Origin of the sequence: Maribellus maritimus (assembly GCF_022267315.1) — a bacterium.
In the GTDB taxonomy this organism is placed as follows: Bacteria; Bacteroidota; Bacteroidia; order Bacteroidales; family Prolixibacteraceae; genus Draconibacterium; species Draconibacterium maritimum.
This window is the reverse complement of the sequence record NZ_JAIKLE010000021.1, coordinates 57,672-115,342: the sequence shown is the minus strand read 5'-3', so window position 1 is coordinate 115,342 and position 57,671 is coordinate 57,672. Positions and strand designations below refer to the sequence as shown.

The 57,671-nt window shown below is 36.3% G+C and carries 42 protein-coding genes (1 of these 42 only partly in view); 34 read left to right on the top strand and 8 right to left on the bottom strand.

Annotated features, from left to right (window positions below; all coding sequences use genetic code 11):
* Nucleotides 1–725: 725 nt before the first annotated feature.
* From K5G00_RS18250 to K5G00_RS18115, 28 genes are all read left to right on the top strand, one after another.
* Nucleotides 726–1,283 carry an RNA polymerase sigma factor gene (locus K5G00_RS18250; protein ID WP_238767626.1) on the top strand — a complete coding sequence of 186 codons (558 nt, stop codon included), beginning with the start codon at nucleotides 726–728 and terminating at the stop codon, nucleotides 1,281–1,283.
* Between the two features lie 265 nt (nucleotides 1,284–1,548).
* On the top strand, nucleotides 1,549–2,760 hold the full coding sequence (locus K5G00_RS18245; RefSeq protein WP_238767625.1) for a FecR family protein: 1,212 nt from the start codon (nucleotides 1,549–1,551) through the stop codon (nucleotides 2,758–2,760).
* Between the two features lie 76 nt (nucleotides 2,761–2,836).
* Complete coding sequence (locus K5G00_RS18240; RefSeq protein WP_238767624.1) at nucleotides 2,837–6,271, top strand: TonB-dependent receptor; 3,435 nt, start codon at nucleotides 2,837–2,839, stop codon at nucleotides 6,269–6,271.
* Nucleotides 6,272–6,298: 27 nt separating this feature from the next.
* Nucleotides 6,299–7,762: a RagB/SusD family nutrient uptake outer membrane protein gene (locus tag K5G00_RS18235; protein ID WP_238767623.1), complete on the top strand. Its 1,464-nt coding sequence runs from the start codon at nucleotides 6,299–6,301 to the stop codon at nucleotides 7,760–7,762.
* 156 nt (nucleotides 7,763–7,918) lie between these two features.
* A complete protein-coding gene (locus K5G00_RS18230; protein ID WP_238767622.1) occupies nucleotides 7,919–11,218 on the top strand; it encodes a GEVED domain-containing protein in 3,300 nt (1,099 codons plus the stop codon).
* A 139-nt stretch (nucleotides 11,219–11,357) separates the two neighbouring features.
* Nucleotides 11,358–12,263 (top strand): helix-turn-helix domain-containing protein, encoded by a 906-nt coding sequence (locus tag K5G00_RS18225; protein ID WP_238767621.1) that lies wholly within the window; start codon nucleotides 11,358–11,360, stop codon nucleotides 12,261–12,263.
* A 44-nt stretch (nucleotides 12,264–12,307) separates the two neighbouring features.
* Nucleotides 12,308–13,102 (top strand): MBL fold metallo-hydrolase, encoded by a 795-nt coding sequence (locus tag K5G00_RS18220; RefSeq protein WP_238767620.1) that lies wholly within the window; start codon nucleotides 12,308–12,310, stop codon nucleotides 13,100–13,102.
* A gap of 407 nt (nucleotides 13,103–13,509) precedes the next feature.
* Nucleotides 13,510–14,595, top strand: a complete 1,086-nt coding sequence (locus K5G00_RS18215) for an efflux RND transporter periplasmic adaptor subunit (RefSeq protein WP_238767619.1) — start codon at nucleotides 13,510–13,512, stop codon at nucleotides 14,593–14,595.
* Between the two features lie 120 nt (nucleotides 14,596–14,715).
* Entirely contained in the window at nucleotides 14,716–15,813 is a 1,098-nt protein-coding gene (locus K5G00_RS18210) for a 6-bladed beta-propeller (protein ID WP_238767618.1), read from the top strand.
* Nucleotides 15,814–15,952: 139 nt separating this feature from the next.
* Nucleotides 15,953–18,991 (top strand): efflux RND transporter permease subunit, encoded by a 3,039-nt coding sequence (locus K5G00_RS18205; RefSeq protein WP_238767617.1) that lies wholly within the window; start codon nucleotides 15,953–15,955, stop codon nucleotides 18,989–18,991.
* Between the two features lie 129 nt (nucleotides 18,992–19,120).
* On the top strand, nucleotides 19,121–20,368 hold the full coding sequence (locus K5G00_RS18200; RefSeq protein ID WP_238767616.1) for a 6-bladed beta-propeller: 1,248 nt from the start codon (nucleotides 19,121–19,123) through the stop codon (nucleotides 20,366–20,368).
* A gap of 50 nt (nucleotides 20,369–20,418) precedes the next feature.
* Nucleotides 20,419–21,624, top strand: a complete 1,206-nt coding sequence (locus K5G00_RS18195; protein WP_238767615.1) for a 6-bladed beta-propeller — start codon at nucleotides 20,419–20,421, stop codon at nucleotides 21,622–21,624.
* A 9-nt stretch (nucleotides 21,625–21,633) separates the two neighbouring features.
* Nucleotides 21,634–22,812 carry a 6-bladed beta-propeller gene (locus K5G00_RS18190; RefSeq protein WP_238767614.1) on the top strand — a complete coding sequence of 393 codons (1,179 nt, stop codon included), beginning with the start codon at nucleotides 21,634–21,636 and terminating at the stop codon, nucleotides 22,810–22,812.
* A 126-nt stretch (nucleotides 22,813–22,938) separates the two neighbouring features.
* Nucleotides 22,939–24,114: a 6-bladed beta-propeller gene (locus K5G00_RS18185; RefSeq protein ID WP_238767613.1), complete on the top strand. Its 1,176-nt coding sequence runs from the start codon at nucleotides 22,939–22,941 to the stop codon at nucleotides 24,112–24,114.
* A 45-nt stretch (nucleotides 24,115–24,159) separates the two neighbouring features.
* Nucleotides 24,160–25,425, top strand: coding sequence for a 6-bladed beta-propeller (locus tag K5G00_RS18180; RefSeq protein WP_238767612.1), 1,266 nt, complete (start codon nucleotides 24,160–24,162; stop codon nucleotides 25,423–25,425).
* 99 nt (nucleotides 25,426–25,524) lie between these two features.
* On the top strand, nucleotides 25,525–26,580 hold the full coding sequence (locus K5G00_RS18175; protein WP_238767611.1) for a 6-bladed beta-propeller: 1,056 nt from the start codon (nucleotides 25,525–25,527) through the stop codon (nucleotides 26,578–26,580).
* A 2-nt stretch (nucleotides 26,581–26,582) separates the two neighbouring features.
* Entirely contained in the window at nucleotides 26,583–27,920 is a 1,338-nt protein-coding gene (locus tag K5G00_RS18170) for a 6-bladed beta-propeller (protein WP_238767610.1), read from the top strand.
* A 25-nt stretch (nucleotides 27,921–27,945) separates the two neighbouring features.
* A complete protein-coding gene (locus K5G00_RS18165; protein ID WP_238767609.1) occupies nucleotides 27,946–28,866 on the top strand; it encodes a 6-bladed beta-propeller in 921 nt (306 codons plus the stop codon).
* A gap of 54 nt (nucleotides 28,867–28,920) precedes the next feature.
* Nucleotides 28,921–29,145, top strand: coding sequence for a hypothetical protein (locus tag K5G00_RS18160; RefSeq protein ID WP_238767608.1), 225 nt, complete (start codon nucleotides 28,921–28,923; stop codon nucleotides 29,143–29,145).
* Nucleotides 29,146–29,278: 133 nt separating this feature from the next.
* Nucleotides 29,279–30,433 (top strand): 6-bladed beta-propeller, encoded by a 1,155-nt coding sequence (locus tag K5G00_RS18155; RefSeq protein ID WP_238767607.1) that lies wholly within the window; start codon nucleotides 29,279–29,281, stop codon nucleotides 30,431–30,433.
* 349 nt (nucleotides 30,434–30,782) lie between these two features.
* Nucleotides 30,783–31,907, top strand: coding sequence for a 6-bladed beta-propeller (locus tag K5G00_RS18150; protein ID WP_238767606.1), 1,125 nt, complete (start codon nucleotides 30,783–30,785; stop codon nucleotides 31,905–31,907).
* A gap of 367 nt (nucleotides 31,908–32,274) precedes the next feature.
* Entirely contained in the window at nucleotides 32,275–35,367 is a 3,093-nt protein-coding gene (locus K5G00_RS18145) for a hybrid sensor histidine kinase/response regulator (protein WP_238767605.1), read from the top strand.
* Between the two features lie 43 nt (nucleotides 35,368–35,410).
* The gene (locus K5G00_RS18140) at nucleotides 35,411–36,592 is read left to right on the top strand and encodes an ATP-binding response regulator (RefSeq protein WP_238767604.1); all 1,182 of its coding nucleotides are present in this window, start codon (nucleotides 35,411–35,413) and stop codon (nucleotides 36,590–36,592) included.
* 149 nt (nucleotides 36,593–36,741) lie between these two features.
* On the top strand, nucleotides 36,742–37,929 hold the full coding sequence (locus K5G00_RS18135) for a 6-bladed beta-propeller (protein ID WP_238767603.1): 1,188 nt from the start codon (nucleotides 36,742–36,744) through the stop codon (nucleotides 37,927–37,929).
* Nucleotides 37,930–37,933: 4 nt separating this feature from the next.
* The gene (locus K5G00_RS18130) at nucleotides 37,934–39,100 is read left to right on the top strand and encodes a 6-bladed beta-propeller (RefSeq protein WP_238767602.1); all 1,167 of its coding nucleotides are present in this window, start codon (nucleotides 37,934–37,936) and stop codon (nucleotides 39,098–39,100) included.
* Nucleotides 39,101–39,153: 53 nt separating this feature from the next.
* Nucleotides 39,154–40,326, top strand: coding sequence for a 6-bladed beta-propeller (locus K5G00_RS18125; protein WP_238767601.1), 1,173 nt, complete (start codon nucleotides 39,154–39,156; stop codon nucleotides 40,324–40,326).
* A gap of 130 nt (nucleotides 40,327–40,456) precedes the next feature.
* Complete coding sequence (locus K5G00_RS18120) at nucleotides 40,457–41,713, top strand: DUF4934 domain-containing protein (RefSeq protein ID WP_238767600.1); 1,257 nt, start codon at nucleotides 40,457–40,459, stop codon at nucleotides 41,711–41,713.
* A 31-nt stretch (nucleotides 41,714–41,744) separates the two neighbouring features.
* Complete coding sequence (locus tag K5G00_RS18115) at nucleotides 41,745–42,983, top strand: 6-bladed beta-propeller (protein ID WP_238767599.1); 1,239 nt, start codon at nucleotides 41,745–41,747, stop codon at nucleotides 42,981–42,983.
* 65 nt (nucleotides 42,984–43,048) lie between these two features.
* On the opposite strand, the gene K5G00_RS18110 is transcribed toward K5G00_RS18115, so the two are convergent.
* Genes K5G00_RS18110 through K5G00_RS18100 form a run of 3 tightly spaced genes read right to left on the bottom strand, consistent with a single transcriptional unit; the run spans nucleotide 43,049 to nucleotide 45,271 of the window.
* A complete protein-coding gene (locus K5G00_RS18110) occupies nucleotides 43,049–44,338 on the bottom strand; it encodes a hypothetical protein (RefSeq protein ID WP_238767598.1) in 1,290 nt (429 codons plus the stop codon).
* A gap of 11 nt (nucleotides 44,339–44,349) precedes the next feature.
* Nucleotides 44,350–44,799 carry an anti-sigma factor family protein gene (locus tag K5G00_RS18105; RefSeq protein WP_238767597.1) on the bottom strand — a complete coding sequence of 150 codons (450 nt, stop codon included), beginning with the start codon at nucleotides 44,797–44,799 and terminating at the stop codon, nucleotides 44,350–44,352.
* The gene (locus K5G00_RS18100) at nucleotides 44,786–45,271 is read right to left on the bottom strand and encodes an RNA polymerase sigma factor (protein ID WP_238767596.1); all 486 of its coding nucleotides are present in this window, start codon (nucleotides 45,269–45,271) and stop codon (nucleotides 44,786–44,788) included. Before K5G00_RS18100 ends, K5G00_RS18105 begins: the two co-directional genes overlap by 14 nt.
* 422 nt (nucleotides 45,272–45,693) lie before the next feature.
* Here K5G00_RS18100 and K5G00_RS18095 point away from each other — a divergent pair, with 422 nt between their 5' ends.
* The 3 genes from K5G00_RS18095 (at nucleotide 45,694) to K5G00_RS18085 (ending at nucleotide 48,953) form a co-directional block, all read left to right on the top strand.
* Complete coding sequence (locus tag K5G00_RS18095) at nucleotides 45,694–46,863, top strand: 6-bladed beta-propeller (RefSeq protein WP_238767595.1); 1,170 nt, start codon at nucleotides 45,694–45,696, stop codon at nucleotides 46,861–46,863.
* Nucleotides 46,864–46,920: 57 nt separating this feature from the next.
* Complete coding sequence (locus K5G00_RS18090) at nucleotides 46,921–48,180, top strand: 6-bladed beta-propeller (RefSeq protein ID WP_238767594.1); 1,260 nt, start codon at nucleotides 46,921–46,923, stop codon at nucleotides 48,178–48,180.
* Nucleotides 48,181–48,521: 341 nt separating this feature from the next.
* Entirely contained in the window at nucleotides 48,522–48,953 is a 432-nt protein-coding gene (locus tag K5G00_RS18085; RefSeq protein ID WP_238767593.1) for a hypothetical protein, read from the top strand.
* A 58-nt stretch (nucleotides 48,954–49,011) separates the two neighbouring features.
* On the opposite strand, the gene K5G00_RS18080 is transcribed toward K5G00_RS18085, so the two are convergent.
* The 5 genes from K5G00_RS18080 to K5G00_RS18060 all read right to left on the bottom strand — a co-directional run bounded on the left by K5G00_RS18080 (nucleotide 49,012) and on the right by K5G00_RS18060 (nucleotide 55,643).
* Nucleotides 49,012–50,013, bottom strand: a complete 1,002-nt coding sequence (locus K5G00_RS18080; protein WP_238767592.1) for a polysaccharide deacetylase family protein — start codon at nucleotides 50,011–50,013, stop codon at nucleotides 49,012–49,014.
* 21 nt (nucleotides 50,014–50,034) lie between these two features.
* Entirely contained in the window at nucleotides 50,035–51,978 is a 1,944-nt protein-coding gene (locus tag K5G00_RS18075) for an FG-GAP repeat domain-containing protein (RefSeq protein ID WP_238767591.1), read from the bottom strand.
* A 114-nt stretch (nucleotides 51,979–52,092) separates the two neighbouring features.
* Nucleotides 52,093–53,178 carry a sialidase family protein gene (locus K5G00_RS18070; RefSeq protein WP_238767590.1) on the bottom strand — a complete coding sequence of 362 codons (1,086 nt, stop codon included), beginning with the start codon at nucleotides 53,176–53,178 and terminating at the stop codon, nucleotides 52,093–52,095.
* Nucleotide 53,179: 1 nt separating this feature from the next.
* Nucleotides 53,180–54,694, bottom strand: a complete 1,515-nt coding sequence (locus K5G00_RS18065; RefSeq protein WP_238767589.1) for a sodium:solute symporter — start codon at nucleotides 54,692–54,694, stop codon at nucleotides 53,180–53,182.
* A 1-nt stretch (nucleotide 54,695) separates the two neighbouring features.
* Entirely contained in the window at nucleotides 54,696–55,643 is a 948-nt protein-coding gene (locus tag K5G00_RS18060; RefSeq protein WP_238767588.1) for a dihydrodipicolinate synthase family protein, read from the bottom strand.
* A gap of 179 nt (nucleotides 55,644–55,822) precedes the next feature.
* Here K5G00_RS18060 and K5G00_RS30075 point away from each other — a divergent pair, with 179 nt between their 5' ends.
* From K5G00_RS30075 to K5G00_RS18045, 3 genes are all read left to right on the top strand, one after another.
* Nucleotides 55,823–56,674: an AraC family transcriptional regulator gene (locus tag K5G00_RS30075; RefSeq protein WP_238767587.1), complete on the top strand. Its 852-nt coding sequence runs from the start codon at nucleotides 55,823–55,825 to the stop codon at nucleotides 56,672–56,674.
* Nucleotides 56,675–56,935: 261 nt separating this feature from the next.
* Entirely contained in the window at nucleotides 56,936–57,154 is a 219-nt protein-coding gene (locus K5G00_RS18050) for a hypothetical protein (protein ID WP_238767586.1), read from the top strand.
* 10 nt (nucleotides 57,155–57,164) lie between these two features.
* Nucleotides 57,165–57,671, top strand: the 5' portion of a protein-coding gene (locus K5G00_RS18045; protein ID WP_238767585.1) for an HpcH/HpaI aldolase family protein. It continues 303 nt past the right edge of the window; the window shows 507 of its 810 coding nt (coding positions 1–507); the start codon lies at nucleotides 57,165–57,167; its stop codon lies beyond the right edge, outside the window.

Sequence of the window (57,671 nt, the reverse complement as noted above, 5' to 3'; positions counted from 1 at the left end):
CCCGCTAAAGAAGGAAGTTTATGTCACTGGTGTGGTGGTTTTGAGAAGTGTTGCCTCGGATATCCTGACTCTGAAGCGAGCACTTCGATGAATTTTTGGGGACAACTAATACATAACTATTACCTTGTTATTTGTGGCACAACGAGGAAAAAGTGCTGTTTAATTGAAACACGGGCGGCAAATATGAAGAATATGTGGTTCATACCATACACCAGCGTGCGTTGGAGTTTATCGAGAAAAGCTAACTGTTCTCTTTTTTTTGCTATCGTCTACTATTCTTTTTGCTAAGTAGCCAACACTCCATTTGTAAACTTTTTAACGCTCTTGAGCTAAGGCTTCAGATTCAGCAAAACTTAAACAATGTTTGGTGTATTTTTTTCAAGCAGCAAGAAATGTTTTGAAATAGAATTATCCCGGTATTCTTTGCGTTGTGATAGTGTTTGGGCAAGAAAAAGGCATATTCTCCACAAAAAACAGATGCAACGTTAATGAAATTGAGTTATCTATGGTGGATGTAATATCCTGTGAATTGTTCAGTTTCCGTTAAATGAAAACAATCAACAATTGTTTAATGTTGGAACTTTGTTGTATAAATCACATGGATTTGTAGTTTTGTAGGTTTCTTTCAGGAATCGTTTCAACACTAATATTTTTGAATTAAAGCTGCTTTGTTGCCTCTCATTAAAATGTTTGGAGTAGTCATATCTGATTGTGAATAATTTTAAATGGACGATAAGCAAAATCAAAAAATATGGAATGATTTTAAGGCTGGGCATCATTCTGCTTTTACCTTAATTTATAATCAACATGTTGATTTACTGTATGCTTATGGAACTAAAATATGTAGCGATGATAATTTGGTAAAAGATTGTATTCAAGAAGTTTTTATTCGATTATTTGAAAGAAGAGATAAGATCCGAAATCTCGATTCAATTAAATTTTACCTGTTTAAATCGTTAAAAAACTCTCTTATCGACTCACTATCGTCACATAAAAAGATGAGGGCAGTTTCAGAGAATATTGAATTTGAAATTGAATATTCGGCAGAAAAATATTGGATCGACAATGAAGTTGGAAATTCTCAAAAAAAGAAAATTAAAAACGCTTTAAATCAACTTACCAGTAAGCAAAAAGAAATAATTAATCTAAGGTATAATCATGGCCTTAGTTTTGCTCAAATTGCCGAAATTGTAGGAGTAAATGCAGCGTCAGCAAAAAAACAAACCTACCGTACCTTGGGAAAATTAAGAGAACTTCTCGATTTGGACGGCACTTCTGAGTGAGAATCACACATCCACTTTTTCTTTATATTTTATTTGTTATTGATGGAGAGTCTAAGGACTAAACTTAATAATGACCAACATTTTTTTTAGAGTACTTCGAGTAGTAGTTGTTTTTTTATATTGATAGTGTTTTGGTTATTTATGCAGAATTATAGTGCTCTATATGCGTTATTGCTATCAATTTGTTAATAATTTATAAAAAATGTTGTGAATTTGTGTCCCCTTTTTGTGCGTTTTTAAGTCTTGTTTAAAACTCATAAAAAAAATGATTTTAGATAAGGAGTATTTAAAGTTTCTTGAAGATCCAAAATTTATAGAATGGATCTATTATCCAACATCTGAATTAGATGAATACTGGAAGAATTATCAGGAAACCAATTTTGAACAGACGCCTGTACTTCTCAAATCCGTGGAATTGTGCAAGACGCTTTGTTCAAATGACAAGAAGTTGTCATCTAAAGAAAAGCATGAAATATTATTAAATGCTTTGAATAAATACAACAGAAACAGCAAAAAAAGTAGTTCATTAATATCAATTTCCAGGATATCAATTCCAGGCATTGCTAAATACGCAGCCGTTGCCATGGTATTTTTTTCATTAGGTTACTTTGTTTTTTATAAAACCAATATCGTTCGGAATCAATTGCTGACGGAAAGTACATACGTGCCTGAAAATAGTTCTGATGCGCAACTCATATTATCTGATGGGAAAAATATTGCGATTGAAAGCAAAGAATCCGCAGTTAATTACAATGAGGATAGGGTAGTTATCGATAATGATACAATTCGGGCAGATAGAAATCTTAGTACAAATGATGTTGCTGCTTTTAACCAAATTATTATTCCTTATGGTAAAAGATCCTATCTGACCTTGGCCGATGGATCTGAAATATGGTTAAATTCAGGCAGTCGTCTGTTATTTCCAAATGTTTTTAATAACGAAAAAAGAGAAATTTTTCTGGAAGGAGAGGCCTATATAAAAGTTAAAGCAGATAAATCGAGGCCCTTTATTGTCAATACAAACGAATTGTCTGTGGAAGCTTTGGGAACAGAATTCAATGTGTCGTCGTACAGGCAAGATGACATTGTAAGAACAGTGCTTGCCGAAGGCCGTGTTCGCATACGAAAAGTAAATGATTTACCTTTTTCTAAATCAATTTATCTGGAGCCTAATCAGGCTGCCAGCTATAACAAAACTACACAGGAATCAACTGTAAAGGAAGTTGATATTAACTACCATACGAGTTGGAAAGATGGTTATTTCCTTTTTGATGGAGAAGAGCTGAATCGCATAACCAAAAAATTGGAGAGATTTTACGACATTAAAATAGCATATGAAAATTCGGTGAAAGGTTTTATTGAAATATCTGGTAAGCTTATATTAAGTGACGACTGTCAAACAGCGATTGACAATATAGCCTCAACAGCATCTGTCGAGATACAGAAAATCAACGAAAGTAAATATATAATTAAATAATAATCCGGTGTTGTTTAATAAAGATTATTGCACCTAATCAGCTTAACTTAAAAAACAGCACAAAAAAACAATTTCTATGAAATTAACACAAAAATCGTGGTTGTGGGATCACGACTGTTTAAGAAGTATTTTTCTTATTTCTCCGATGACAATTCTGATCCTACTTGCAAGTGGAATTCGCTTATGGGCGAATGATGTTGATTATCAGGGCTCAGCAAAGTTAAGTGTGAGCTATGAAAAAGCTACTGTGGGAGAAGTAATCAAACACATTGAGAAAATCAGTGAGTTCTATTTTTTGTACCGAAAAGAAATAGTAAACGAAGACCGAAAAGTCAGTTTTGATTTAAAAGACGCATCTATTGAAAAGATTCTTTTTGAATTATTCAAAGGCGAAAAGCTTGATTACGAGATAAGGGATAAACAAATTATTGTAACGCGAAAGAAAGATAGTAACCTTCCCACATCTATACAAGCCAAAGATCAGGAGCGTGAGATTTATGGTACTGTAACAAATCGTTTGGGCGAATTGATTCCGGGGGCCAGTGTTTCTATAAAAGGCACGCAACAGGGTACAGTAACCAGTACTGATGGTAAATTTGCTTTGAAGGTACCCGATGGCGCCGAATTTATTGTGGTGTCGTTTATTGGCTTACAAACGAAGGAGGTTGAAATTACCGGGCAACAGATTTACAGTATTGTTTTGGAAGATGAGATTATTGGAGTTGATGAAGTTGTTGTTGTTGCTTACGGTACATCAAAAAAATCATCGTTTGTAGGCTCTGCATCGTTGGTATCGGAAGAAAAAATGAAAAAAATAAAAACATCAAATCCGATACAGGCTTTACAGGGGATGAGTAGTGGTGTTCAGGTCATAAATAACAATGGGCAACCGGGCTCAAATCCAACGGTTGTCATTCGTGGTATTGGATCTATGAATGCATCCAACGCGCCACTTTATGTAGTCGATGGAGTTCCTTACGGAGGTTATATAAATGCCATTTCTCAGTCAGATATTGAATCGATTACAGTATTGAAAGATGCTTCCGCAAGTGCTCTTTACGGTTCCAGAGCTGCAAATGGTGTAATTATTATTACTACAAAAAAGGGAAAATCAGATGAAGGAAAAATTAATGTAAGTTCAACATTTAGTTTTTCGAAATTAGCAGTTGACCTGCCACGCAGATTATCTCCTCAGGAATTTGTTGAAACAACATGGGAAGCAATGTATTTTGGTGCATTAGATAATGGCTCAAGCGAAGCAGATGCAGCTCTTTATGCAACCGATAACCTGAGTAATGAAATTAAAATTAATCCATTTAGTATTAGTAAACCGGTTGGAACTGATGGAAAACTTGATCCAAATGCAAATCTTCTTTTCGAGGGAAATTGGAATGATGAGTTGCTAAAGTCAAGACCAAGTCAGGAATATACGATTGATTTTAGTGGAAAAACAAACAAAACAGCGTATTATTTTTCTGCTTCATACCTTGACGATAAAGGTATTTTTACAACACAAAAGTTTAACCGAATTTCCGCTCGTTCAAATGTAACTGCAAAAGTGAAAACATGGTTGGAAATGGGAACGAATACGTCCTTTTCACATAGCTTGTCGGATAGTCCGGCCGGTTCAAGTACTGTTTGGTTTTTACGCACTGTTCCTTCTATTTATCCGGTGTATGAATATGATTATGATGCAAATGCATATAAAACAGATGATAACGGGAAAAAAATATATGATTATGGGGATAACCGGCAAGGATGGATTGGTTGGAATCCGTTGGCAGACGCAGCCTATAACAAATACGAAACATTGGTGGATAATATCTCTACCAGAAACTATGCTGAAATTACCTTTACACCAGAATTAAAATTCAGATCAACATTTAGTCTGGATTATTACTTAACTTCTTATCATGGATATACTACTCCTGATTATGGTTTTATGATAGGCCGGGGAGAGGTTTCCAAATCAACCACAAGAGCAACCACTAGTACCATTACTAATTTGCTTACCTACGATAAAAAAATAAATGACCACACGTTTAGCATTTTATTAGGACAAGAGGCTTATAAGTTTAAACGTAATTATTTGTATGCAGCCAGAGAAGATTTACCTTTTGGCGGCCTATATGAACTGGCATCGGCAGCTACAATGACCGGATCTGATTCATACGAAGATAATTACCGTTTGTTGAGTTGGTTCTCACGAGCTGAATACGATTACAAAAACAAATATTATTTTTCAGGAAGTTTACGTCGCGACGGAACTTCACGATTTAGCGATGCATCACGGTTTGGCACTTTTTGGTCACTGGGAGCTTCCTGGAGAGCCTCAGAAGAAGATTTTTTTAAACAATACGACTGGTTAGATAATCTGAAGGTAAAAGCAAGTTATGGCGCTGTTGGTAACGACAATTTATCAACAATGTATGCTTATCAGGGATTATACGGAACCGGTTACAACGATTATGGTTTACCTGGTTTGATGATTTCCAGATTACCAAATGAAGGTTTGAAATGGGAAACCAACCTTCAATTTAACGTCGGGCTGGAATTTACTGTATTGAATCGTTTAACAGGGTCTCTGGAATACTTTAAACGTCAATCAAAAGATTTGCTTTTTACTGAACCCATGGCTCCGTCAACAGGATTTAGTGGAATTGATAAAAATATTGGCGATGTTGAGAACAAAGGTGTAGAATTTGATTTATCGTGGAGAATAATAGAACAAAACGATTTTTCATGGTCAATGGATATTAACGCCACTCATTACAAAAATGAAATTACGAAACTGCCCCAAGAGGAAATGAATTCGGGTGTTTTTAAATGGCGTGAAGGAGAATCACGTTATAATTTTTGGGGAGCAGAATATGCCGGTATTAATCCTGAAAATGGTAACGACCAATGGTGGATGAACATATACGAGACAGTGGGTGGTGAAGAAGTAATAGCAGACAGAGTACTAACAGAAAATCAGACAGATGTAAGTAGCGACAAGCAAAAGAAATATTTGGGTGACGCCTTACCCGATGTTTTTGGTGGTTACACGAATAACTTTAAATACAAAGGTCTTGATTTGTCTGTGATGTTTTACTATAGTCTAGGTGGCAAATTGTACGATTCAGATTATTCTCAAATGATGGGATACAGAACAGGCTTCTCATTTCACGAGGATGTTTTGGATGCATGGACTCCGGAAAACAATACCAGTTCAGTCACTCGTTTATCGCAAGCATTTTCAAATTCGTTGTCAAGCTATTCTTCAAAATATATTTACAATAATAGCTTTGTTCGTCTTAGAAACATAACATTGGGATATACATTACCTCAGAATATTTTGAGCAAAATTGATATTAGCTCATTGCGATTATTCGTAAAAGGAGACAATCTGGTAACCTGGGGGAAAGCAGCAAAACGGGGAACAGACCCGGAACAGAGTCTGAGTGGAACAACAGACAACAGATTTCCGACTGTAAAATCAGTTTCAGTTGGTTTACAATTAAGTTTATAGAATTAGAAATTTTAAAATGTTATGACGATGAAAAACTATATAAAAGCACTAACTATAGTGGCGTTAATAGTGTTGGGTACTACCTCGTGTGAAGACTATTTGGAAACGAATCCATCATCTTCTGTTTCTGATATATCGGTTTTTAATACTGTGCAAGGGGCGCAAGCTGCTTTAAACGGTTGCTACTATCAAATGGAATCAGGAAATGGAGGTGCTGAGAGATCAGATGATTGGGGCTATCCAAGCCATCAAATGTTTCAAACTGTTTGTGGCGAAGACATAATTGTATGGGGTGGTTGGTATTCATATGATTACTCCATGTGGGGACATACCCGTGGCGACATTTTTAAATCGAGTTCTCTTTGGAATTTTTACTACAGATTAATAAACAATACAAATAGTGTAATTGCTTATACGCCTGAAAGTTTAGGAGATGAAGCCGAAAAAAATCACGTAATGGGACAGGCATATGCGCTGCGTGGTTGGGCATACTTTCAGCTAATCAGATTGTTCCAGCACACCTATATTATCGCTCAGGATATGCCCGGAGTACCTCTGTATACAGAGCCAACTTCTGATAAAACGGAGGGAAAACCACGCGGAACTGTTGAGCAAACGTATCAACAAATTTTGGATGATTTAACCATGGCAGAGTCCTTGCTGGAAGGTTACGATCGTGGCAGCAGAAAAAACAGAATAAATGCCAATGTATGTCAGGGCTTTTTAGCTGAAGTATATTTAACAATGAACAACTGGGAAAAAGCAGCAGAATATGCAGGAAAAGCACGAGCCGGTTTTCCACTTACTTCAAACGACGATTATCTTGCTGGTTTTAATAATGTAAATACGGCTTCATGGATGTGGGGTGTTGCTCCAACCAAGGACCAAAATATGGGCGATTATTCTCCTTTTGCAATGTGGGCAAACTGGACACGGGATGGCTTTACGTTTCAGTGTTTTTTCCTTGCAACAGATTTTGTAAATATGTTCGATGCTGAAGATGTAAGGGCTTCGCAGTTTGATTATGTTTGGGATCAGATTTATACTTCTATGAAGTTTAGAGATACTGATGATTTATTGGGAAATATTGTATTTATGCGAGCAGAAGAAATGCTCTTTATTGAAGCAGAAGCACTAATGCATATGGATAGGGAAAATGAAGGTAAAGCTTTGTTATGGGAACTTCAGGAAATGCGTGGTGCAAATAAATCGGACGAAACAGGAAATGATCTGATTGAGGCACTTTTAGTAGAAAGAAGAAAAGAGCTTTATGGCGAAGGTTTTGATTGGTTTGAAATAATTCGGAACCAAAAACCTCTTTTACGCACCGGTAATCATATTAACTACGGTGGAAACATAACTTTCCCTGCCCGCTCATGGAGATTTGTTTATCAGGTACCGTTTAGCGAAATTATTAGTAACGATGCCATGGTTGATGACATATGGCCAGGTGGCGACCAAACACCATTTGACGGAGTATATATGCCGTAATAAAAATTTAAGAGTGAGGGCTGGAATGGCAGGAATTGATGAAAATAAGGTTTTATGCCGAAATCCTGCTTTTAACAGTATAAATCCTGAGTTTGATGAAATATTTGATTATACTCAAACTCAGGATTCTTTTATAATTGTCATTTAAGTAAAATAATGAAAATTCATTCAATCATATTCTCTATTTTTTGCGTTGTGTGTTTGTTTTCTCAGGTAAAAGGGCAGCAATACCTCAAGATGATAAATGATCAAAAGTCCAGTATTTTTGAGATTCAGAAGGCTGCAAATGAATACTTTTCGAAGGTTGGCACCGGAAAGGGTACTGGTTATAAACAATACAAAAGGTGGGAGCATGAAAATTGGAGCAAAGCTTATCCTCTCGGAAATATTAATTTCCAGGGTGTTGATATGTCAAAAAAAGAATTTGACCAATTTAAAAACAGAACATACACCAAAAGTGCTGATATAAATGTTTGGAAAAGCCTTGGTCCTGATAATATCAACACAAATAATGGTCACTATTCTCCCGGTCTGGGCAGAATCGACCGAATTGCTGTTGATCCGGAACATGAAAATATACTTTATATCGGTGGTCCAACAAACGGCGTGTGGAAGTCTGTGGATGGAGGACTAAACTGGGTATCAAAAACCGATACTATAGGAAGCAGAGGAGTTTGCGGTATTGTTATTGATCCGGTTAATACAGATAAAATCTACTGGGCAACCGGCGATGGCGACAATAACTCAACCAACTGCACAGGTATTTATATTTCAAATGACGGGGGAGAAAGCTGGAATATGTCCGGATTACGTTTTGCATACACCGAAGGTGTAAAAGGCCGTAAGCTGATCATGCACCCAACCGACAATAATACATTACTTTTTTCCTGCTCAAGAGGCATTTATAAATCTATTGACGGCGGAGCGAACTGGATTTTGAATCAAGCGGGTGATTTTGATGATATATTCTATAAAGCAGATGAATCACAGATTGTGTATGCCAGCCAGGTTGGCGGATTTTTTCGTTCCACAAACGGAGGAGACTCTTTTGTAAAGGTTAACGTTGATTTGGGAGGACGGGTTTTTATCGGTTTAACAGCAGCAGCTCCCAATGTGGTTTATCTGATGACTGGTAGAAAAGGTATTTATAAGTCGACAAATAAGGGACAAAGTTTTACCTATATCGGTGACCATAAATATACGAAAGGAGAAATGTGGCATCACGGAACTTTTATTATAAGTCCCGTTGATGAAAAACTGATTCATACCGGAGAATTCGAAACACACAAGTCATTGGATGGCGGCTATTCATGGGTGAAAACATCAGATTGGACCTATCCAAACAATCATTATATACATTGTGATATTCACGATTTTGTTTATGCCGGTAACAAGTTATATGTCTGCACTGATGGAGGAGTTTCATACAGTACTGACGAAGGTAATAGCTGGATAAATTTGTATAATACAATGGTAGCTCTCGAACCATACCGTTTAACAGTAAGTAAGACAAACTCAAATTTACATATGAATGGTTCACAGGATAATGGAATTTATCTATGGGATGGCCAACTTTGGGACGGTATTTACGGCGCCGACGGCATGGAGTGCCTTATCGACTGCGACAACCCTAACAATAAATATTTTGCCATACAGAATGGAGAATTACACTCTACCGGTCATTCTGTAACACAGCCCGGAGAAGGAGATTGGGTATCGCCGCTGGTTATGCATCCAACAAATCCTTCGGTGATGTATTTTGGCAATAACAAGGTGCACAAAACTACTGATGGCATGCAAAGCTGGACAGCAATTGGTGCTTTTGGTATAGGCAATGTTACTAATCTGGCACTCGGAGAATCTGATCCAAATTATATTTATGCTTCAAAAGGAGCAAGGTTATGGCGCACCTCTGATGATGGTGCAAATTGGACAGAAATAACAACAGGTTTGCCTAATCAATGGATTACCCGAATTGCAGTGCATCCGTCAGATCCGTTAAAAGTAGCAGTTTCGTTGGGAGCTTTTAATAACGGAGAGAAAGTCTATCTGTCAAAAAATGGCGGAGTAACATGGGAGAATTACTCAAAACAATTGCCCAATATTGAAGCGAGGTGTTTGGTATTTGATGACTCAGAAACAGATGCCCTGTACCTGGGAATGGATATTGGAATTTATTATATCGATAATACCATGGATAACTGGGAACTTTACTCTGAAGGTTTTCCAATGGTTGGAGTAAACGACTTAGAAATACATTATCCCTCTGATCAGATTTTTGCCGCTAGTTTAGGTCGGGGAATCTGGAAAAATTCTACAAAAAATGCCCCCACATATTGTACAGCAGCCGGTAGCAATCAAACACCCGGCAATTGGATCAAAAATGTTAAACTGGAAACAATTGACCAGAATTCAGATAAGGAGTCTTATTCAGACTTTACAAATGTTTATGCCAAACTTAGGATTGGTGAAGATTATACAATGCAGATTACTCTTAATCAACACAACTCAAATGATAAATGCTTTGCTTGGATTGATAGCAACAACAACAAGGAATTTGAATCCAGCGAATTGTTGACTTTTGGCAGTTTTAATGAAGAACACAGAACTTCTGCATCTTTTTTAATTCCTGAAGATGTAACTCCCGGATTTTACACCATGCGTTTGCGTTTACAAAATGAAAATGAAGAACCAACACCATGCGGTAATGATATTAAAGGAGAAGTAGAAGATTACTCCGTTTTAATTGAAAAAAATATACTTCAATATTGTAATGCAGTAGGTGCTGATGGAACAGGAGCGGATTGGATTAGTAATGTCAAACTAAATACAATAGATAATACTTCAGAACAAACCGGTTACTCCGACTTTACCAATCATTCAACAGATTTACGGGTAGGTGAGGAATATACAATAGCAGTAACATTGAATTATCATTTTGATTTAGACAAATGTGGTGCCTGGATAGATTATAACCAAAATGCCGTTTTTGAGGCCAATGAATTTATCGATCTTCCAGTTTTTAGTAGCGGAGAGCATCTTTATCAGGGAAATTTTACAGTACCTGAAAACTCCATGATGGGAAGTACAAGGATGCGGGTGCGAGCTGTTTATGATAACAGTGTAGTACCTTGTAATTCAATTTTTGGAGAGGTTGAAGATTACACAATTAATATAGAAAAGGTTACTTCAAGTAATGCTAAAACACTGGCTGCTCAAAAGCTTAAAGTTTATCCAAATCCTGCGAAATCTGTGCTTAATATTGAACTTTTAGAAATCGGAGAGAAAGATGTCATTCTTCAGATTTTTAATGTGGAAGGACAACTTATGTTTTCCGAAGAACTTGGTATACAGAGAAGAACAAAAATAGAAACGTCATCATTTAAGGCTGGATTATATTTCATTCGGGTTAACTATAGCGACAAGTCAGTTTATAGTAAGTTTGTGGTAAATTAGTTGAAATTATTATAAGGAAAGGGTGACAGAATAAAATGACTTGCCGTTTAGCGTATAATCTTACCCCAAATCAATTCTGTTAAACCAGCAATCGCATTCATTTGTTGAAAAGAAAAGACTTTAGATGTAAAGCAAAGACATGAATGTATTTCAGTTTCCAGAGCAAAAGTTGATTGAAAAATTTCGGAATGTTGTTTCGCATCAGTCGTGCGAAATTGAGTGGCCTAATGTTGTTGTAACTGCTTCAAAGAAAAAATATCAAAAATCTGTTTTTGAAAGTTCATTTACAATTTTTGCCAATACAAAAGGCACGGTAAATCTGCGAACAAATAAAAGAAACCTTAAAATTTGTGAACAAACTTTTTATCTGAGCAGTCCCTTCGAATCTTTTCATTATGAAATTGATTCAGAGGAAAAGACAGAAACTTTTAATATTCATTTGAGTTATAATTTCTACACAAAAGCAAAATATGCATTTTTAAGTTCAAATAAGGAGTTGTTGGACAATCCCTTCAAACAAGAAACAGGCTTTAGCTTTAACAATCAGCTGCATTACCGAAATTTTGATTTTAATCGTTTAATTCAGTCATACGAGGAAGAAGAGGAGGAAACATTTATGATTGAGTTATTCCAACATTGTCTGATTTTAGACGTCGGGGAAAAGGGGAGACGTTTAAATATTCCGGTTGCAAAAAAATCAACAAAGGAAGAGTTGGCCGGAAGAATGGCCGTTGCCAAAGATTATCTTTTTAGCAACTACAATGACGCTCAGCTTTCTGTTGCGTCTCTTTCAGCATTGGTTTCGATGTCTCATTTCCATTTTTTACGAATATTTAAAAATGTATATGGAGTATCTCCCTATCAATATTTAAAAGGAATAAGAATTGAGAAAGCAAAGTATCTCATTCAGAAAACCGACATGTCAATCGATGAGGTTGCTTATGCTGTTGGATTTCAGGAGCCCACAGCTTTGTATCCTGTTTTAAAAAAGGAATTGAAACAGACCCCCCGGGAATACAGAAAGGAAAATCGCAATTTTCAATAGTCCCGGAACCATTAACTGAACGTACATTCGTAAAAAATGTAATTATGAAAATTCAGTTAGTAAGAAATGCAACGGTAAAGATTTATTTCGGTGGGAAAGTGTGGTTGGTTGATCCTTTTTTTGCGAATGAGAGAAGTCTGCCCCCTTTTGCAGGCAAGGCGGAAAACCCAACTGTTCCGCTTCCCATTTCCATTCCTGAAATACTGGAAGATGTGGATTATGTGATGATTACACATTTACATCCGGATCATTTTGACGAGAAAGCACAGGAAGAGATACCAAAATCGGTGCCATTTGTTATTCAAAAAGCCGACTCTGAAAAAATTAAAACGTTTGGATTTGAAGCAATTGAAATTCAACACGAAAGAGTTTTGGATAATGTCAGGATCTCAAGAGTCGATGCACAGCATGGTGAAGGAGAGATACTAAAAGTAATGGGCGATGTTTCAGGATACGTTTTAGAAGATTCAAAAAACGAAGTTTTGTACATTACCGGAGATACAATTTGGTGCGATAAAGTAAAAAGAACAGTGGACAAGTTTTCTCCCAACGTCGTTATTTGTAATGCCGGAGGAAATGTTTTTTTGCCTGAAAACCATCCATTTAAAGAATATATTTCGCTGGATCATACTCATAAGGTTATTATGGATGAAAAACAGGTTCTGCAGTTGCTAAATCATAAAAAAGATACAACTGTTGTAACTGTTCACATCGGAGCGTTGGATCACGAAACGGTTTCTCGTAAAGAACTGAGGCAGTTTCTGAAGAATAACGATGTATGTGGCAATAGATATCATGTGCCCGAAGACGGAGAAATCATAAAATTTTGCTCGCATTAGTACCATTTCAGATGGTGACGATGTGTTAACTGAGTATCAAACTTTAATGACTAAAACAGCAAAAATAAAGCCTTGCGTGTTGAAATAACCTGAATCTGTTTTAAATTTTACGGATCGGCGCTACCCCGATATTCACAGCTAACTTCTGTCAACATAAGTTTTTTTTTTAAAATAAGAGGTAAGCAATGGATTATTATTCAGATAATTCCCAGTGGCTTATTATGGGGTTTTCGTATAGTCATCCTGTAATCCATAGGAGAAATCAAACCAATGTCAGGCAAAGCGTTAAAAAAAACATTTTACAATAATCAGATTAAACGCTAAAAAACTCAACAAATAACAAAAATTACAGGCATAATTTTTGTTATCTTTCGAACTAAAATATTAGTTCTCTATCCATGAAAAAAATGAAACCTGCTCTAACGCAAACTTTTACTCTAAGTATTTTTATTTCGATAGTTATAAGCACCTTTGTTTTTTCCTGTAAAAATAGCACACCGGATGAAACACAATCTGAACACGACGCACTTCCGGAGGAGAAGAACCTCGTGGAAACCACAGTTATTCAACGTGAAAATTTCACACGCGAAATTGTAAGCAACGGAAAGCTTGCCGCCATACAAAAAGCAGAATTGTATTTCGAGAATCAGGGGATCATTGAAACGATTCCTGTAAAAAACGGACAAACAATTCAGCGGGGAGCAACTCTGGCAACACTTCAAAACGATGATTATAGATTTTCATTTGAAAAGGCAAAAGTGGGCCTGGAAAGTGCGGAGATTGAAAAAATGGATGATTTGCTAAGTATGGGATATAAAGATATAGAGGAAAAAGATGTTCCGCAGGATCATTTGCGAATTGCCAATATCAGGTCGGGGTATAACCAGGCAGTATTGGATTTTGAAGAAGCTGAACGGGTGTTGAAAAATGCAACTCTAAAAGCTCCCTTTTCCGGGAAAGTAGAAGGGGTGAAACAAAAACCATATGAAAAAGTAAATCAGTCGGAGCCGTTTTGCACGTTAATTAGCGACAAACAATTTACTATCGAATTTCCGTTGCTTGAAACTGAATTTGGCGAAGTTCAGGTTGGCCAGCAGGTTACCGTAATTCCTGTTGCCGGAGCAAAATCAACAAAAGGAGAAATTACTGAAATCAATCCGCGTATTGATGACAACGGGCTGGTGTGGATAAAAGCAGAAGTAAATAACCCGGGAGGTTACCTTGAAGGAATGAATGTAAAAGTTAGCATTAAGAAAGCTATTCCAGATCAACTGGTAGTTCCAAAGCAGGCAGTAGTTTTGCGGCAGAACCGCGAAGTACTTTTCCGTTACACCGGCGGAATTGCTTACTGGACATATATAAATGTGCTCGACGAAAACGAAAGCCAATATTCCGTTGAAGCAGCTGAGGGAGCAACACTTGAACCAGGTGACACCGTGATTGTTTCAAATAACCTGAACCTGGCACACGAATCGGAAGTGGAAATGGAATGACTTTTATGATTGTTTTCAGGACATTGACGGGCAGACTCAAATAAATTTGGATTGAATATTGCAGTGAAAGATTTTGATGAAAGAAACAATCCGATTGTAATGTTTTGTAAAATTGATTAGATGAAAAATAAAGTAAAGATTTTAATAATACTATTTGTAATTCATATTTCGTGTTCAACCGGCGACCCAAATACCGGTGATATCAGGAAAATAGTTTTGAAGGAAACAAAAGACGTTCAGCCGGTTTCAAGTTTTGCGTCGGACATTGATTATATCGAATTAAAGTATCAGGGGGAGGTACAGCCCGGCCGGATTCAGAATGTTAAACTTCTGGATAACGAGATTATTGTAAAACAACGTTACGGAGGAGAAACAAGTCTGTTGAGGTTTTCCAAACGAGGTGAATTTTTGAATCAAATTGGAAAAAATAGAATTCAAAATCTACGTGACATTATAAGTTATAATAACGATTTCGCTGTTTGGGATGAAGTTGGTATTAAAGTCTTTTCAAAAAACGGAGAATTTCAGCGGAAGATTTTTAATGTAAATGAACCCGGTAGCCGCTTTTTTTATTCCAAAAGTAAATTTTATCTGTTTCATGAAACAAATGCCCCCGGCTATATAACCGAGTATAGCATGGAGGGCAAAAAGGAAAATGTTTTTCGTCCTTTGAAAGCAGAATTTGAAAATGAAGGGAATCCTTCGGTTACAGAACTGGGAAAAGACAATTTTCATTTGTTTTCGCCGATTAATGATACAATTTATGTTTTTTCAAACCAAAAACTTTTACCCCAATATGTTTTTGACGGGAAACCTTATCCAACGTATATCGAGATTTTAAAAAAGGCCGAGTCAATGTCGGAATATGAGAGGATAAAATATATCAGAAATAACCAGCACTGGAAGGTTAGAACTTATTTGGAAAACGACAATTTCATTTTTATAGATTACAGTTTAGGATCTTATCCGTCGAACATTATCATTCGAAAGTCGGATTGGCAAATTTCTTATGTGAAGGAATTTATAAACGATATTGATGGAGGAGTGTGGGATGATCCCTACTATCTTTCTGATAAAGATGAATTATATATTCCGCTTACATCGTACCAGATTTCCGGGCACACCATAAAAAACAAAAAACGACATGAATTTGATGAGCAGAAGGAAAAAGCCCTTCAAAGTGATAATCCGGTAATATTGGTTTGCAAGCTAAAATAAAAATAGTTGAATGTTGGTCAGGCATTTTAAAACCGACGTTGTCCTGAAATCATTTTGGTACTGCGAACATAAAAAGATATGATACAATACGGATATTCATAAACATATAAGCCAAAAAAACTAAATCAATACCAACAAAATGGTTAAATTTCTCATCCACCGACCTATTGCAGTTACCATGGCTTTCCTGGCATTGCTGTTAATTGGAATTGCAACAACTACAAGCCTTCCCGTTTCGCTTATGCCCGACATCGATATTCCCGTTGTTTCGATTCGTGTTTCCTCCTCGGAAATGCCGGCGCGGCAGTTGGAAAATACTGTGGTAAAAACATTAAGAAGCCTGTTAAAAGAGGTAAATCATGTGGAAGAAATGAGAAGTGAAACCCGTGATGGCGCTGCCTGGGTCGAACTTCGTTTTCGTCACGGAACTCCGATTGATTTGGCATCGGTTGAAGTAAATGAAAAGGTGGATAAAGCGATGAATTCCTTTCCCGACGACATCCGGCGACCTGAAGTTATTCGGGCCAGTGCTTCCGATATTCCTGTTTTCTACCTGATGGTAAATCGTAAAAAAGAGCTGGAGAGCGGCAATACAAAAGAATTTTTACAACTGAGTAATTTCGCCAGCCAGGTTATTCGGAAACGCCTGGAACAGTTGCCTGAAGTGGCCTTGGTTGATATGAGCGGGCTGCAATACCCTGAAATAAAAATCTTTCCCAACAACGCTTATTTGCAAAGTGGGGCTTTTTCGGTCGCTGCTCTTGAGCAAGCCTTACAGGAAAATAACATTGATTTGGGACGCTTGCTAATTCGTGACGGGCAATACCAGTATAATATACGTTTTAACACCCGGTTACGCGATGTTTCTGATATTTCCAAAGTTCCGGTCAACCTGAACGGAAAAGTTGTCCGGCTTGATGAAATTGCAGAAATAAATATGCAGCCGCAACGTTTACAGGGCGATATTAAGTTTAAAGCGCAAAATGCCGTAAGTATGGCGGTGATAAAACAATCGGACGCGAAAATGGCGGAGTTAAAAAAAGAACTCGAATTTTTAGTGGAACGTTTCCGTGAAGATTATCCCGACCTTGAGTTTTCTGTTACCCGCGACCAGTCAAAATTGTTGGAATATTCCATCAATAATTTAGGGCAAAGTTTACTGTTTGGCGGATTGCTGGCATTTTTGGCCATGTTCCTCTTTCTGCGCGAGAAACGTGCTCCCTGGCTGATTGGAGTGAGCATCCCGGTTTCACTGATTATTGCTTTGTTGTTTTTTTATTTGGCCGGACTTTCGATAAATATTATTTCGCTTTCCGGTTTGGTACTTGGCGTGGGGATGATGATTGATAATTCCATTATTGTAATTGATAACATTACCCAGCACCGGCAACGGCATTCGCTGCTCGACCGCGCCTGCAATGAAGGAACAAATGAAATAATCCGCCCGCTGATAAGTTCAGTATTGACTACCTGTGCCGTTTTTATCCCTTTAATTTTTATGAAAGGAATGTCTGGTGCATTATTTTTTGACCAGGCCATTGCAGTAACTATCGGACTTACAGTTTCGCTTGTTGTTTCAATAACTCTTTTACCTACTTTGTACCGTATTTTTTATAAAAAACATTCCGATGTGGATCCTAAAGCCACTTACCCGGTATATTATAGTTGGTATGAAAAAGGATTAAAGTTTGTGTTGCGGCACCAGCTTTTAACGCTTGTTTTGGTGATTGGAATGATAGGAACTGCTGTTGTTTTATACAAGGCGCTGACTGTTTCCCGTTTTCCCGATGTGAGTCAGGATGAAGCAGTTTTAAAAATCGATTGGAATGAGCCTGTTACCCTGGAAGAAAACAACCATCGTGTTACAAAACTGCTGGCTGTATTGTCCGAATCGCCTGAGTATGTTATTGAGGAGGCCGGAAAGCAACAGTATTTATTAAATACCGGTGAAGAAGCAGGTACTTCAGAAACCCGTTTATACATAAAAACAACTTCTCCTTCCAGGCTAAATCAGCTGAGTGAAAAGCTTAGCAACTATCTGGAAAATAACTACCCCGAAAGTGATTTTTCTTTTTCAGAAACCGATAACCTGTTTAACCTGGCATTTGGAAAAACGGAAGCACCTCTGATAGTTAAATTCGCTCATTTTAATCCCGGAGAAGAAGGGTATATTGACGGATTAGCTGAATTGCAGGAAAAAACTGAAACTGCTTTCCCGGGCAGAGTGCGGTCGAAGCTCATTACCAGAAATTTGATTTTACTGGAGACCGACCCCGAAAAGCTAATGTATTACCAGGTGGATAATGACGATTTGTACCGCGAAATAAAAAGTGCTTTTAATGTGAATACGGTCTTTACCATCAACGACAATAACATGTTCGTTCCCGTAAGTATCGGGAATAATTATGCCTCGGTATACGATATTATTCAGAACATTACCATTCAAAATGCAAACGACGAAAAAATACCTTTATCCGGGTTGGTGAAAGTAAGTTCAGGGGCAGGATTAAAAGCGATTGTGGCCGGAAAAGACGGAGAATATTTTCCGGTGCTGCTTAATATAAAAGACAAAGAGTTTAAAGAAGTCACAGCAACATTTAAAAACATGGTAAACAACGACGACCGTTTCAACGTGAGTTTTGGTGGCGAAATCATTGCCGATAAAGGAATGTTAAAAGAACTGCTTGTAATCATTGGCGTAAGTTTATTGTTGCTTTATTTTATTTTGGCTGCGCAGTTTGAGTCATTTGTTTTGCCTGTTATTGTTTTGCTTGAGGTTCCCATCGATTTGTTTGGCGCCTTTCTTTTTCTGATGGCTTTTGGCGCCGGAATCAACATCATGTCAGCCATCGGTATAATTGTGATGACCGGGATTATCATTAACGATTCCATTCTTAAAATTGATACCATAAACAAATTGATGGACAGTGGCTTTTCTTTGTTGCGTGCGGTTTTCGAAGCCGGTAAACGACGCCTGAAACCGATTATCATGACCAGTTTAACAACCATCCTGGCCATGTTGCCTTTCCTTTTTCAAAAAGGAATGGGAGCAGAGCTCCAAAAACCACTCGCACTGGCTATTATTGGCGGGATGACGATTGGGACATTGGTGAGTTTGTATTTTATCCCGCTCATGTACTATTTGTTGAAAAAGAAAAAAGAAGTCGTTCGCAGCTGACATTTCAACGGGTGACTTTTAGCTCACCTGCTGAACAAGAAACGATTTGGTGAAATATTGAGCTTTTGTGTTTTTATGGCAAAACATTAATTATTTCAGGAAACTATGCCAAACTTTAAATAATAAATAATGAAAAATCTAATCCCCTTTTTATCAATATTTATTTTATTGGGGTGTAATTCAAAGGTTAAAACACCACAGGAGAATCAGGAAAAAGCTTTTTCAGGAAAGGCTTCAGAAAAAAGAGAGGTTCTTCAAATTGATCCCCGTAAATTTGAAAACAAGGAATTAAGCTTAGCTGATTTTGCTGCCGATATAAAATATATACCGCTATCCAATAAATTGCAAATCGGGTCTGTTCAGGTTTTACGGCTTACTGCCAATGCTGTTTATATAATTTATAACAGTAGCGGTGGTGGCGAAGGCAACGGGCATCCTCAATTGTTCAGGTTCGATAAAAATGGCAAAAATCCGGTTGAGATTGGAAGCGTAGGAAGAGGTCCCCGGGAATATTTGTCCGGTAATTATTTTGCGGTTGACGAACCGGGTAACCGAATTTATATAAGTGGTAAAATAAATACAGTTCTTGTTTTCGATACATTGGGTAATTATGTTCGTCAATTCAAATTTCAGAATCCGGATCAAAGATTTGCCCAACTGGAATATTTGGATAAAAATAAATTATTTGTGCCTGCTCAAAAACGTGGCGCAGGTGGCCCGTATTTATGGTCGATTATCGATACTTTGGGGAATATCGTTTCGAGTAAAAACAATTCAACCCCTCCATTCGAAACACGCCTGGGGCCACGTTCAGGGACATTTATTTTTCAGGATAAAATTTCGTATTGGGTCGATTACAACGATACCATTTTCCAAATAGCACCCGATTTTAGTTATCGTGCTTCCTATATTATCACTCCGGGAGAACACAAGGTAACACATCAGGATTTGCCCTTTTCTCCCGATTTGCCCGAGAAACTTTTGGAGTTCTATTCTCCTCATGTTTTTTGGGAAACCAATAAATATTTAATAAGCCGCTACAACTTCAAAGGAAAATTTGCCTATGTTTTTATCGATAAAAACACACATAATACCTCTGTTAGCTCCTTCGAATGGGAAAGAAGAAAGAGAGGAGGAATCCCCAATAATTTTGACGGCGGAATGGATTTTAGTCCTGAAACCTGTTTTACTGATAACGGCAAAGAATACCTGGCAGGATATATTCAGCCTTACGAACTTAAAATTTATGTCGCTTCCGATGAATTTAAAATGACCACCCCAAAATTTCCAGATAAGAAAAAAGAACTGGAACAACTCGCCAACAGTTTGGATGAAAACGATAATCCGGTGTTGATGCTGGTGAAGCTGAAAGAATAAAAACAATTATTTAATACAATAAAAAGTTTAACAACCTAAAAACTGAAATTATGCATTTTACAACATTTTCCCTCCGGTTTTCCAAAACAAATATGGTTTTGGTCCTGTTTGTTTTTGTATTTTATTCATGTGCAACCCAAGCCAGCGATGGTATAAAAACGGTAAATATTTTTGAAGCGGAAGAGGGCGGACTCACTATTTCCGAAATAGCTGATGATATAACTTACATTCCTTTGGCAAGCGATTCTGTTTTGGCCTATATTATGAATGTGGTATATTTTGATGGCGAATACTTTGTGAAAGATAACAAATCAAAATTCCTTCGCTTTGACGGCCACGGGAATTTGTTGAATCAAATCGGAAGACGAGGTCAGGGACCCGGAGAATACATGTATACCAGTGATTTTGTAATACATCCTGCAACAAGTAATATTTATATTTCGGGCGGAAAACCTGAACAACTTATGGTATTTTCACGCAAAGGCAAATTTTTAAAAACAATTGATTTAACTAAGAAGTACACAAATTCAATTGGAATTAGTGGCGAAAACCTCTTTTTATTTTATCTCGATGGGGCAGAACATAATGAAGAAAATATGGATCTGCTCGATACAGACGGGAACAAAATTAAAAGTTACTCAAACAAATATAAATTTGAAAGAGGTAGGGCAATGATGTCGTTTTCAGGAGAATGTGCAACTTACTTGCTGGAGGACAAATTGCATTTTAAGGAAATTTTTTCTGATACTATATTTTCCATAGACGGGCAAAACATGGTACCTAAAATGATATTAAACTCTGAAGAAAAAAGATTTACACCTGAAACACGAAAGAAAGTCAGTGAGGAATTGGGTGCAGATCCACGTGAACCGGGCGCAAGTCTGACAAATAGTGTAACACAAAACAATCTTTTTGAAACCGGCAATTTTTTGTTTTACGAATATGGGTATAATAAAAAAGGCAGGATGTTGATTTACAATAAATCAACGGGAAAAGCGGTGGAAACGGATTCGCAGGAAGGTATTAAAAACGACTGGGACGGCGGGCCAAATATTCAATTAAAAATGGCCAAAGACGACAACACTGTTTTTGCATGGGTGAATGCTTTTGAACTAAAACAATATGTTGCTTCCGACGATTTTAAAAATTCTGTCCCAAAACACCCCGAAAAGAAAAAAGAACTGGAAGAACTTGCCAATAGTCTGGATGAAAATGATAACCCGTTGTTGATGCTTGTGAAATTAAAGCCACAGTAACTTATAAAAATGAAACAAATAATTTATTTGCTGTTTATCTTGTTATTCTTCTCCTGTAGTCCTTCAGAAGAATCAGAAAATAACGTAATTCATATCGATCCAACAACATTTTCTGAAGAAGAAATTTTGTTATCAGAGATTGCAGATGATATTGCGTATGTACCGCTGGCCAATGAATTCCCGATTGGTTTTGTCTATTCTTACAAAATAACCGATGATTTTATTTACGCCGCCATAAAGGATGTTGGTGTTATGCGGTTTTCAAAAGATGGAAAACTGAACAAAAGATATGGCAAAATTGGTAGAGGTCCGGGAGAATATGTGTACTGTTTGGATTTCGTTTTAAACCCGGATAACGGCATGGTTTACGTTATGGATCATAAAATGGATGACGTTGAAGTATATTCCAAAAGCGGAAAACATGTTCGGAATTTTAAATTACCCGGCGATGAAGATGGGTTTGGATTAAGTGAAATCGAACTTTTTAATTCATCATTGGTTTTTGCGCAATATTTGAACATGGGAAGGGGTGATAACGACTGGATTGTGTTGGATACACTCGGAAACAGAATTACAGAAAAGAAAAATCCTTATCCGGAGTTTAAAGGACGAATCGGCTCAATTGGCGGGCTTTCCAAATATGCTGAAAACTTATTGTACTGGGATAATTTTAAAGACACTGTATTTAGCATTTCCCTCGATTTTAAATCTAGAGCTGTATGTATTTTTGCGCCGGGTGAACATAGGTGGCCAATGACGACCGAAAAATACAATCCTGTTGACGTATTTCTTAATAATCAGAGTAAATATCTGATCTCGCACCTGTTTTTGGATGCAGGTCATTTTTATGTGTATGAATATTTTTACGACAAGAAATTAAGGTTGGCAATCATTGATAAAATTAAGGGTGAGGCGAAATCAATTGATTTAAAAAACCGCAAAGGAGGAATTACCAATAATATTGACAACGGACTTCCCTTCATTCCTGAGAATTATTTTGAATTTGGTGCAGAAAAATACCTGGTTTCGATTGTACAGCCGTATGCACTAAAAACGAGAATTGAATCAAATGCATTCAAAAATTCCACCTCAAAATTCCCCGAAAAGAAAAAAGAACTGGAAGAACTTGCCAATCGTTTGGATGAAAATGATAACTTGGTGTTGATGCTGGTGAAATTGAAAGATTGAGTCAGCAGCATTGTAGGTTGGAAATTTAACTTGCGACAGAAAGAAAATATAAAAACCAGAAAAATATTGGAAAACTGGTAACCATTTTGAATGAAAATGAAAACCTGTTCGACTAAAACGATAAAAGTGAAAGTTATACTAAAAATAATCTTATTAACCTTAGTTGTTGGTTGCACGAATGTCCAAAAACCTGATAACAAAAAAAATATATTGCCTTATGTGAAAATCGGAGAAGCGCTGGATAATCGCAAATCAAATATAAAATCATTGATTGACTTTATTGACTCAGTAAAGTATATTCCTTTGGAAACAACTCCTGAATGTAACATTGAGGAAATTAAAAAAATTATAAGTTACAACGGGAATTTTTATATATGGGATTACAATGCGATTTTAAAGTTTAATAGCAACGGGAAATTTATTTGCCAAATTGGGAAAATGGGAAGAGGACCAAAAGAATATGGCCGGAACAGGGAGATGACCATTCGGAAGGATACATTGTTTGTAAACGAAGGAAAAAAAATAGTTGCTTTCAACGCTGATGATGGAAGCTTTATACAATCATACTCTTTTCCGGATCGTTGGTTTGCTGAAAGATTAAACGGATATTTTGTAAGCATAAATTCCAAAACAGGTTTTATCGAATTTGTCAACAATAGAGGCAGTGTAACCGATTCTTTAGATTATGAACATTTCAGCCAAAATGAGATTTACCCGGATATGATGATATATCCTGTTTACGATGTATTTTTCGGAACACCGGGTGCTTTAAAGATATCAACATCGCATAACGATACTATTTTTGAAATAAATCGTAATCACCAGTTAATTCCCCGTTATATTTTTGATATTGGCGATTATAAATTACCTGAAAAAGAGCGACTTGAATATTTGGGGGATTTTATGCAATTTCAAAAAATAACGTCCGGATTTGTCCGGCCTGTTCCGCTTGAAACCACCAGGTTTTTAATTGTTCAACTGGGAAAATGGGGAGCTGAAAGCAAGTATGAAGATTTGGGCTTCCGGGATAATAAGGCTGATTTACTTGGTTTTGGAATATTTGATAAGAAAACAGACGAATTTTTTGTAATCTCAGAAGACAACGAAAATTATCCTTGCTTTTTTCCACATGTTTCTGATGAAGAGAATCGTTTAATCTCCTGGGGCTATCCCGTTGATTTGATAAGTTTCTACAATGAAAATAAAGAAAAGTATAATTTTTGCGTTTCTTTTACCCATACAGTGAAAAGTCTGGAAATGGAAGATAACCCCGTTATAATTGAAGTTAAGTTAAAAGAATAACGAAGTGGTTAATATCGTTTTTGTAAAACCACAAAAAGCCAAAACATGAGGGAGCAAAATGCGATTTCATTTTTAAAATTCTTCAGCTTTGTTTTTGTTATTGTTTTTTGGGGATGTCAGTCAAATTCAACAAAAAACAAAAAGAATACTGAACAGTCAGAGGGTAAACTTTCAGAAAGAGTAACAGCGCAATTCAAAGAAATCGATCCCCGTAAATTTGAAGACAACGAATTATGTTTATCATTATTTACGGATGACATCAAATACATCCCACTATCCAATAAAATCCCCATTGGAGATTTCTACGTTTTCAGGGTTACATCCAATGCTATCTATTTAATATACGACAATAGCGGAGGAGGTGAAGGCAACGGCCATCCTCAATTGTTCAGGTTTGATATAAATGGCAAAAATCCGGTTGAGATTGGAAGCGTAGGCAGAGGTCCCCGGGAATATTTGTCTGCAAACTATTTTGCTGTTGATGAAGCCAACAACCGGATTTATATTAATGGGAAGTTAAATACGGTATTGGTATTCGATACGCTTGGAAACTACATTCGCGACTTCAAATTTAAGACTCCTGAAATAGGCTTTTCAAAAATGGATTTTTTGAGTAACAACAGATTGTTTTTACCTCAACAGTCACTAGGTGCCCAAAGAGCTTATTTGTGGTATGTTACGGATACGTTGGGAAATGTAATTTCAAGGAAAAAAAATTCAATACCACCATTTGAAACTCATACAGGGTCATATTCGGGAACTTTTAAGTATAAGGATAAAATATCATACTGGATTGATTACAACGATACGATTTTTGAGGTATCACCAGGTTTAAGTTGCCAACCATCGTATCTAATTGCCCCGAATGAAAACCGTCTTGAAAATTTGAAATCAACTTCACCTACCGGAATGTTTTTGAAGCCTTCAGAATTTTATTTACCTCGTTTTTTTACAGAAACCAATAAATATTTAATAAACAGATATTCCTATAACGGGAAATATGCTTTTACTTTTATCGATAAGAAATCTGGGGAAACATATACTTGCAATTACAAATTGGGGGAAGGAGGAATTACGAATGACTTTGATGCCGGGTTAAAGTTTTTCCCATTGGAATATTTTTCTGATGGAAAGGACGAAAACCTGATATCTATTATCCAATCATTAGAACTTAAAATTTATGTAACTTCCGACGAATTTAAAAACTCCACCCCAAAATACCCCGAAATGAAAAAAGCTCTGGAACAACTCGCCAATAGATTGAATGAAAATGATAACCCGGTGTTGATGCTTGTGAAACTAAAAGAATAAGAAATGAGATTAGATCTTAAAATTGTTTTTTTGCTGGTTATACAAAATACATATGTTTGTTTCAGTCAGGAAGTAACGAACATTAATATTGCTAAAGAGTTGGATAAATTTGAGCCAGTTAAATGTTCTGACTTTATTATTGATTTTGATTATATAACACTGAAAACAAATGATAGTATTTTAATAGATGACAACCCCAATATATCTATATATAATCAATTCGTAATAATAAGAACAAGTAAAAACTGTTTCCTGTTTGATCGCTTTTCAGGAGAATTTATTAGAGAAATAGGAAGGTATGGCAAAGGGCCTGCTGAATTCATGTCAACGAGGGGACTGATAAATCCGAATACAAAAAAAGTATATTTTTTAGGGTGGAATTCAAATTTTCTGGAATATAATTTTAATGGAGAATTTATTAAATCGATTAAGATCCCAAATTATAAAGATGATTTTGAAACTCCTTCTATCCCCACAAACTTTACTTATTATAATCACGATCTGGTTTGTTATTTTTCTAATACAGTTGGAACCGAAAAGAAGTTACTTCAAATTTTCAACAATGATGACAAGGAGATTTATACATTTTCAAATTCAAATATTTTTCCAAAATCAAGACTTACTGTTATAACAGGAGAGTCGCATTTTTATCATTATGAAAGGAATTTGTTTTTTAAGGAAAATTACAACGATACAATATACAGAGTTGGTAAAGAAGGACTTATTCCTGAGATAATTTTATATACAGAAAAATATAAAAAACCTTATGAATCCAAATGGTGGGCTATTGCACAGGAACAGAATTCTGAATTCATTACTCCATTTGACATAATAGAAACAGATTCTTACGTCTTTTTTAAATTTTATTTTAAGGCAAAGAGTCGATTCGGAGTGTACGAAAAAGAAAAAAAACAGTCAAAAATAACTGATTTTGAAGAAGGAATAAGTAATGACATTGATGGTTTTATTCCATTCATTCCTATGGGAATATCTGATAAAGGAGAATTGATAGGCAAAATCGATGCATATATTATTAAACAATGGTTTACAGATAATCCTACAAAAGCAACAACCCTTCCGATTCAGCTTCAAAAATTAAAAAGTGTAAAGGAAACAGATAATCCGATTATAGTAATAGCAAATATAAAAAAATAATAATGTCCGATTTTTCACATCACAAACAACTTGATACCATAGACTGTGGCCTTTCCTGCCTGCGTATAGCAAGCAAATACTACGGAAAGATCAAAGTCTGTAATATCTGTGTAGGTTCCAGAAAAGCTTTAATTAAATTACTATGCAAAAGAATCGACCATTTAAAACTATTTTACTTTGCAGTAAGTTGTTTCCTGCTAATTCCATTATTGATAAGTTGTGAATCACAAAAGAACGATGTTTTTGTAATAGATCCTTTAGAATTTTCAAATGATAAATATACACTCTCAACGATAGCTGATGATGTAAGTTATATTCCTTTAGATAATCAGGTCCCCATAGGTTTGGTTTATTCCTTCATACATAACAATAATGGCATATTCATCAGCACAAAAGAATCAGGACTATTACATTTTGATAATAGGGGGAATTTTTTAAAAGTATTGGCTCGAAAAGGTAACGGGCCGGATGAGTATCATTATGGACTTGTGTTTGCTATGGATGACGAAAACAAGAATATTTATCTTGTAGATAGAAATGAAATTAAAGTATATCAATTAAATGGTCGTTTCATTAGATCCTTTTCTACAAAGGATTTTTTTGACGGCCCGGCCCGGGATATTACGTTTTTTAATTCTTCAATATTTTTGGCAGACTACGGAGAGGGTGGTACTTTTAAATATAACTGGGTTATAACCGACACATTAGGAAACAGCTTATCTTATAAATACAGCAATGTGAAAGATCCTGGGTTTTTATTTCGAGGCAACGCCTATAAAATAGGAGATAAATTATGTTATTACAACTGGTTAAATGACACAATTTTTTCAATCTCTCCTGACTTTAGCTTTAAGCCCGGATATTTATTTGCACAAGGTGATTTTCGTTATCCCGAAAATATAGAATTGAACGAATTAATAGCGGATAAAAAAATGAAAACCTTTTTCGGACCATTATCTATGTTTGAAACAACTCATTTTGTTTTTTTGAGATATGCATTCCGGGATAATAATGCATCAATATTAATGATTAATAAAAAAAACAAGGAGACATACCAGGGATATGTTGAAAATTACGGCGCTTGTATTGAAAATGATTTTGATAGCGGTTTACATTTTATGTCAGACGCATATCAATTTTATTATTACATTGATGAACATGACCGTGAATATATTTTAACACTAATCCATCCTTTTGAACTCAAAGCTCACGTTGATTCCGAAGCCTTTAAAAACTCCACCCCAAAACACCCCGAAAAGAAAAAAGAACTGGAACAACTGGCAAATAGATTAAACGAAAATGATAACCCGGTTCTAATGTTGGTGAAACTGAAAGAATAAATTTAATACATAACCCAGACTAAAAATGAAAAATAGAATTCAATTATTTTGTTTGTTCATTACCGTTTTGCAATGTGCTCAATTAAATGCACAAACTCCGGAGATAATCGATGTTGAATCTGCGATAAAAAACGAAAAAGCATTGTCATTTAATGATTTTGCTGACGAAGTAAAAAATATCCCTTTGGAAACAACCAATAATAACCTGATTGGTAGAATTAATTTTATTAAAACGAGCACAGAGTTTATTTTTGTGGCCACTTTTAACCCTGCTGCGTTGTATCGTTTTGACCGTTCGGGCAAATTCCTGAATAAAATCGGTAGAAAGGGAAGAGGCCCCAATGAATACAACTACATATATAAAATAGGGATAAACGAAGTAAAAAACGAAGTCTTTGTACTTTGTGGCGACCTTTTAAGGTTACTAATTTATGATTTTGACGGGACCTTTAAAAGAGATTTGAACGATATAGTGTATCCATCTAAAATTATAAAAGAGTTTCAGTCAAAACCATTCGAAGAGCTTGAGTTTATTTATGAAGACTATTTTATTGTACCACAATGTAATTTTAACGGTGCAACACCATATAGTTACGAAGTTTATACGCATGATGGTAAATTTATAAAAAAGGCGGTAAAGCCTGTAGAGTACACCACGAATATGGCAATGAGCACAGTTTATGAGTTTAGTTATTTCACATTTGACAATATTTTCTACACAAAAGAAAATCTTTTAAATGATACATTGTACAAAGTAACTCCTTCACTTGAATTTCAACCAAGATACATTTTTGATGAGGGTAAGTATCGTACTCCGGTAGAATTTCGAAAGGATTTTGAGAATTTTATAAAAAAGAAAAATTTTAAATTTATTCAGTTAATGAAGATTTTTGAAAGTAAAAGATATATTATTTTCTTTTTCGTTTTCGATAAATCAGATCGGTAGGGGTACTATGATAAATTTTTAAAAGAAACATTTACATTCCGAACAAAAGGAATTGTGAATGATTATGACGGAGGACCGGATTTTGAGCACGTTTACCAAAAAAACAATGAATTAATCGGCTATGTAAATGCCATGGATTTAATGATTCACGTAAATTCGGCAAAGTTTAGAAGTTCCACTCCAAAACACCCCGAAAAGAAAAAAGAACTGGAACAACTGGCCAACAGTTTAAATGAAAATGACAACCCGGTGTTGATGCTGGTGAAACTAAAAGAATAGGTTTTCAGTAAGCAGAGAAGATACCTTTCAGCGTTTTTAAAAGCTGAAAGCATTTTAATGAGTAACGATAAATATCGTTTGGTTGTTGAAATTACTCAGTTCAAATGAAATTAATAATTAAAATATTTAACCTATGAAAATCAGCTTATACTCTTGTACATTTTCTCTGTTGTTTTTAATCATTGCATGTAACAAATCCAGGGAAATCCCGGTTATCACACCTGAGGACTTGGTTGCCGGAGAATTAGCGCTAACTGAACTAGCCGACGAAGTGAGTTATATAAAACTTGATAATTCGGTTTTGCTATCGGATATTAAAGATGTTAAAAGAGTGGAAGAAGGTTATCTTATCCGGAATAATGATGGGCTTTTTCTGTTTAGAACCAATGGAAAATTCAGGAATCAGATAGGGAAAAAAGGTAAAGGGCCCGGAGAATATGCCTATGTTGACGATTTTACGGTAAACCCTGCAACAGGTGAAATATTTCTTATAAACCTTAAAAAAGTTTTTGTGTATAACTTCGCAGGCGAACTGCTAAGTTCGTTTGAAACCCCGGATAGCTTGAATTTTAAAAATGTTGTATTTTTTGAAAACCGGCTCTTTTTCCCTAAAGGTTTTGGATTTTCAGGGTTAAAAAACGAATGGTATGCAACCGATTTAAAAGGCCATGTAACAAACCAAAAACAAAATTTTGTTGAGGTGGGCGAACTTAGAGTTGACTACCTTATTCATCCGATTTTTAATGATGGGAAATCCCTATTCTACTGGAATCAACTTAATGACACCATTTTTTGTATCGATGAAAAGTGCAAACCGGCCTATCTTTTTGCTAAAGACAAATTTAGGGTAACCGAAAACGATTTGGCATCTGAAGAAAATTACAGGAATAAATCATCCTGGCAAATGCTGTCAGTACAGGGAACAAAAAAATACCTTTTTTTCGATTACATTTTAATAAAAGACAGATTAAGAGTTTATACGATGTTTGACAAAAACAAAAACCTTATGTATAAAATTGCCAGTTCTATTTTAGGTGCAGAAACAATTAATTTAAATGATTTTGATAACGGCCCGGCATTCGTTCCCGTTTCAACGTATCATTCAGATTCAGAGGAATTTTTGTTGGGATGGATAAATTCTTTTCAATTAAAAATGTTGGTAGAATCCACAGAATTCAAAAACTCCACTCCTAAATTTCCGGAAAAGAAAAAAGAATTGGAACAGCTGGCCAACAATTTGGATGAAAACGACAATCCGGTGTTGATGCTGGTGAAATTGAAAGAATAAGTTTTCAGTAAGCAGAGAAGATACCTTTCAGCGTTTTTAAAACCTGAAAGTGTCTGAATGAGGAACAATTAAAATTGTTTGGCAGCAGGAAAATATTCAAGTTAAGTAAGTTTTTGTGGCAAAAAAGAAAGTGCCACCAAGGCTCTAAAATACGAAATACTACAAAAAAATGCCGGAACAACAGGCCAATATTATTCTTTGCACAAACGTTCGTTTTATGGCAGAATTTTTGTAAGGTTTTGGCTAATTTTTCCAATGATTACTTCTTGACAAAAAATAACGACTGTAATCGTTGGTTTCTGAAAATCACTAGAATCTAAACTGCTGACAATAGTAAAAACTACTGAAAATGAACCAAAAACAAATTCTTCTACTCGCCCTTTTTTCTTTGTTTCTTGTTTCCTGTTCTGAAAAAAGTAAAACCCAAAATTCCAAATCGTTTACAATACTTCCCGTCGAAAAAGCCATCACGCAAAGCAAGGCTGCAGAGGTGAACACAATGTTCGAAAATGTAGAGTTTATACCACTGGAAACAAACGACAAAGCACTGATGGGAGAGGTGTTTAAAATTGTAGCCCATAAAGGTTTTTACTATTTGTATGATGATGCCGGGAATTTATTTCGATTCGATTCTCAGGGCAGCTTTGTTAACCGTATCGGAGCCATTGGGAAAGGTCCGGAGGAATACAGTATCATCGCGGATTTTGCTATAGACAAAAAAAATGACCTTGTAATTGTAAATTCGCTGGGAAAATTGGTTTATTATACCACCGACGGACAATTTGTAAAAACATTAAAATCAGAAACCAATGAGCAGGTTATGGATGTAGATGACACAGGCCGGATTTTTTACATTTTGCCGGATAACGCACAACCGGCCGGTGTAACATATGCAGAAGCAATTAAAGTTGTTGCCCCCGACGGGACTTCGCTTAAAACGTTTACTACAACAAAAATAAGGCACAGCGGATTATCTTTTTTTAACAGTATTTCGCAAAAAGAGGGAACAATGTATTACAAAGAAGAAATGGGAGATGTTATTTACTCCATAAACGCTAACCTGGAAAAAGACAGTGTTTATGGTTTCGATTTAGGTAAATACGCTTTTCAGGAAGAGGATTTTGATATGTCGGCAATGGAAAAATGGAAAAATCTCTACCGGCTGGACAAAATTCTGATAGGTAAAAAGTATACCTGTTTTACTCTTCAAAACGGATTGATAGGGAAAGAAATTTGTCCCCTTTTTTGGGACGGGAAAGAACTTGTATTTCCGCACGCAGAAAAAGACCCATCGAAAAAGGGACTTTTTATAAATGAGATAAGAATTACCCCCATGGCTGAAAGCAATGGCGAATTGGTCTGTCTTGCGGCTCTGGTTGATATATTGAAAAACAAAAACAGTGTCGAGATAAAATATAAAAATCTTAAAAATGTCGACGAAACTTCTAATCCGGTGCTTTGTGTTTTGAGATGATTTGGTTTTTTTGGCTTTCGCCGGATTGGAGAGAACCGGCAGAATCCGGAGTTACAAATAACAGGTATGAATCCTTGCCGGTGAAATTTGCCTGGGGAATTGAATGCTCCGGGCCGGAAAGAATAAGTCGAAAATCATTTGCTGCGGTACAAATATTTAGATGAGGTATGGGGCACATTGCTTGAAACATTCAGATTACAGAACTCAGAAATTGTCTTTTTGGACAGAATTTTATTCTTCCAGATTTGGTATTTCAAAAGAATCTGATGACATTTAACGGGAAATGGCGCTTTTTAGTTCTGATAAGTGTAGCCGATTGGAATATGCTTACACAAAATATCAGAGGAAGCAATAGGTTTAGCCCTATATGAAAGGTTTTAAATACATACTCCCGGTTTCATTTACTATAGCAATTTTTATTGTTATTCTTGCTTCACTTGTAACTACAAATCAAATTGAAAAACGAGAAAAAGAGCGAGTTCGAAATTATCTCAATACCATTGTTTTAACAACACACCAGGGCTTTCAGTCGTGGGCCGACCGCAACAAAAAAAATTGTGAGGTTTGGGCACGGGAAATGACGCCTTTAATAAAACAATTACTGGAAGTGCCTGCTACAAAAGAGTTGCTTTTGGAATCGCCAATTCAAGAAGAGATACGAGAGCGGCTCATGCCTTTTTATGCGGGAGATGATTACGAAGGTTTTTTTGTGATTAACTCTGAAAATATAAGTATCGCCTCCTCGCGTAACGAAAATACAGGTACGACTAATTTATTGGTCAATCACAAAGATGTGTTCGGGAAAATGTGGTCAGGTGAAACAGTACTGACAATGCCAATGCTATCCGATGTGCCGCTTCCTGATGGTGATTCAGTTTTGGTAGCTAACAGAGCTACGATGTTTGTCGGAACCCCCGTAAAAGACGAATTGGGAAATGTAATTGCCCTGTTTACATTTCGGATTAATCCGGCTGATGATTTTACAGCCATTTTTGAAAATGCCCGAATGGGCGAAACCGGCGAAACCTATTGTGTCAACGCAGAAGGGAAAATGATGAGTGACAGTCGGTTTAAATCCGGGCTTATAAATAAACATAAAATTATCCCCGGAACCAATGCTATTTTGAATTTATACATTACCAATCCTCAAAAAAAATCGGGTGATAAGGAACAAGAGTTAACAGAAATGGCTCGGAGCCTGACAAATAAAAAATCGGAGTCAAACTTAGATGGCTATTTTAACTATCTCGGGACTGAGGTTGTTGGTGCATGGATATGGGATGATGAGTATGATTTTGGAATTGCCAGCGAAATGAATAAAGAAGAAGCGTTTAAAGGAATACGTAATATTCGATTAACAACAGCAATTTTAACCCTTATTATTTTATTTCTCCTAACGGGTTTGCTGCTTCTTTTCCAACGAGCAAACAAGGGAATTTCAAAAAGCGAAAGAAAATACCGTTTATTTTATGAAAGCTCACCCCTTGGAATATATCAGATTACACCTGATGGTAAAATTTTAAGTGCAAATCCGGCCCTGGTTCAGATGTTGGGTTATCGCTCTTTTAAGGAACTGCAAAATGAAGGAGAGAAGATTGATGCGGCAAATATCAATTCAAAGTTATTAAACGGAAACATAAACAAGAATGGAACAGAGAAGAACCTCATAAGGGGAATTGAAGAAAAGTGGAAAACGAAAGAAGGAGAGACAATACATATTCGGGAGAATATAAGAATTGTAAAAGGAGGGGATGATGTAGTCGCTTATTTTGAAGGATTTGTTGAAGACATCACCGTAAAAAAAATTGCGAATCAGAAAATACAGAAATTGAATATAGAGCTTGAAGAAAAAGTTCGGAAGCGTACCCGCGAACTGGAAGCAATAAACGCATCTCTTCAAATTGAAATGGCTACCAGAAAAAGTGCAGAAGAACGAAGCCGTATGATTTTTGAAAGTTCGCCATATTCAATAATGCTTGTTGATTCAACAGGGAAAATAAATCTGGCGAATTCAATATCGGAAGAATACTTTGGTTTTTCCAATACCGAGTTAATTGGAGCAAGTATAAATACGATTTTCCCAGACGAAAGTGATTTGCAGGATACAGCCGGATCTCGTCCCGCTTTTTTAAATCCAAAAGAACAAAATGAAGAGTGGAACGAAAAGGATATAGAGGCATGCCGGAAAGACGGGAGTTTTTTCCCGGTAGAATTAAATCTGATACCCTTTGATTTTGAAGAAGAAATGATGACACTTATTATTGTCATTGATATTACTTCACGGAAAGAAGCGGAGAAAAAGATAAAAAAAGCCAAACTGGAAGCAGAAAATGCAAATCAGGCAAAAAGCGAGTTTTTATCACGAATGAGTCATGAATTTCGTACCCCTATGAACTCTATTCTTGGCTTTGCCCAGCTTTTGAATATGGGAAAGTTGAATCCCAAATACAAAAAAAATGTAAAACAGATATTAAAAAACGGTGCACACTTGTTGGAACTGATAAACGAAGTGCTTGATATTGCAAGGATTGAAGCAAACCGGATTTCTCTTTCAATGGAAGCCATAAAAATTTCCACGGTTATCAGCGAAACGATAGATATACTTGGGCCGCTGGCGCAGGAACGTATGGTAACTTTCGAAACAGAGAAAACAAATTTCTTTGTTATAGCCGATTATCAACGTATAAAACAGGTTTTTTTGAACCTTTTAAACAATGCGATAAAATACAACATTCCTGATGGTTTTGTAAAAGTATCCTGCGAATTGGTTGCTCAAAATAGTGGCAATACGGCAGGTCGCGTCAGGATAAATATTAAAGACTCCGGTAAGGGTATCTCTGAACCAGATTTGAAAAAGATTTTTGAACCTTTTGAACGTGTAGGAGCTGATTTGGCAGAGATCGAAGGATCTGGTCTGGGACTTGTAATCGTAAAAATACTGGTTGATGCAATGAAAGGACAGATGGGAGTTGTGAGCAAATTGGGTGAGGGGAGTACTTTTTGGGTTGAACTGCCGTTGGCCGATAACCCTGTGGAACAAATTCAGGATACTGGAAAAGCGGACGAGAAACAGGAGATGCCCTCTCTGAAATCAGGAAATCTGTTATACATTGAAGACAATGCATCAAACATTGATTTAATGAGCCAGGTGTTAAGTGATTATCGTCCTTCAATAAGGTTAATAACCAATACATATGGAAAAAATACGCTGCAGTTGACAAAAGATTATAAACCGTTTTTGATTTTACTTGACCTGAACCTCCCGGATATTCATGGCCTGGATGTAGTTAAAGAATTGAAGGCTGACACCGAGACAAGTTTTGTTCCAATTGTTGTTGTGAGTGCAGACGCTATGGAGACACAGATGAAAAGGCTGATAAAAGAAGGAGTAGAAAGTTATCTAACCAAACCCATAGACATTAATCAATTGTTGGAGATTATTGATAAAAAATTAGGCTGAATGTTAGAAAATATAAATATACCCAATTAAGTAAAAATTTGTTATGAGAACCTTCGAGCTGAAAGAAGCAAATATATTGATTGTAGACGACCAGCAGGACAATATTGACATACTTACAGGCCTGCTCGAATATAGAGGGTATTCAAATCTTAAAACCACTACCGACCCCAGAACGGTTGTTGATTTGTACAATTCGTTTGAACCTGATTTAATCTTGCTGGATTTAATGATGCCCCACATCGACGGATTTCGGGTGATGAGTCAGTTAAATGAAATCATCCCGGAAAACTGTTACCTGCCCATTCTTGTTCTTACCGCTGACGTTTCTCTGGAAGCAAAACAGAGAGCACTCAACAGTGGAGCCAAAGATTTTATCACAAAACCTTTTGATTTAATAGAAGTTGAGCTGAGGATTAAAAATTTGCTTGAAACCCGGGTTTTACATTTGCAACTGAAAGATCAGAACAAGTATTTGGAGGAGGAAGTTCGAAAACGGACCATTGAACTGGAAAAAGCAAATCACGATTTACTGCAACTGGATAATGCGAAATCAGATTTTTTAAGTCTTATTAGTCATGAGATCAATACACCTTTAAATGGAATTCTTGGTTTTATCGGTATTCTTAAAAATGAGCTAAAAACAACAAAATTTATTAAAATGCTTGAGTATTTGGAGATTTCTTCCAAACGCCTCGAACGTTTTTCCCGTGTTAGTTTAAATATAACCCGTTTAAAAACAAATGAGCTTTCGGTTCAAAAGGACAACATTCCCGGAGTATATTTTATTGAGTCGATAAAAGAAAAACACGAAGATGAAATGAAAGTCCGAGGGATAAATTTAGTTTATGATGAGCAGCAAAACAATAACTCGATTTATTGTGACACCAGCCTGGCCGATTTTTGTTTCGATAGTGTCTTAAAAAATGCAATACAATATTCCCCCAAAGGAGAAGACATAATCGTAAACATTAACGAAGCCCCCAATAACACCACGGTTACTTTTACCGATTGTGGTCCCGGATTTTCTGAAAATGCTCTGGAAAAACTTTTTAATCCGTTTTCTCCCGGTGAAGAGCATATTGACAAAAATAAAGGACTGGATCTTGTCCTTGTAAAACTTATAATGGATGCACATAATGGAAAAATAGATGTTTACAACAATGAACCCAAAGGTTCGGTTGTTTCGCTAACATTTCCCGGTATTGGCAAGGAAGTGGCTGTATGATAGCTTTTAAATAATCTTGCAAAGAATAGGTTTTAGCAACCATTTAATATTCATGTTTATGAATTAAAACTGAAAAAATAGTTGTATAACTGGAAAATCAGTTGTAAGTTTATCCTGTTAAATGATTACTAAGCTGAATTCTATTCGCCATGAAAAAAATAGCTAAGTTTACCTTTCTGCCTGTTTTTCTGATTTTGTTTTTATTCCCGTTTCCGGCAGATGCGCAAAAGATTCCTGTGGCAAAAAAGCTACTCTCCGAAAAGATTATAAATATCGATTTGTATTCAGCCTACCAAAAGTCAAAAATTTATCCTTTAAGTGCGGTTGCTGAAAGTGTTGAATACCTGCCACTTGAAACAAACAACGAATGTTTGCTTGCCAATATTGTTGACGTTACAGTTTCATCAAAAGATATTATCGTTGGTGTTTATGAAGGTATATGTTACCATTTTAATCGTCAGGGAAAGTTTCTGAATGTTATTGGAAGCATTGGAAAAGGCCCCAAAGAATTTACAAAATTAAGTACCTGTGTGGTTGATACGGTAAATCGTTGGGTTTATGCGGTTGATTGGGAAAAACTTGTAAAATACGATTTTGAAGGTAATTTTTTAGATCGATTTAATTTGGGAAGAACACTGGGTATGCAAAATGTGATGTTACAACCCGGTCAGATTCTGATGGGAAATGGACGTTACCAGTATGCAAAACCGGGAGAACGCTTTAGTTATCATATTTTTTCTGAAAAAAATAAAAAACATATTTCAAAAATTGCCTGCGAAAAAAAAGACAAAATTCCGTTCTGCATTTGTACTCCTTCAATGTATAATTACAACAATGAAACCTATCTGAGCGATTTTTGGAACGATACGATTTACCGTGTAAAAGATCCCAATACTCTGGAAGCTTACGCCGCTCTGGATAAAGGTAAATTTCAATACAGGAGTACAGAAGACAAATCAATTTTGGGAGGAAAAAATACCGGGGAAGAAAGAGTTATCGAAATAAGAAGAATGGCTGAAAACGACCGTTTTATTTTTATAACAACCAGCAAGGGAACCTTTTTTTACGACAAAGACAAAAAGGAAACGTATTGCTCAGAGTTTGTTAAATCGGAAAATATGTGGGCAAATTTTAAAAACGACATTACATCGGTTCCTTTTCGTATCCTGCTTAATGCGCCCAATTCCATTCAAAATGGAACATTAATTTCGCATAACGATGCGTATCAGTTTTTTGAAGAAGGTATTGATACAAATAACCCCAAAATTAAAAAGCTACTTCACCGTCTTCAACCGGATGATAACCCGGTGTTGGTATTGGTAAAATTAAAAGAGTGATGTCATGAAAGCTTTAATTTTTTATGTCGTTATTGCAGCGCTTTTTGCTTTTTCTCACGTAGATACTCAAAATTCAGGAGAGCTATTAAAACTCGATCTTACGAAAATGGTAAAAGCAAAAGCCTCTAAAAATACAACCGATATTTTTGAACTGCTTGACTTTGTGCCTTTGGAAACAAAGCCTGAATGTTTAACAGGAATAGGAAGAACAGTAGTTACCAAAGATGAGATTTACCTGTTTAGTAAAGATCAGCAGGGAATTCTGATATTCGACCGAAAAGGGAAGTTTCTGCGAAAAATAGGAAAACTCGGACGGGGGCCCGGAGAGTTTTGTGTTGCGCTGCCTCTGGATATTCGCTGTTGGAATAATTCTGTTTATGTTTTTGATATTGGTTGTTTTAAAGTTGTAGAGTACAGCACAGACGGAAAAAATGCCAGCGATATTTTTTTGGAAGGCCAACCTCATATCAGAGAGTGTGAACTATTAAATGATACCTGCTTTTTAGTTGCGCAAACATTTCCCCTTAACAACAAAAGAGCTCCTTATTATGAATTAACATCGTTTGATTCTTCAGGGAAGCGAATACATCAGTTTTCCCTGGAGCCCAGCTCAAAAGAATACAAAACATCACAATGGCCATTTATATTCTGGCATTTCAACAATAATCTTTTTTATAAATCAACGTATTGCGATTTTGTCTATAAGGTTTTGAGTCCAGAAAAAAGTAAAAAAGTTTTTGAACTCTCACCAGGAAAAAAAAGAAATGTTCCGGATGGAAGACTAACGTTTGGTGCAGCTCCCGGGATGATTGAAATTATCTCGATTAATGAAACAAGCGATTATTTGCTTCTTTCTTATTTTTATGGTACCGACTGGCGCGATGCTGTTTATAATAAAAAAACGGGTGAATTTTATCAAATACAGACAAAATACGGCGAAACCGAAAAGATTGAAACTTGTTCTTTTTTATGGCCCAATACTTTACTCCCTAATCATTCAAATGTTCCGGGAGAATTTGTTGCATTTTTGCAACCGGTTCATTTGGCCGCTTTAGATATTAACAAACTAAATATTAAATCAACAACAATAAAATCAAAATTACTTAAACTGCAAAGTGTTATAAACGTGGAAGATAATCCTGTTTTGGTGCTTATGAAAGAAAAATCTTAATCTGTTACCGGTGATATTCACTGAGCGATATTATCCATAAAAACAAACACAAAATGAAAAAGAATAAAATCTTTATCACCTTATTATTGGGTTGCTCTGTTTTGATAAATGCACAGGAAGCCATCCGTATTCCCATGGGGCAAAACATTGGCAAATCAGAAAAAATACCGGTAAGCAAAATTGCCGAAAGTATCCGTTTTATACCGCTGGAAACTAACAAAAATTGTTTATTCGATACCAATATTTCAAAAATTGAAATCTTTGAAGAAACCCTTTTTATAAGCGACTATAATTATATTTTCAGATACGATTTAAACGGCAGTTTTTTAAAACGGATTGGCAAAAAAGGACGAGGCCCCGGTGAATATATGCATGGCTCTCAATCTTTTCTAATAGACCGGGCACATCGGCATATCATTGTTTATGATATGAATTCTAAGCGAATAATAAAATATGATTTTGAAGGAAATTTTGTGGATGAAGAAAAAATTAACTTTTTGCCCGGCCCGATAGAATGGGTTTCTGAAAACAATTTTGCTGTTTTCAATATGGGATTTACTTACGAACAGGAACCCTGGTGCGATTTTTATATTTTAAACCTGAAAGCGAGAACGGTTCAAAAAAATAAGTTTAACAAGCACCCCGGCAACCGCTATGGTTTAAATGTTTATCCGGCCATTTTTTATCGGTTTATGGGTAAAACGCGCTATAAGAATCCACACGAAAATACGATTTACGAATTGGATGAAAAGGGAAAAACTACTCCGGTATATTATCTGGATTATGGTAAATATGAAAAATACAGCGATGTGGACGATTTTGAAATTCAGGTGAAAAATAATGTGGGAACAAACCGCGCCAATCCGGAAAGTTTTGAAAAAATTGGTTTGCTTGGATTAAGTGAAACGGAAGATTATCTTTTTATTTATTACGGGCACCAGGAACAGCGGAAAGCAGGTGTTTTCGATAAACGGGAAAATACATTTTACAATTTGTTTGATTCTGATTTTGATCTGTTTGGTTTTCAGGATGACTTGTATAACGGCCTTCCGGTATTCCCCAAAGTAGGTATAAATGATAGATTTTTAATCACAAGCTACACCGCAATGGAATTTAAAGAGTTTTTTAAAGGCAAGGGAAAACCCGAATCAAATTTAAAAAAGATAAGCTCTGATTTGGATGAAAATAATAACCCGGTTTTAATGCTGGTGAAATTGAAAGAATAAACGGAACAAAAAACGGCTTTATAAAACAGCTATTTTTATGATTTAGTAACTGGTAAAATAGTTGCAGAACTGAAAAATCAGTTGTAAGTTTATCGCCTAAAACATATTGTTTACCTCAATTTAAATTTCCATGAAACATAAAACGATAAAATCAGGAGTGAAGAACATAAAAAAACAATCTCATTATTTCATTTTTGTCCTGCTAATATTTCTGGTTGGCTGTTCTCCGAAAGAGAAAAAGCAGGAAAATGTACTTTATAACGTTGGAATAAGTGAAGCGTTTGGTCAGGATGTTAACGTAAACATAAGTGAAATAGCTGAGGGAAAAATCGAATACGTGGCTCTGGATTCAGATAAAAAACACCTACTGGCACAGAATCCGGATTTTTATCTGAACGGAAACGAAATTATTGCTTTTGCCCAAAACCAGATTTATGTGTTTGACAGAACCAGCGGCAAATTTCTTCGCGAAATTGGGCACTATGGGAACGATCCCGGCGGGTATAAAAAAGTGGTACAAACATTTCCTTTTGATGAGGGAAAAAAGCTGGTTTATACCAGTGGTTGGGATCCGAAAAGTTATTACCGCTATTCTGCTGACGGCAGTTTTTCCGATAAGGTAACCGCATATTCAATCGACAAAGAAGGGGATATTATGGACAATGTATTTGGAGAAATAGTTACTTCAATTGCCCCCTTAAATGACACCAGTTTTGTAGGTTATGTTTGGAATATCGACGGAAAACAGGAAGCAAAACTGATCGTTTTTAATGAAAATAACCACCGGATAAAAATTTTTCCGCAATACAACCATTTTGACTATGACATTAAACGTGACGGAATTTCTGTTTACGGCTGGAATGCAAAATACTACCAGCTCGATAATCAGTTGCATTTTTATGAACGTTTTACCGACACTGTTTATACTGTTTCTATGGATACTTTACTACCCAAATTTGTTCTTAACTCAGGCGAAACGTCAACAACAAACGCAACCGATTATACAAAAAGCAAAGGAGAAGTACCCTTTTTACCCATTGAAAATGTTTTTGAATCAAACCGTTACCTGTTTTTTAAAATACGAAAACCGAAAGAAAATTTTGAAAGCGAATATTATTACGGATATTTTGATAAAAAAAGTCAAATTACCAAAGTTTCCAACAGCATCGGAGGATTTGAAAATGACATCAATAATTTTATCCCGTTCAGATTTGTCTCTTCCAACCAAAACGATGAAATCATTGGTTTCAACGAAGCTTATGAAGTAAAACTCTGGTTCGACGAAAACCCTGAAAAAAGGGCGTTACTTTCGCCTGAATTGCAAAAGTTGAAAACTATCAAGGAAACTGATAACCCGGTGGTAATGATTGTGAAGCTGAAAGAATAGGCCTACCGCAAACCCCCAAAAAAATAGAATAATGAATAATTCAAATTTAAGTTCAGGAATCTCTTTTATTGGAAACACGATTTCGTTAAAAATCGTTTTATTTATTTCTGTTATACTTATTTCCTACCTGTCTCTTTCTTTACGGGCTACGACTGCTTCAAAGAAAGCAGATAACGTCGAAATAATTGATTTAAAGATGGCTTTTCAAAATATGCAACGGTTGCAATTTGATGAGCTTTTTAGAGGCGTAAAATACGTGATGTTGGAAACAGGCAAATCCTGTATGATTGACAATGGTTTTCGCTTTTTTGCTGATGATTCTGTCATTCTTTTAAATGGAAATCGGCAAATTTTTTTATTTGATAAAAGTTCAGGAAAGTTCATCAAAAAAATAGGAAATATTGATAAAAGTCCAAAAGGATATAAAGTTACACTGGGAGGCCTTCCTTTCGACGAAAAGAATAAAATTATTTATGCCGAGAACTGGAATAAATCGTGGTGTGGCTATAATTTCCAGGGAGAAAAAGTTTGTAATATTAAATTCCCAACTTCCTTCATTGGTTCGTTTGGAATTTTAAACGACAGTACTTTTGCGGGTTTTTTACTAAATATTTTGGGAAATGAGAAAAGAAAAATTGTAACATTCAGAACATCTGGTAACATTGTTCAAACTTTTCCAAATCCGTTTTCTTTTGTGAAAAAGTCTCCATCGATAAGTGTAAGTAAAACTGAAGGGCTTTTTTGTCGGTACAATAATAACTTGTTTTTTAAAGAAGCTTTTAATGATACTCTTTTCTATGTGGAGGAAAAATCATTAACTCCAAGGTATGTATTTCAAATGGGAAAGTATAGTTTTCCTTACGAGAAAAAAGACGAATTGGAAGATTACAAACAAGATAAAAATGGAAATCTGATACTACCAATATTCGACTATTTTGTTATTTCCAACTTATGTGAATCTGAAAGGTTTCTGTTTTTCGAATTCCTTTACAATCAGGAAAAATACTGGGGTTATTATAATAAGAAAACAAAAGTTACAAAAATAGTAGAGAATAAAGCCCTGAATATTACACGTCAGGAAGGAGTGCCTTTTCAATTGTTGAAAGCATACATTAATTCAGATAACGAAATAATAACTTATATTGAAGCATATAAACTGGTAGAGTGGATGACCAACAACCCGGAAAAAGCAAAGAATGTACCTGCTGTTTTAAAAGCAGTAAAAGAAACAGATAACCCGGTTGTGATGATTGCAAAGCTGAAAGAATAAATCTCGCAAAGCAGCTAAAGATAGCATCCCTTTAAAGAGATGCCATCCTTCAGATTTTCATTCTTCTAGCGATTTTTTATGGAAAATCGTACCAAACGCAGCGGCACTCCCGAGGCATCTTTTAATTCCTGAAGCCCGTATAAATACCCGTCGCGGAAAACCATTTTTTCGGGATTGATCTGAAGTTCGTAGTTGTCGCAAACAAAACTGCTCTCGCAAACAAACTGGCCGCCATTCTTGTATATCCAAACGTTGAATTTATTGGCTCCTTGCTCGTTCGCGAAATCGAAGAACAAAATATTACCATCGGAGTCCTGGAGTAAAGTAGAAAAGTAGGGTTTGGAAATGGGATCTGTTATTTTTCTCAAATCAGCTTCCATGGTTTTTACCAGGTAGTTATGTGCTTTTCGGCTTTCTTCGGCGCTAACTTTTCCTGCAAAACCTTCAAAACGCAACGGATTCATGTTTTTGTAACGTTCAATGGCTTTTTGTTGAATTTCCTTTTGTTCTTCTACCGATATCTGCCCCCTGCTTAAATCCATCTGCCTTTTTGAAACCAGGTTTCCATCCAAATCATAAATACTAATTTCGCCAGAAGTTGGATTCGCCAGAACCAACTGGTCGTTCACACACGCCAGTTTCGGACGGGCTTTTATTCCTGAAGCTTTGGAAAATGGCATGGTGGTACACCCGATAGCACCTTGAATTTTAAATTCATACGTGTAATTAAAAAGTTGGGTGTGTACGCCAAATTCGTCTCTCGAAGTAAAATGCTCCCATATTATTTTTTGGTCGTTGGTTTCGTAATCCACAATTGCAACAAAATCGCGGAATTTAGTTTTCCAGATAACCCAGCCAACCACAGCAATTTTCCCGTTGGGTAGCGGAAGTTGTTGCCAGGTCATATAATCCAGTTTTAATGTTTTTTTGTAGTTCCCGTCAAAATCAAAACAAAACATATCTCCCAGATTGTTGAGGCCTGTAAAAAACGTATTGTTGTTAATTACGCCCGAAATGCGCTGCGTCTTTTTAAATTTTTCCCCATTGTTGCCTGTAATGCCAAATTCATTTAGAAACGTACCATTTGGTGAAAATTTACTGTAAAAATTACGGTATTGATGATTTACCACAACTGAACCATCGGGCATCAGCACCAGCGATTTCCGGTTACCCATAGGGGCCCCGTAAAGCGTATCGTAGTATGACTTAAAAACGGTATCCCAGTCGTTATTTTGAGCATATTCCGTATCGGGTGTTAGAACTACCGTTCCACCTTTGTAAATATCCAAAAGGTTTTGTCCGTGTGCCCAAAATCCTGAACATGTTATCATTATTACAAAAAGTATTTTTTTCATTTTACTGCTTTTTAGTTTGAATCATTGTTTAAACCAAAGCCATTCTCATCGGTAATATACAAAACCATTTCCTGCTCTGTTAAAGGCTTGTTGGCATCTATTTCGTAATCAATGTTATAAAACAAGATTGTTTCTTCTGGTTGGCTTTGCTGAGATTTTCCAAAGAATAAAACGATTAGCAGAAACAAGCTTGCAGCAGCCATTCCGTATGCCAGTTTTTTTCGGATTGGGATTACCGGCTTTTTTTCTTTTATAAGTGTTGATATTCCCGGCATTTCAGGAACGTCTCCAACCAAAGCATTAATTTGTTTTTTTATATTTTCGGAACGTTCCCTAAGCAACTCGACGTTAGTTTTACATTCAACACACTTCTCAATATGTGCTTCTATTTGGTCTATTTCGGTTTCTGAACATTCGCCATCAACATATTTTTGAAAGATTTCTTCGTTAAAACAGTTCATAATATTCCGTCTTTAGTTCCTTTTCCATTTTTTTTAAAGCCCTTGATAATGTTTTTCCTACTGATGCAAAATTTATTTCAGTTATCTCAGCCATTTCCTTGTAGGAGAGTCCTTCGCTGTATAGAACCACTAAAAAACGGTTTTTTGGGTCCAGTTTATTCAGCGCATTTTGTATCATCTTTTTAACTTCTTTTTGCTCATACGACTCTTCCTGACAGGTTCTGTCTTCAATTGTTTCCAGTTTGCTAAATCGCTTATTTGCTTTCAGATAATCAATACTCTTAAAATAGGTTGCTTTGTACAGCCATGCAGAGTAGTTGTTTATTTCATCGGTGCCTTTTCCTTTTTCATACAAACAAACAAAGACCTCCTGAACAATATCCCGAACAGCGTCTTTATCTCCAATCATTTTCACCGCTACGCGGTACATCATGGGGTAGTTTTGTTCATATATCTTTTCGAACGATTTCAAGGTCGACTAACTCATTTAATAATATGATGTCTTTCAAAGGTGTTGATTTGTGACAATTTCCAACGCTTTTTTCAAAAATTAAGCCACAATAGTGCAAAATTATTTTGGTTATAAATTTATTTTGGATTTTTGTAATGGTGCTGTAAGCACATAACTTCTATAAAAAAAGCGCTCACACTCCCTTTTTTTTGGAAATAAATGAGAGTCCGACTAATTGGTATTGGTTTGATTTCCAGTCTTGTGAGGCGAATTTCCTGCTTGAAATATCTCGGGAATGTCTGACAATTACAGGTACCGGAACGCTGATAATTACGTCATGGTAACTAAATCTTATTCATTGTCACAAAATAACTGTTTCTCCGACATAGATATAAGGCTGCATTTGAAGTCTGCCAAAAATTCAATTAACAAAAAAAACAAGCATGAAAAGAAACATCTTTAATCTCATTATTGCCTTTTTAATGGTTGCCTTTATTGCTGGTTGCGGAAACAAACAAAAAGGCTCGCACGCTAAGATTGTAAAAGTAAACGGCAACGAGGTAGTCGATTGTAACATTAGCGAAGTTACCGATACAATTGACCTGCCTTTAAGTGAAATAATAAGTGAATGCGAAATCATACCGCTTGAAACCAACGAAAAATCGTTGTTTGAAAGTGTCTATCATGTTAGTATATCAGAAAATTATATTGCCATTCACAGTCGGGGGAGTTTTCCAATAAAACTGTTTACGCGTGAAGGGAAGTTTATCCGCGACATTGGCAAAATAGGTAGAGGGCCGGGTGAGTTTAATTCGCTTTACGGAATCCAATTGGATGAAGATGCAAAACGAATTTATTTAACTCCGTTTGCGCGGGCAACAAAGCTGTTCGTCTATTCGCTGGATGGAGAAAATTTACCGGATATTCCGTTGGTATATCCACAAACTAAATTTCATGCCTATGTAACAAACAACACCGTAACAGTATTGTCCATGCCATTTGAGGGTGAGCCAATCCCGATTGCCTGTCAGCAAACGATAGAAGGGAAATTATTAAAAGAATGTTTTGAGCCCGAAAATTTGATTACTAATCCGCGGAACGCGCAGGGGCAGTTTGTTGGTTTTAACAGCGAACTTTCGTCGAGCCGAAATGCCGATGCTTTTGATTACTTTAAACTATCTTACGGAAGCGACTCACCAGATACACTTTACCATTACGATGTTGAAAAAAACAGAATGATTCCCCAATTCGTCGCATTTTTTACAGGAGAGAAACAAGGAACCTGGATATATGAATGGAAAAGCCATTACTGTACCCAGATTTTTGGGAAAAAATACAATGGAGCCAAAGTTTTGGTTGACAAGAAAACCCTGAAATCCGATTTCTTCCGGATTAAAAACGATTTCTGGGGCGGTTACGAAATCAACAAGTTTTATATGAGCAACAACGGAATGTTTATTTCTTCCATAAATGCCATGCAATTGATGGAAGAACTTGATAAATCGCTAAAAAAAGGAGAATTAAAATCGAAAGAAAAACAAAAAATAGAGACCTTGTTGAGCCAGCTAAAAGAGGATGATAATGAGGTTTTGTTTGTTGGAAAAATGAAATAATTTTACACAAAGGATGCATCTTCCTGACGGGGATGCATCCAGACCAATTTTTTAAAGATGAAGAGTCATAAAATCCAATTATTATTTGTATTGCTAATTGTTGTTACCGCATGCAAAACCAAACCGGAAACTAAGGGGAGCCCTGAGATAGAAACCGCTGAAAATGCAAAATCAAATACATTTTTAACCATTGATTTTGCCGGTATAATTAAACATAAACAGGAAGTACCCGTTTCAAAAATTGCAGGAAATGTTGAATTTATTCAATTTGAGAACAGTGACAAAGCATTGTTGGGCAGAGTTATGGATGTGCAACTAACAAAGGATTATATTTTTATTAAACACACCGGGTCAAATTTGTTAACTCAGTTCGACCGAAGCGGGAAATTTATCCGGCACATTGGTAAAGAAGGCCGTGGTCCCAAAGAATATGGTTTGATGCGTACGTTTTCAATTGATGAGAAAAAAAAGCTGATTTATATTCACACCAACTGGACGAGGAAGATTCTGGTTTATAATTTTGAAGGAGAATACGTAAACACCATTAAACTGGATGGATTCGACCGTTTGCAAATGGTTTGGGCTCATGATAGTATATTCGTCAGTTTTAGTGAACCTAATATGGGAACAGAACCCTTTGTTTTTATTGAAACCGACTTTAACGGTGATACTTTACAAACAATTCAAAACCATATCTTCTGGGAAAAGAAAGAACAGAATAGTTTTCTTATTTTTTACTCGGGACGAGACAATTTTTATCTTGCCAACAATAAACTACATATGAAAGGCTGGTACAACGATACGGTTTATACTTACAATGAAAAAAACAAAATTGTTCCAAAATTTTTGGTGGATTTAAAGGATCACAAAATCCCGGATGATTTAATTCCTGAGAAAATGTCGGGAAAACCACTTCCAAAAGAGTGTTACTGGTTGGGCGTAAATGAATCGGCAGCTTATATTTTTGTGCGCTATGGCTCGCATATGGATAAAACAAAAAGTAAAGACGAAATGGAAGAAGGTTGTATATTATACAATAAAAAGACAAAAGAAGGAGTGGCTTTAAAAAACAAAGGAGAAGAATATGGTTTTGTAAACGATTTAAATGGCGGGCCTGATTTTAAACCACGCTTTTCAAACGATTCGTTAATGTTTGTTGATGTTACAGCATTGGATATGAAACAGTATCTCGATTCACAAACATTTAAAAACTGCGAAGCAAAATTTCCGGAACAAAAAGAAAAACTGGTTCAGCTTGGCAATACGTTGAAAGAAGATGATAATAGCTTTTTGATGGTTGCAAAGTTGAAAAAGTAGTTTGTATGTGATAAACAACAAAGAAGCACCCTGCCACAAAAACAGTATATTCTAACGTAATTAGAAAATAAAAGAGTAAAAAAAGATACGACTCCGGAGTCGTATCTTTTTTAAAATTAAAGCTTTTGATGATTAAAAAGTTGAAGGAAGAATTCAATTTAGATCCAACTCATATTTTTAGGCTGCTAGCAATGCGGTTTCCGAGGCATTGACAATTATTTATGTACTTTTGTTTTTCTAACAACATCTATATCAGTCGAAAAAAACGAAATTTCAAAAATCGAAAATCACCGAATGGTTTAAGAAAAAAGAAAACCAATAAACATAAATTCAAAAATATTATGGATCACGTCGTATATCTCGATTACAAAGCAAAAGAACTTCAAAACATAAAAAGCGGACAAAAGACAATGATTATCCGTGGAGCGATGGGGCGAAAATTGCCTTATGGAAGGGTGAATAAATCTGATGTTTTATATTTTGTTGAAAATAAAGGAGACGGGCTGGTAAAAGCGAAAGCAATAGTAGAAGAGGTTTTTAATTCGGAAAAGCTAACAAAGGAAGAATCGGTTGAGATTGTTGAACAAAATCAGGATAAATTGCTGCTGAACGCGGGTCTCACAAAACGGTTTTCTGGAAAAAGATATCTTGTTTTGATAACAATTCAGGAATTTCAGGCACTGAAACCATTTAAAATTGACCGGTCAGATTATGGAAATATGGATGACTGGTTACCTGTTGGAGATATTGAAAAAGATAAAACAGGGCAATAACAAATACCGGCTTTAGCTACTTTTTTATCAACCTGCCTGATAAAAGATGGGTTAATGATTATTTCTCAGATTTTTCCATGATTTCTGTCCAGGTTGTAAGGACAATATCATTATCCTGAAAAAATTGTATCACCCGCGGGTCCGAAAACATTTCAGCTTCCCAAACGCGCTGTTGCCATGAATTTGTAATACTTTTCAAGTTTTCAGTTTCGATAGACGGATGGAAAATAATTTCGGTCAGCCCCGGTTTTAATGATTTTACGAGTTGGAAAAAATTATCTCTTTTTTCTTCATAAGTTTTTCCCTCAGGCACACTGCCAAAGTTGTCGAGTTTGGGAAGTTTGTATTCAGACAGAAGGTCAACCACTTCGTTGGTAATCGGGTAGCCTGCTTTTTGATAAAATGCTCTAACTTCTTTGTCAGATAAATCTATGGCATTTGCCGGAATATTGTAATCTTCCGCAGTTTCAAGAAAAACTTTTACATATTCGGCTGACCCATAAAGCGTGCCCATATGCGTATCGATATGCGAAGGCTGATAGCCCATTTTTATCATTTTGTCAATTTGTGCACGGATTTCAGTTTTTACTTCTTCAGCGCTGGCGTGCATTACCACATCCGGAACTTCGTGCCAGAATTTTCCATCCGGATCAACCAGACCTGGAACTTTTGACGATTTTGAAACAGGCCCCCAGCGATAGTTTTTCCATTCACTCGTTAAAGTCAGATGTACACCAATATCAGCTTTGGGATGTTTTTTGGCCCACTCAACCATTTCTTCCGCATTTGGACAAGGCATCATAACAGCTGCCGATTGAATGTGATTTTTTAAAGAATAACTTTGAACAGCAATGTTGGCTTCTTCGCACATACCTGCATCATCGCAATGCAACAAAAGAATAACTTTTCCTTTTGGATAGCCCAATTTTTCTGCATTGCTTGTTTTTTCTGTAGTTTTTTGCGCAAAATTCAGGGAAGAAATAAATGCGAAAAATAAAAACAAAAAAACATGTTTTGTAAGTACAATCTTTTTCTGAAAATGGTTTCCTGTATTTTTCATATTTATTTTGATTTGATATTCTTAATCGTTTTTGTTTTTCATATAATAGAAATGGCCATCTTCTGCTCCAATCAACAGATCTGGCGTTCCGTTTTTGTCCCAATCCATAGTAGTGGGAGAGGTTGTATGCCCGGCCAAATCCATCTCTGAAAGTGTACCCATGTCTTCTAAAATTATCAATCCGTCTTTTTCTCCTATATTCCGTAAAAAATTAACGTTGTCGCTGTTTACAAGAAAATCAAGCCTGCCATCGCGATCCCAGTCGACTACACAGAATTTTCGCCGGCCTGAGCTACCAGCTTCGCGTGTATTTAGTCGAAGTAGTCCTTTGTCATCATTGGAAAAATATCTTGTAAATTCGCTGCTTTTTCCGGTAAAAATTCGTTTCCCAGGTTTTAATTTTAACTGTCCGTTTTCAAAATACCGTTCCCAAAACGCAAGATAGCCTTCATGGTCAAGCATGAGCAGGTCCATCCATCCGTCTCCGTTCCAGTCGTATGCCAGCGGCGTTGTTCTCCACTGGGTTGCCAGATTTTTCCCTCTAGGGCTCCACCAGTTCCAGGAAGGTTTGGGATTCGTACCATTCCATTCAACTTCAACTGGTTTTGAGGCTGCTAACCTGGGATTTCCTTTTGTGCCAATATTTTCGAACCACGCTACTTTTCCCCAAATTGAATTGTAAATAATATCCAATAATCCATCATCATTCCAATCGGCTACCGACAGCGTTGTATAGCCCCATTTTCTCTCTGCCGGCCCCTGAATCGATCCATTTTCGCCGGCCTGAATCAGGATGGTTTCTCCGTCAGCTTTCAAATAAACGGGCTTAGCCCATTTAGGCGTTTCACCTCCGCCCAGGTTTTCTATAAAACCAATATAACCGGCAGTATTTCCACAAATGAGGTCTTCATCACCATCTGCATCCCAATCAACGCTGTAGGGGGTAACCAGCGCCCCGAATTTTAAATATTGTTGCTCCTGTTGCACATAAACGGGTGGTTCGAATATCGGACCATCAGTGTCTTTTTTGCCTGTGTTTTTTAAGAATACAACACGACCGTCTTCTTCTCCCACAATCAGGTCGATGGTGCCGTTCCCATCCCAGTCAATTGCACTTGGAACGACCATTTCCAAATCGAGGTGGAGCACTTCTCCGTTGACTTTTATAAATTTTCCTGCAGCATATTCCGGTTTTTTCCGCGTTCCTATATTTTCGAACCAGGATAAGCGATCAACAAATTCGGCTGTAATAATATCCAAGTCACCATCGCCGTCAAAATCTTCAAAGTTGGCACCCGAGATTCCATAGGTATCAATAATTTTTCCATCTGCCAGCACAGGTTTTGGGGCTTCATATTTTCCACGCCGACCCTGTTCAACAAGGTAAACCGTTCCGTGCAGCGGCCCATTTGTCCACTCTCCTTTATCGTTAAAGGCATTGTCCCAGCCATATTCCTGCCAGTCGTCGACTGCGATAACAAAGTCAAGGTCGCCGTCTTTTTCAAAGTCGACATATCGCCACAAATTGAACCGGGGCTTTTGAATAATTGACTGATAAAAGCTTTCTTTAAAAAGTGTGTCCGGTTTTTCAAAATAACTGTTAAAAAAATCAGGAAAAGCAACACCAGGCAACATTACTTTGTGCTCGCCATTTACGTTTGAAATTTGAAGGTTGCGCTTGCTTTCAGTGAGTTTTACAGGTGTTTTGAATACCGGGTTGCTGCCTCCTGTTTTGTTCTCGAAAAACCAAATGCCGTTAAAAGGTTTGTCCGGACAGTTTACCAGTAAATCAAGGTCTCCGTCTTTGTCAAAATCCATAGGGAAGGGCCAGGCCCACAAGCCTACTCCCAGGTCGGTAATTAAACCGGGATTGTTGTATTTAATGCGAACCAGATCTTCCGGATTATTTTGAGCAATTCCGGATATAAAAATCGAAACAAAAATCAGCGTTCCCCAAAATTTCATTTTTATTGTGTTTCTTGTTGTTATAACAATGCGTAAAAGCCAGTTTTCTATTCAAAGTGAAAACTGACTTTTAAATTCATACGATTTAATTAAAAACCTTAAAATATTCTATTATTATCGATTCGGCCATTCGCCATTTGTTAAAGCTTTTGTTTTTAGTTTTGTCGGATCAACAACTACATGTTTTATAAGTTTTCTGTTCCATGTGTAGGTTATATGAACCAGTCCATCTTCTGTTTGAATTACCGCCGGATAGGAATATTCACCATCTTTGTCGGGGTCGTTTTCCAAAAGAACGGCAGCTTTCCAGTTGATACCATCTTCTGAAACTGCCAGATTCAAAATATTTCGGTCTCCCCAGCTTTCCGATGGTTCAACATGATTATAAATTAAAACATGTCTGCCATCTTTCAACGTTACTGCATCGGTACCCGAATTTGGATTTGGCAGAGAAGTTGGTTTCAGTTTAGTCCAGGTTCTTCCGTTATCTTCCGACCAGGCTGATACAATCATTTTATTCTGACTTCTGCATAATATTTGTAGTTTTCCGTTTTCGTGAAAAAGAACCGATGGTTGAATTGCTCCAATATTATCAGTATATTTCAAATTCTCGGTACGTTCCCACGTTTTTCCATAATCAGATGTTATTTCCATATGTACTTTCCATCCATCATCTTCGGTACTTGACGGGCATAACAACTCTCCGTTTTTTAACAAAACCGGTTTGTTTTTTATTGGTCCCACAATCTCTTCCGGGAGTCGAAGCGATTGTGACCACGTTTTCCCGTTATCAGAAGAAGTAACATATTCTCCCCACCATTCCCGTGGATTGGGACCGTCTTTATAGAACAAGATGATTTCATTTCCTGTATTAAAAAGAACCGGATTCCACGTGGGATAACGTAATGTTTTATGCTGAATGCCGTTGGCTACTTCAACAGGAGTTGTCCATTTCCCGTTGACAAAACGACTTACCCAAATTCCCACGTCAGGATGTTTTTCATGGGTTCCGCCAAACCACGATGCAATCAATCCTCCTTCTATCTCTTCTATTGTTGAAGCATGACAACTTGGAAAAGATACGTCGCCACTTTGATAGATAAATTCTTCTTTTACAATGGCATCTTTCCCGCTAAACGGCTGTTGTGCGGAAAGACTGGTGACCATAAAAAATGCAATTAAAAATAAATAGGTTTTCATATTACGATTGTTTTTGTATACTGTTGTTTTTTCTTTTTCCTGAAGAAAGTTTCATTAAAATAAAACCAGTCAGGAAAATAACCAAAGTTCCGATAACAATGGTGAGATTGCTGTGGAACGGGCTTTTAAATGCCAGCAGATTTCCTTCCGTAAAATAAAGTGGAGATAAACTCATCCAAATGATAATCAAAACGCCTATTATTACGCCAATTGCGGCATCCATATTATTGACTTTTTTCGAAAGAAAGGCCAGTAGAAATAAACCCAACATACCGCCGCTAAAAATAGAAGCAAGTGACCACCAGGCATCTAAAACACTTTCAACACCAACAAGCGACAGTGAAATAATAACTCCAAGCGCACCAAATACTATTGAAGAAATATACAGCACTTTCATTTCAGATTTGTCGTTTGTGTTTTTTTCGAAATAGCGTTGATAGTAATCGGATAAAATAATGGTAGCAGTACTGTTAATACTTGTTGAGACAGTACTCATTCCGGCTGCAAAAATAGCTGCTATCAGAAGCCCGGTAATTCCGCGTGGCATTCCGTTAACAATAAAATGTGGAAACACTTTGTCACCGGTACCTGCAACTTGTAGTTCGGCCGGCAACAAATCGGGTTGAGCCGTATAATAGGAATAAAGTGCCGTTCCGATGTAAAAGAAAATGAGAGATACAGGTAAGTACAACAGTGCACCAAACATAGCTGACGATTTTGCTTTCTTTTCGGTGCTGGTTGTCATATAACGTTGTACAAAATTCTGGTCAATTCCGTAATTCTGCAGATTGATAAATAATCCGTAAATAAGTACAACCCAAAAAGTGGATTCTGAAACACTTGCACTAAAGCTGCCAAGACTAAATTTATTATTGGCGGCTGCAATCTCAAAAACCTGAGAAGGACCTTCGGGCATAGAAAATGTTAGGATAGCAGCACAGGCAATTGCACCAATTACAAGAATAATGCCCTGAATAGCATCTGTCCAAACCACAGCCTGGATTCCCCCTAGCATAGAATAAGCCGTTACAGCAATTCCTGTTACTATAATTATTGTCTTTATATCCCATCCAAACAAAGCGTTTAACGGCAATGCCAACAGCAACAAGATAGCTCCTGTTCGCATCAACTGAGTTAAAATGTAACAGATTGAAGCATAAATTCGCGCCCAGGTGCCAAATCTTACTTCCAGATAATTATATGCCGAAATACTTCCCAGATTCCGATACAGCGGAACAAAAAACTTTACGGCTAAAATCGCAGCAATCGGAATGGCAAAACTGAAAACCAAAGCATTCCAGTCGCTCATATAAGCTTTTCCCGGTAATGCAAGAAAACTTATGCTGCTTACAAAAGTCGCAAAAATCGACATACCCACCACCCAGGAAGGAAGTGCACCACCACCTGATGTAAACTGGCTTGATGTTTTGTTTTTAAAGTAAAAACTTGCGCCAAATAAAACATTTCCAATGGTAATGATAAAAAATACAATTAAGTCAATTAGTGGCAGATTCATATTATGTTGTAGTTTTTAAAGTATTAAATTCAGCATTGATTTCGGGATACGTTTTAATCAATTCATGTAAATTTGTCCTCAATAAATCACAATCCTCTTTTTCAAAACGTTCAAATGGCTGAGCTACAAAATCATTACAAACTCCCATAACAGATAAAGCGCACTTAATACTTTTTATATATTTCGAACTGTCTTTACCAATATTATATATTTTTTTCTCAATTTGAATGACAATTTCTCTAAGTTTTGAAATTTTATTTAAATCATTGTTTACAGCGGCTTCGTATAAATCTACAAATATTTTCGGAAAAATATTTGCTCCGCCTGGGACCGCACCTTTTCCTCCGAAAATAACCGACTCGGGCAGAAATAATTCTGTTCCGCAAATGACCGAAAAATCCGGATTGTTTTTAAATATCTCCTGAAGTGCATAAAGGTATCCCATGTCTCCCGAACTATCTTTAATACCTATTGCCCCGAGTTTGTAGGCAGCTTTTACCGTATCAACCGACATATGCATTTTTGTACAGCCTGGCATGTTATACAATAAAAAAGGTAAAGGTAGCTTTGGAGTAAGATTTTTAAGGTAATTAACAAACTCCTGTTGTGATATTGGCAAATAATAAGGCGTGGAAATCACCAACGCATCTGCTCCCGATTTTTTTGAAGCGGCAGCTATTTCGAGTGAACCCGTTACTGATGTGTCTGTAATACCAACTACAACAGGTACTCTCCTATTGACTGCCAAACATGCTTTTTCAATAAATTCTTTTCGAATTTGATAACTTAAGCTTGTCGCTTCTCCTGTTGTTCCCAAAAGGAATAGTCCGTGTACTCCGCCGGCTATTACGTGTTCGATAAGTTGCTTCAATCCCTGCTCATCGATTTCACTCTCGTTTTTTAACGGAGTGACAATTGGAGGAATTATCCCATGTAGATCTATGTTCATCTGATTAATGTTGAGTTTTTGAGTAATTCAGTTGGTTATCTGATTGCTCGTTAATTAATACAAAGGAAGTTGTATTAAGAGCATTTTGCTTCTTGTATATTGTTTTATTTACATTGAATTTTGACTTAAAATCAAAATATTCGTATTATATTTACGTTTTAAGGTTAAAAATATTTACAGTGGAATTTGTATACGAGAAAATTTTTGTCCCCAATAAGCATTCGTTTATCACGCGCCGGTTAAAGATGGATCCGGATTCTGAAAAGATTCATTCTCACAAAAATTATGAGTTGAATCTAATTACAGCGGGCTCGGGAAGGAGAATTGTGGGAAATCACATTTCAAGTTATACATCCGGAGATTTGGTTTTGCTGGGACCTAACATTTCTCATTGTTGGGAAGTGCTTGAACATGAGAAAAATATAGATCCGGAATGTGTTGTTACCCATTTTTATGAAAACATAATCAGCTCCGATTTTTTTAATATTCCTGAATTGGAAGATGTTGTGGATTTGTTAAAAAAAGCACACAGCGGTATTTTATTTAAAGGGCCTAAAACAGAAAAGGTTGCGACAACGCTTAACAGAATGGTTGAACTGAAAGGACTGGAACGTTACATTTTGTTGTTGAAGGTTTTTAGTCTTTTGCTAAAGATTGAAGATCGTGAATACCTGGCTCTTCCTTCTGCTATGCCAAATACCTATGACAAAGACCGGGAACAAATAGACAAAATATACGAATATGTTTTTCAGAATGTACAGGAAGGAATAAATCTGAAAGATGCTGCGAAACTGGTTTATATGGAACCCAGCTCTTTTTGCAGGTATTTTAAAAAGAAAACCAACCAGACTTTTATGGAATATGTAAAAAGTGTTCGAATTGGAATAGCTGCAAAATTACTTGCAGAAACAGATAAACCTGTCACACATATTTGTTACGAATGCGGTTATAATAATCTGGCTAATTTTAATCATTATTTTAAGGTGATAATGAAAAAAACACCATCAGAATACCGAAAAGATTTTAAATAGATTACAGTATATTTAGTTTATATCCTCAAATTTATCCTTGAAAGTTACTTCACAGGAAACAAATGTTGTGAAGTAAATAGAAACAGGAAAGTCAATATTGTATTGAAAAAAGCGAACAATTGTGAGGCAAAAGTTGACTTTCTCCCGTTATTTTGATAGTATATTGATTTTTTATATTGTTCAAAAATATTGTTAGCTGATATTTGTTTTTTGTAGTTGTATATTTTAACGGATTTCAAAGAACTTTCATAACTGCTGCTTATGTATCCAAATCCCAAAAATATTATTGATAAATTATACAGAAAAATAAAGTGGTGGGAGGCTTTTAATGGAGAAGAAGAACATGTTGGCGACAAAATATCACCATCTCAGCAGGTAGAAATTGAAAGATATAATTTCTACAATTTAAATTTATGGATTAAAAAAATGAACTACGCGTTAAAAGTTCCTTCGGTTCGAAAATTGGCAAAGAGAATTTAAACTTTTAAAAATGAAAAAATTACTGCTGGCTAAAATAAAAAGAGGAGATAAAATTTACGGAACTTGTATATCTTCTTTTTCACCACTTTGGAGTAAAGCCGCAAAAAACGCAAAACTCGATTTTGTTTTTCTTGATACGGAGCACATTCCTTTAGAAAGAATGGAAGTTGCAAATTTATGCCAGTTGTACTCCGCATTAGGAATTGCTCCTATAGTCCGGATTCCGTCTCCCGATCCAATTTTGGCTTGTCAGATGATTGATGCCGGGGCTGAAGGAGTCCTGGCTCCATATATTGAAAACAGAAGACAGGTAAAAGAGCTGGTCGGGGCTTTAAAATACCGACCATTAAAAGGAGAAAAATTACAGGAAGTGCTTGAAAGTCCGGCAGTATTAAAGCCTGAATTAAAGGAGTATCTTGTCAACTATAATCAAGGCAACATTTGTCTCATCAATATTGAAAGTATGCCGGCATTTGAAAAATTGGATGAGCTGCTAAATGTTTCAGGTGTAGATGCT

What these genes read in the sequence shown, in the direction of transcription:
- K5G00_RS18135 (WP_238767603.1), top strand. Translation starts at nt 36,742, where the DNA reads ATGAAAAAAATAGCTAAGTTTACCTTTCTGCCTGTTTTTCTGATTTTG.
- K5G00_RS18060 (WP_238767588.1), bottom strand. Translation starts at nt 55,643, where the DNA reads ATGAACATAGATCTACATGGGATAATTCCTCCAATTGTCACTCCGTTA.
- K5G00_RS18180 (WP_238767612.1), top strand. Translation starts at nt 24,160, where the DNA reads ATGAGGGAGCAAAATGCGATTTCATTTTTAAAATTCTTCAGCTTTGTT.
- K5G00_RS18115 (WP_238767599.1), top strand. Translation starts at nt 41,745, where the DNA reads ATGAATAATTCAAATTTAAGTTCAGGAATCTCTTTTATTGGAAACACG.
- K5G00_RS18080 (WP_238767592.1), bottom strand. Translation starts at nt 50,013, where the DNA reads ATGAAAAATACAGGAAACCATTTTCAGAAAAAGATTGTACTTACAAAA.
- K5G00_RS18225 (WP_238767621.1), top strand. Translation starts at nt 11,358, where the DNA reads ATGAATGTATTTCAGTTTCCAGAGCAAAAGTTGATTGAAAAATTTCGG.
- K5G00_RS18220 (WP_238767620.1), top strand. Translation starts at nt 12,308, where the DNA reads ATGAAAATTCAGTTAGTAAGAAATGCAACGGTAAAGATTTATTTCGGT.
- K5G00_RS18215 (WP_238767619.1), top strand. Translation starts at nt 13,510, where the DNA reads ATGAAACCTGCTCTAACGCAAACTTTTACTCTAAGTATTTTTATTTCG.
- K5G00_RS18130 (WP_238767602.1), top strand. Translation starts at nt 37,934, where the DNA reads ATGAAAGCTTTAATTTTTTATGTCGTTATTGCAGCGCTTTTTGCTTTT.
- K5G00_RS18125 (WP_238767601.1), top strand. Translation starts at nt 39,154, where the DNA reads ATGAAAAAGAATAAAATCTTTATCACCTTATTATTGGGTTGCTCTGTT.
- K5G00_RS18165 (WP_238767609.1), top strand. Translation starts at nt 27,946, where the DNA reads ATGAAAAATAGAATTCAATTATTTTGTTTGTTCATTACCGTTTTGCAA.
- K5G00_RS18105 (WP_238767597.1), bottom strand. Translation starts at nt 44,799, where the DNA reads ATGAACTGTTTTAACGAAGAAATCTTTCAAAAATATGTTGATGGCGAA.
- K5G00_RS18075 (WP_238767591.1), bottom strand. Translation starts at nt 51,978, where the DNA reads ATGAAATTTTGGGGAACGCTGATTTTTGTTTCGATTTTTATATCCGGA.
- K5G00_RS18090 (WP_238767594.1), top strand. Translation starts at nt 46,921, where the DNA reads ATGAAGAGTCATAAAATCCAATTATTATTTGTATTGCTAATTGTTGTT.
- K5G00_RS18240 (WP_238767624.1), top strand. Translation starts at nt 2,837, where the DNA reads ATGAAATTAACACAAAAATCGTGGTTGTGGGATCACGACTGTTTAAGA.
- K5G00_RS18150 (WP_238767606.1), top strand. Translation starts at nt 30,783, where the DNA reads ATGAACCAAAAACAAATTCTTCTACTCGCCCTTTTTTCTTTGTTTCTT.
- K5G00_RS18050 (WP_238767586.1), top strand. Translation starts at nt 56,936, where the DNA reads ATGTATCCAAATCCCAAAAATATTATTGATAAATTATACAGAAAAATA.
- K5G00_RS18110 (WP_238767598.1), bottom strand. Translation starts at nt 44,338, where the DNA reads ATGAAAAAAATACTTTTTGTAATAATGATAACATGTTCAGGATTTTGG.
- K5G00_RS18085 (WP_238767593.1), top strand. Translation starts at nt 48,522, where the DNA reads ATGGATCACGTCGTATATCTCGATTACAAAGCAAAAGAACTTCAAAAC.
- K5G00_RS18190 (WP_238767614.1), top strand. Translation starts at nt 21,634, where the DNA reads ATGAAACAAATAATTTATTTGCTGTTTATCTTGTTATTCTTCTCCTGT.
- K5G00_RS18235 (WP_238767623.1), top strand. Translation starts at nt 6,299, where the DNA reads ATGAAAAACTATATAAAAGCACTAACTATAGTGGCGTTAATAGTGTTG.
- K5G00_RS18120 (WP_238767600.1), top strand. Translation starts at nt 40,457, where the DNA reads ATGAAACATAAAACGATAAAATCAGGAGTGAAGAACATAAAAAAACAA.
- K5G00_RS18070 (WP_238767590.1), bottom strand. Translation starts at nt 53,178, where the DNA reads ATGAAAACCTATTTATTTTTAATTGCATTTTTTATGGTCACCAGTCTT.
- K5G00_RS18155 (WP_238767607.1), top strand. Translation starts at nt 29,279, where the DNA reads ATGAAAATCAGCTTATACTCTTGTACATTTTCTCTGTTGTTTTTAATC.
- K5G00_RS18210 (WP_238767618.1), top strand. Translation starts at nt 14,716, where the DNA reads ATGAAAAATAAAGTAAAGATTTTAATAATACTATTTGTAATTCATATT.
- K5G00_RS18065 (WP_238767589.1), bottom strand. Translation starts at nt 54,694, where the DNA reads ATGAATCTGCCACTAATTGACTTAATTGTATTTTTTATCATTACCATT.
- K5G00_RS18230 (WP_238767622.1), top strand. Translation starts at nt 7,919, where the DNA reads ATGAAAATTCATTCAATCATATTCTCTATTTTTTGCGTTGTGTGTTTG.
- K5G00_RS18245 (WP_238767625.1), top strand. Translation starts at nt 1,549, where the DNA reads ATGATTTTAGATAAGGAGTATTTAAAGTTTCTTGAAGATCCAAAATTT.
- K5G00_RS18095 (WP_238767595.1), top strand. Translation starts at nt 45,694, where the DNA reads ATGAAAAGAAACATCTTTAATCTCATTATTGCCTTTTTAATGGTTGCC.
- K5G00_RS18195 (WP_238767615.1), top strand. Translation starts at nt 20,419, where the DNA reads ATGCATTTTACAACATTTTCCCTCCGGTTTTCCAAAACAAATATGGTT.
- K5G00_RS18170 (WP_238767610.1), top strand. Translation starts at nt 26,583, where the DNA reads ATGTCCGATTTTTCACATCACAAACAACTTGATACCATAGACTGTGGC.
- K5G00_RS18205 (WP_238767617.1), top strand. Translation starts at nt 15,953, where the DNA reads ATGGTTAAATTTCTCATCCACCGACCTATTGCAGTTACCATGGCTTTC.
- K5G00_RS18200 (WP_238767616.1), top strand. Translation starts at nt 19,121, where the DNA reads ATGAAAAATCTAATCCCCTTTTTATCAATATTTATTTTATTGGGGTGT.
- K5G00_RS18250 (WP_238767626.1), top strand. Translation starts at nt 726, where the DNA reads ATGGACGATAAGCAAAATCAAAAAATATGGAATGATTTTAAGGCTGGG.
- K5G00_RS18140 (WP_238767604.1), top strand. Translation starts at nt 35,411, where the DNA reads ATGAGAACCTTCGAGCTGAAAGAAGCAAATATATTGATTGTAGACGAC.
- K5G00_RS18145 (WP_238767605.1), top strand. Translation starts at nt 32,275, where the DNA reads ATGAAAGGTTTTAAATACATACTCCCGGTTTCATTTACTATAGCAATT.